This is a genomic window from Vibrio lentus (genome assembly GCF_030409755.1).
Lineage (GTDB): Bacteria > Pseudomonadota > Gammaproteobacteria > Enterobacterales > Vibrionaceae > Vibrio > Vibrio lentus.
This window is the reverse complement of the sequence record NZ_JAUFQE010000003.1, coordinates 173,014-230,684: the sequence shown is the minus strand read 5'-3', so window position 1 is coordinate 230,684 and position 57,671 is coordinate 173,014. Positions and strand designations below refer to the sequence as shown.

Here is a 57,671-nt window from a genome sequence, read left to right as displayed (position 1 = left end):
AGTTCCTTTAATTCCATTATTTATAGATATTTGACAATTTTATTATTAAACAAATTCTCAAGGTCTATTTTTATTTCAATAATCAGGTTATTTATTTAATCATCGATAGATATATCCCACTCTGAATAAAAAGGAATTTGTCTACTTGAGTGAGTAACGGTTTTAGTGGTAATCGTTATGTTGATGTACAAAAAGCAAACTAATCAAGAGGGATATGGATATGGAAAAATTGAGTTTGGATAAGGTTGAAAAAGTAATAGGAGGTAAAGTCCCTCTCCGGGCAGTTCCTCACGGGTGTGGTGGTGAATTTGGTTATCGAGGATAAAAGGCAGCTTGTCTGGCTGCCTTACAGCACGCACGTGCCGTGTGCGGTTCTATCTATTCAGACCTACACAAAATCGCATGTCTACTAGATAAATAGTGGGGGACCTTCTCCCCGTTGTTTACATTATTTAGAAAACCATATAATATGCCTGAAGGAGGTTTGTCCGAATTCCAGATGCTAAAGTAGTCCAGAGGTAAGCCTCCAGAAATCAATAAGTTATTGTTTTTATGGTGGACTATAAGCTCTTCCAGCTCTTCAAAGGTTGACATTTTCCAACCATCTTTATTATTAAAACTCATTTTGACGAGGTCATTACAATACCTTTCAGCTTGGCCGTATGGATTATTTTCGTTCTCGTAATTTTCCAAAGTTATTCCTTTACCATCTCTTCTAAACAGTGCATAAGGGTAACTATCATTATGAATTATCGCATAAGTTCGCCCTTCGTTTTCTTCGATATTAGAAGCGGTGTACCCTAGCCTGTCCATAAATTTTTTTCGTGGAACAAATAGGTACTCTTTGCCGTCATATGTATGAGACATCACACAAGTCCCATCCAAGGACTCTACTTGGGCTAACGTCAGCGCTTTATCACATACACCTTCCATAACATTGACGATTAACTCAGCTTTTATGCCTTCAAACTCGGCTTCTATCCTTGTGTTATTATAAGAAGCACCTGATGGATCCCAAACACCGGCTTGTACCTGGTTGTCCTCTGTGAATGTAATGTTTGATACATTATCTAGTATTCTCAGCTCGGCTTGTTCAGTAAGGTCTTCTTCCCCATTTTCATAGACACCAATTATCCGCAATTTCATCTTACTATTTGCGGGAACAGATAATTGCCCTTCGGGGGGAAGTATTTTTATTTCGACTAAATTACCTAAGGCATTGGGTTCTATTGGAGTTGGCTTCGGCTCTGAGGGTGAGGTTGATACATCTTCTTTGGGCACACTAAACACAGTATCGCCCGATATAGCATCTTCCTTGTCGCTACAGCCTGCTAGCACAATCCCTATTAAAACAATGAGCATGTATTGTCCGTACATTTATTTAATCTCCTTTTCAGAAAAATTACGCTCACTTCTTCCGAACATTAAATTAACGTTCGGAATCAGAAATACGTGAATCCGGAAGATTAAAATTATTTAATTTTCAAATACTCTTATTAATAATAATTACTCAATAATTTATAAATTTATGCTCGTTTGTTATTTCACTACCCAATCCTTCAATCTAGTACCTTAATAAAAAGTTGTGCGACTGCACCCTAACTCTTTACTGAGCGTATGCTTATTCATCCCTTGCTCTGCAAGCTCTTGAATGCGTTGTTGAAACTGCTTATTAGGAAATCGTCCGAGGTGTGCGAGCTCGCTCCCTACCCTCGTTACAGCGCTGTAAGATGCGTTTTCTTTCCATCTCTGCGAACACCGAAATGGTGGTATAGATAACCTGGCCCACATCACTGTTGATGTCCAATTCTCCTAGATCAATGAAAAACCAAACCTGCGTTCTTTTGCGCTAGCTGATGCAATTTGCAATGCATCGATAGTATTACGAGCAATACGGTCGACTTTAGTAACGTGAATGACGTCCCTTCCCTCACAAAGTCCAACAACAGACTAAGCTGTTATCTATAGGAGGATTTACCACTCGCCTGTTCTTGGTAAATTTTTTCACAGCCTATGGCTTTAAGCTGTTCAAGTTGAACGTTTGGTCTTGAGTACTAACACAGGCATAACTGATTTTCATAAAACGAACCTTAAAGTGAACATTAAGATACCTTTATGTACATTGTGTCATATTACCTCCAATCACAGAATCATACAAATTGGTTAAATCGTTCGATTCGCTTATAATGAACGAAAAGGAGAGTGTTATGCAATCACTTACAGCTAATACAGCTAAAACCAAATTTGGCGATTTGTTGATGAAAGTTCAACGTGAACCCATACAAATCAATAAGAACGGCTCACCAGTTGCGGTGATGATGTCTTGTGAAGAATATGAGCAACTTGAAGCTCTGAAATTGATGGTTGTTAAATCACGCTTCGAACAAGCAGAAGCCGATGCTCTATCAGATAACCTAGTTGACGGTAACGACTTCATGAATGCACTTGACCAAGGTAAATTTGATTAATGATGCACTATAAGCTTTCTTCTGCAGCGCAATCTGATCTCATTGAGATTCGTCGCTATACATTAGAGCGAAGGGGGCAAACACAATGGACTACTTACTTTTCAGAACTAAAGCAATCTATGGAATTACTGGCGAACAACAAGTTGCTCGGCATAGAAGTTTTTGAACTGGGCCAAAACTACTTCCGGTTTCCTTTAAAGCACCATGTAATTTATTACATCCAGAAACAAGAGCACATAGTTATTGCAGCCGTTCTGAGTAAACACATATCTCCAGCTAAGCACTTTTCACAAATCTCTTAACCCTCAAGCTAATTTAAGGGTTAACTTGCGTTGCTTAATATAGTCACTCAGCGTACTCGGCGCTTCATCGAACAATTTTTCTGTGGGACTAATCCCCAAGCCCATCTTTAAGTACTTCCTTCGCTCTCATCGAGATAAACTCACGCTCTATTTCTGCCGTAAGTCCTAGCACCGTAGCGGTTATGCAAGATTGCATTAAACCATCCAGTGGTAAGTTATGTTTAGCTATATAAACATTGATCTTCTTTTCCATACGCACTTCAAGTACCTCAAGCACTTGTAACATCGAACGAGCAATTCGAATGACTTCAATAAACACGATGTAATCTCCGTTCGTCATACCCTCGACTAACTTACGTTACCGCCATTTTTTTCTTTCCTGTCACCACATCTTCAACAAACACTATATTACCTATCCCAACTTTATTGGTGTCGTCATAGATACCTTGCTTTTGATTTGCCACATCTAGGCTGTCTGAGGAGACTCTTAAATACGCGTAGTTCGCCATGCTTTCTCCTTAAGTAAAAGCGATCCAAACTGAACAAGCTGAGCGAAAAAATTGAACGAGTAACAGAGAGTGCGAACAGTGTCAGATAAGAAAACAGCACCGGATGTCGGTGCTGTTTCAAAGTGTGATAGGTTACTTACAAGACGTCTCTAAGATTTTTTCGCTCTTCAATTTCTTTTTGCTCTGGAATAGTTCCGGGCAGTGTGATTTTTTTTGGGTTTTGCTTAATGCTTTGCGCTGAGCGAGCAGGCTTAGACGCCTTGGATTTTAAACTGAATACCTGTGGATTAATAGTGAGGCTTTGTCTCACTTCAACCGCAAACTCTTGATTTTCATTTTCAGGTAAATAATTGCTCTTAAGATATTTAATCGACAAAGATTCTTTGTTTCTCTTTAACGTAAACAAGCACTTTGTTAGTCGCATTACCGATGTTAAACCTGCGCCTGATGCCATGGTAATTTCTTGGTTACCGCGGATCTCATCTTTATTTACATGATGGACAAGCAACAAACTGGCACCTGATTCACTGGCAAGGCTCTGAAAAACATTTTTGATTAAGCGATCGTGTTTTACCTCTTCACAACGGCCTATTGATTCCGTCACCGTATCCACTATCACTAAGTCGAATTCCGAGAAGGTTTGCTTGAGTTGTGCTAAATACTGCTTATGTTCTGCCTGTTCTTGTGCAGAGCTATCTGGCGGGATCACTATCGGTTCAATATCGGTTAGAAAGTGGAGATTATTTTTTAGCTCTGACTTAATAGTGGCAGTGCAATTAGTCAGCTTTTCTTTCATGCGAGATTGAATCACGCCAACTCCGTCTTCTGAACTCAATACCAAAGTTTTTGCGGGTTTTCCGGCCGCGCTCATCCCGAGTAAAGACATTGAAGAAGCGTGTTCCATTGCAATACACAATGCTAGATGAGACTTACCGACATTAGGAGCAGCAATCAACATGCCTACATGTCCTTTAAGTAAACCTTTCAGGCTGAAGCTTAGGTTTTGACTTGCAGATGAAGACATCAAGCTATCAAGAGATTGAGTGTTCATGATCCACCCTCCCCTATATAAAATATCTGTATACCATTACCTACATCGCGAAATTGAAGGCTAAAGTCTTTTTCGATTTGTACGGCATTAGCCAACAAATCTTTTCTGAGATCACTACGGAAGCTATGGCTGACTTTTGAAGCAATAGATTGAATGTAGCTATCGAGTGCCCACTCAAACTTCTTGTTGTGTAAGAATTCAGCTTTATGCGTAGTAATGTATTTTAAGAATGAACGAACCGACGGTTTACTGTAGTTGGTCATTTTGTGTTGTTCTAATCGATAGTAGTAACCATGGTCGCGTATTGCTTGCAGTAAACGCATATCTGGCACTAAGAACACGTGGTTAGTGAGGTTCTTACTGTTCTTACGACCTGTTTTGAATTTACTTCGATCACAATAAAATCGGTAATCTTGAACAAACTCTAACGGCTTTTTGCTGACTACATTCTGCTCTTCATCAAGTTCATTTATCACCAAGTGAGCCGTTGCTAACTGAGTAATACGACGCTCTATTTGATCATAGTTCGCGCGAGTGGTCGCCATACCCATTCGGGTTGCTAACTCATACATACTCATTGACAGAACAGTCGCATCTCGATCAATAAATGAATCGAAACCATCTTGTTGAGTATCAGAGATATCACCGTCCGTTATGGTTTGGTATACCTGAGACCAGGTTAAACGTGAGCCAGCATCATAAGAATTGTCGTCCAATTGAATAGTTTGGGCATAGGCCAGCATGGTTTCTAAGATATCTCGATGTGGTTGAAGTAGGTAATCAACATGCAGATCAACTCTGAAGTTTTTTCCATAACTGTTAATATTCACGCTTTCTAATGGATAGTTAGGATCAGTCCCCCCGCTTTGTGCAATCTCAATGAGTTTGGATTGCATTGTGGATGTTAAGCGTGAAGCTGGATGAAAGATGGTAGCTCTCGAAAATAAAATGGATGAGATAAACCGATTTTTACGGTCTTCTTCATTAATAACCGTCAAACTAGAGCTAGATGTTGAAGTCATGATCATTACCTAATAACGCGATAGTATTATTCTAACAGATAACCTTACTTACCTCACCAACTTCGGTAGATGTCTATATGATTTCGTTAAATATCTATAGTACATCACATAAATTATGTATAAATATCGGTAAATAACCACTTACTTCGGTAAATGTTTACTTGAGTGTTAAGGATCAAACTAACTATTGGATTAATAATCGAGCCTATTTTTTGATCGTTTTTTAGACAACTTTGCCTAATAACCATAAATTATGATCTCCCCTATCTTCTAGATCGGTTAATGTTAACAGTTAAACTCTTTAATTCGGCAAATGTTTATATGTTTGATCGTTTAATATCAATATATATTCGGTAAATATTGATATACCTTCGGTGAATATCTATATTATTTCGGCAAATGTTTATATTTTTAGGCGGGTACTAAGAAACTAGAACCTTTAGGATCTAGTTTTATAACAATACCAACTTCACTTAGGTTCAGTCGGTGACTTAATGAGCAACGTCAAATCTCTAGGGAGCTTTGACGTTGCTCATTAAGTAAGTGTTAACACTCTAACAATCTTATTTGATCCATTAATTTTTTTGTTATGTACTTGCATCTTAGGGGATTACTACTCTGATCGTTGTAGGTATTCACCAATGATATAAAATAAATGGGGGAAAACTAAGTTTTTAGCTTGGTAAAAATAGTAAGTAACAGTGTCACATTATCTAGATGGAAACACGTTATGTGGATCATTAACAATCAATGATCCACATAACGTGTTTCCGTCAAGTTGTGATCGTAAAGAAACCAGTTTGCTGTCAGATAATTACTGGAGTGTACAATTTAGGTAGGGAGATGAAATACATTGCAAAATGGTCCCAAGACAACAAAGTACATTCAGAAGATTATAAGCCTTGGAGGAGGCTCAACTTGATAAAGGTGGATTTCTTGGCTGATTATCTTCTTGATACTCAAGCTTTACTTCGATGATACGTATAAACTGACTAGAAAGCACAGATAGTACGTAAATGTTTATTATCTTCCAAAGTGTGGTTAATGGCGTCAAGCAAGGACTACTTCTTCTATCTTTTTGGCCTATTGTCACGTCTTTTTCACAGCTAATTAACTTAGTAAGCGATGTAAGTTAGACACAGCAAAACCTTGATTTGGTTTATGGTAGTGGGTGCTTGGTGATTTACAGATGTTAGGAATGGGAAGAAGGTCAACGCGTGTTGATTAATGTTTTCCTTATATGGATTAGTTTATTTGGGTTCAGTGCTGCTTACGCCAATGATTGGGGGATGAGTATCCCTTGAGAAGAAGCTGAGTTGCTTCCGTCAGAAATCAAGTCTTACGAATCCCCTACTTAAGTGCTACCCAGAGAAGAGTAAGCTTGGTGCTGGCATGAAATTCAATATCGATGAATATGACCCAGAAGGATGGCTTGAAGCCACAAAGCATTACATTGGGGTTATTGGCAAGATGCCGTTTTACTCGACAACTGAACAATCTTGCGAGCGGAATGGGAGTATCAACGTCGTATCGCCACAGTTACCTCAGTAGCAAGCAAGCTATCAATCGATAGAAACTAATGGGGCTTTATCTCTTTTTGGTGGTGATGTGTGAAGCTACATATACCGATTGGATTGTATATATCGGAGCATTCTGATAATCCATTTAGGTTTAAACCGATCACTGATTCCCGCTGTTTTTCAAGCAAGTTGTCGTTTTTTTACAATTCAGTAACACTAATGGTTACGCTGCACTTTTTAGGGTCAAGTACACCTCATAGATATAACACCAGTCTCTTGTTTGCCGATTCTGCCTGGATGAGCCAATTGAGTCTGGCGGTAGATTTATATACGCTGACGGAGAGTCTCGTTATCCTCGCTGCAGTGTCTCTGTTGAGGTGTTATATACTTTATGCTCATTATTTACCAATCTACAAAGTTATCCATCCAACATTGAGCTTCTTCAATGGAAGATAACCCATCAAGTGGCCAAGAAGGGCAATACTTTATTGGTTTAAACAACGACTCTAAGTATGGGTTGTCATTGCTTACTCAAGGCCTAGAGTAAGATCTACTACTCCAAGGGCATACATCTTTGCAAGTATAGTGTAGCTTCTCATAGGAGCACCGTTGTCAGAGTGCAGTACTCCTATGAACGCACCTTTCTCGCCATATTGTCCTTTGGAGTAACTCTGCTTCCTATTCCCCCAACTCCAGACCTGATTTGGTTTGCAGGCTTTTTGTATCTTTGGTGCGAGTTCGTTTGCTTAGCTGATTGGTTTTAATACTCGATAAAATTTTGACTTGGAAGAAATATAAATACCTTTGTCAGCCAACATTGGAACTATGATATTTGTTGGTAAATCTGCATACTTTGGAGCATGGCAGGTATCTAAGATCTGCTGTCTTTCTGTTTCTGATTGCTTGTTGTGAGGTTCATTTTTATGAAGGTGTTGTCGCTGTCGTCTGAGATTTCTCCTGTATTCTGTGTCCAGCGCTGAAACGTTCGTATGGACAATCCAATGGGTAGTGCAAGCTGTTGTCTTTGTTGTCCCCTTACGTACAGCTTCGTCAACAATAGTGACAATTTTAAGCCGCTCTGGAATAGGAATCAGTCTTCCTCGCTGGTTTCCCTGAGGGCATTGAACTTTTCCCGCAGAATCAGGTAAGAAAGCCGTTTCAGTGCGTGATTTCTCTTTACGTGCTAATTCTTTTGTCTAGAGTTTTTATTTTTCGGCTATATTCACGTAGTCGCTTATTTTCTTTGTGTGATAATGAGGAGGCCGATGTTGTACTCTGTGCCTTGATTGATAGTGTTCGCCAGGCTTTAACGTCATCGACAAATAACCCTTTAGCTTACAGTATTCAGCCAACTCTCGTTCAGACATTGTTGCAGTCTCAATTACGATGAAAAATCGCTGCTCTGTTGAATAATCAGTTGTGTTATTTTCTAATGACGATTCTGTTGATAATAGACCGCTTTCAACAAGTTCATTTATCCACTTAGATACCATGGAAGGACTCACTTCTAATTCTTTAGTAATTAGGAATGAGTCCAATTATACGGTGGTACCAACCAAGTTTGACCTTTACCTTCAAAAACTCGCTTTCCTCTCCGCTCTACTTCCGATACTTATTCACAATTAAATGGCTCAATCACACATTAATTGTTGGCGCTATTTGCGCTGTAATTTCACCGCCTCATTGTGTTGAAGGTGTAACTGCCCCCAATTGGTTTGAATACGTGCTTAAGCTTGGTAATAGACACATCAAGCATCGAGGCTCTACGCATGTATTTACTCATGGTTACTCGCTGCCCTCGCCTTTATTTCGGTTTAGGATTCCTACGGGATCGGGATGGCATTTGCTTGGGGCGGCGCTAGCCATATCTTGATTGATGTGATGACAGTGTCTGGGGTGCCTTTCTAGCCTTACAGCGACAGAAGTTTTTATTTGTTTGGAGGAATATTTCGGACAGGCTACCCAATTGAATATGCTATTTCGGCCGGAGGGGTGATGGTGTGTACTACCCTCTCCCACCTTACTTGTGGGACTGGTTTTCACCTTTTCTTTTTTGATTGGGGATGCATGTATCAATAAGGTGTGATTGAGGCGCTTGAATGGAAAGCTAATCGTTTTAGACTAATTTAAATACGGGAAAAGTTGTCAATGCTCAGGCTGAGCATTGACAACTTTTCCCGTATTTTGAAAGATAATATTAGTGGGTTGATTTGTGTTTTTTCCAATAATCAAAACTATTGAGTAGTGCTAGTTCAATACCTTGTCCGTGATATTGACACGATACATAGAACCGTTCGATATAAGCATAGAAAGATGGAGCTCGTTGTTGGATTACTGGCTTTTTTTTAGGATAATGAACACTGATTATTAGGTAGCCTACTATTTGTTTCTTTTTTGTTTCAGCGACAAAAAAATAAATGTTTTTATTCTCGATCTTTTCTTTCATCAAGGATTCGGTGAAAAGTAAGTCAATAATTCTTAGATTACTTAAGTTGTAATCATTCAAGCTGTATTCGTTTTGCTCTCTGTTGTAATGCCTAATTTTACTGTGGCTGCCTGCCAGCTGTTCATGACATAGAGCATTGATAGAGGATATGTCGTTGATAGTTGCTCTTCTTATTCGCACCTTAATCTCCTTTTCCTTCGTTACTTCTTGTGAAGCAAAACAGTAAAATGCTAAGCAAACACCTTCTATGCTTATAGTAATTAAGGATAATTTATTGGCTGATAGAAGGTGTCGCATAAACGTAGTATTCATAAGCGCGTTGTTTTAAGGCTTGGATTAATGTACTGGGTAGGTTTCTTTCTTTTACCCAAGATTCAAACACTTCTATTGATTTAAAGGTGATAGAAGAAACAAGGCTAGATTGTTGAACTAAGTGATTAAGCCAGTAAAGTGTCTGCAAATCTTCTAATGGTGCTCTAGGTAGTTGTAGTCGTCCTTGCCTAACCTTTCCCTTGAGATAAGGTTTAGCTGAAACCTCAAAAGTGTTTTTTTTTGTGTTGGATTCTGAAAAAGGGTCTGGGTCTATCAGTATTGTGCTATATCGGACATAGAGTAGGTACTCTTGCTCCATCTCACTAAGTTCATTGAAAGAATCTATTTTATTCCTTGGAATTGTAACCTCATGTATAGGGAAGTTTTCATCATTGAGCAACTGAAGCAAGTTGATTGGTTCCGCTGAGTAATGCTCTAGTAGTCGAGAAATTGATTTCCAATGATGTAGTAATTCTTTGATCAACCCCATGGTGATAGGGCCTTCGGGATAGAGCTTGTACATATATTTAATGTCTTCTTCGTTTGAAATAATATGATCTAAAGAAAACGTATTGATTAAAAAAGCAGGATGTACATAAGTTGCGATGTTTCTGCCTTCTACACTAAATGGGTTATCAAATAGGATGACTTGAACTTCAACTTTTTCTAAGGCGTTTCTTAAAGCATTAAACAATACATCATTGGGTTCGGAGAGATAAATATACACCCTTTTTTTCACAGTTTTAGTCGTGACAGTAAGGGGGTGTTGTGTTGTTGGATTATATGAAAAATGAGACGTTGCAAAGTAGCTAGAAAAAAGAATGATATTTGGAGATGCCCCTTTCTTTTTTAACATCCCTTTTAGAATAAGACACCCACCGATCATGGATGACATAAGGATGATTTGCTTTAGATTTTTTAAGCAGAGTTCAGAAAAAGAAGCCAGCACATCACAATAAGCGTGAGCGGGAGTCGCTAGGACTAACGTATCCCAGGAAGAGGGAAGGGGAGATAAGTCTGTATAAAGCTCATCAAATTTAATAAGACCAACTAGTGGTGCTAATTGTGGATTACTTACTTCACAGTTAGCAACGTTTTCGTGCTGTCGCATTAGTCTTTTTCTATTCTCCCATTGATGAGAACTTTTGCTTATGAGAGCTATTTTTTTTGCTAAAAGGAGAAATAATCTGACTGGTTTGAATGCCGGCGGGTCCTGCGCCTACAACTAATGTATTGCCTAGAATCATAATAAAATCGCTATCTCTATTTTACCAGAAAGGTATCTTTATTTTCTTTATCAATACCATGATTTTCTATAGTAAGACTATAGAGAATATATCTTTTATTTAATTATTATTATTAAAAAAATATCCGCCTTCTTAGAAGGCGGTTTTGCTTTATAACCCCCTAGAAGGGGGCGTCCACGCTATCAGTTCTTCAATAACTGCAGTTGTTGTTCATACTCTATGTCCTGTTTATCTTGGTGTCGGACATATCGTCGAATGACTTCTTCATTCACACCGACCGTATCTACAAAATACCCTCTAGCCCAAAAGTGATTTCCCCATAGTTTCTTACGTATATGTGGAAATTTATTGAAAAGTCTAATTGCTGTCCGGCCCTTTAAAACTCCTAACAAACTCGAGATCGACAACTTGGGAGGAATAATGACAACAAGATGAACATGATCTGGTTGAACATTTAACTCTAAAACCTCGCAGTCTTTCATATTGCACAAAATATAAATTGAACGATAAAGCTCCTTTCCAACCTTATCTTTCAAAATCTTATATCTATACTTTGGAGTCCAAACTATATGGTATTTGCAACGCCAATAGACATGTGATGAACTTCTGTAATCGCCCATGTGGTTGTTTCCTCTTACTTGTGGTGAATAAGAGGTTACTTCTAACATGGGCACTTCTTCAGGCTATAGCCTAGAGGAACAATCACCACCGCCCTAGGCGGTGGTTTTGAGGAGCCAATAAAAATTAATGACTTAGCTTTACTCTCCTTCTTGCCAATTGTGCGTGAATTTGAATATTTTCTTTCTTGGGAAATCGAAATTTTTTGGCCTCTCCAGTTCCATTTTTTACTTAATATACCTTGTTTATTAATAGTTAATTTACGCTGAAATTAATATCCAAACCCATTTTTTGGGTTAATTTTAATGAGGTTGGATTGAGAAAAGCTAGAAGCGCCTTAATCCGTAATTAATCAGGGTGGAATGTACTGACTACAGAGTTTTAGTTATGCCTTCCCCAAGCACTCATTTAATAATAAAAATGTCTGGAGAAATAACTATGTCAGTAAGTAGCAATAATCAAGAACATCCGATGGATTCACACTATTTGCCGGAGCCTTATCGAATCAGGGTTATTGAACCAGTTAAAAGAACAACGGAGCGAGAACGAGAGCAGGCGCTGATGAAAGCAGGGTACAACCCTTTTTTATTAGAGAGTGACGATGTGTTTATCGATTTGCTGACTGATAGTGGTACAGGTGCAGTGACGCAAGCCATGCAGTCTGCAATGTTGAGAGGTGATGAGTCGTACAGTGGCAGTCGAAGCTACAGGACACTTAGTCAAGCGGTAAAAAATATTTTTGGTTATAAGTTTACCATCCCCACACACCAAGGGCGGGGAGCTGAACAGCTATATGTCCCCGCTTTGATCAATAAATGTGAGCGAGATAAGGGGCTAGAACGAAACAAAATGGCTGCATTTTCAAATTACTTTTTTGATACCACACAAGGGCACACCCAACACAATAACTGTCGAGTGATCAATGTGCCTTTACCTGAAGCTTTTAATACTAAAATTAAAGCAGACTTTAAAGGTAACTTTGATTTGAAAGCGCTCGCAGCTGGAATCGAAGAGGTTGGAGCTAAAAACGTGCCTTATATTGTGAGTACGATTACTTGCAATTCTGCAGGTGGCCAGCCAGTCTCTATTGGAAATCTTAAGGCTGTTTATGAATTAGCGAAATCTTATGATATCCCTGTTGTTATGGATTGCGCCCGCTTTGCTGAGAATGCTTATTTTATTAAGCAGCGTGAAGTAGGTTATTCAGAGTGGAGTATTCAAGAGATCACTAGAGAAGTGTTTAAATATGCCGATATTTTTGCTATGTCAGCAAAAAAAGATGCAATGGTTCCTATTGGGGGGCTACTCGCTTTCAAAGACGATAGCTTCTTAGATGTGCAGTTGGAATGCAAAACGTTATGTGTGTTATTGGAGGGCTTTCCAACATATGGAGGCCTCGAAGGTGGGGCGATGGAACGTTTGGCTGTTGGGCTTTATGATGGAATGGAAGAAGACTGGTTAGCGTCACGTTTGCAGCAAGTCGAATATTTAGTTAATGGCTTAGAAGCGTTAGGGGTTCGTTGCCAGCAAGCGGGTGGGCATGCTGCCTTTGTTGATGCTGGTGCATTATTACCTAATATTTTACCAGAACAGTTTCCGGGACATGCTTTGTCTTGTGAGCTTTATAAGGTGGCAGGAATTCGAGGTGCAGAAATCGGTTCTTTATTACTAGGGTGTGATCCTGAAACAGGAAAGCAGCTTCCTTGCCCAGCTGAATTGTTTCGTTTAGCTATTCCCAGAGCAACCTATACACAGGCCCACCTTGATTACATTATTGCCGCTTTTAAAGAAGTAAAGAAGCGTGCTTCATCGATTGCAGGTTTAAAGTTTACTTATGAGCCTAAGGTATTGAGACACTTTAACGCTACATTTGAACCTGCACTTTAAGTCGTGCCCCTTTGCAGACAGCAAAGGGGCTGTTTCTCTTTTTCTGAAAAATTAAAGAGTAATGAGGGTTATGGGTTAGCGTGATAGCTTTCTAGGGGCTGATAAACTAAGTTGTTTTGAGAGGCTAAGATGATGAATTTTAGTTCATCTTTTTTAGCTAGGCAGATTTGGCTCGATTGCTTATTGACGTTGACGTTGACGATGTCAAATGTGTGCCAAAAGTAGAAATAGCTGATTATTAGTACAGAGAGGGTAGTAGAAGATAAGACAACAAGAGCCCATTGATAGAGTCTTAGGTAGTTATTGGATGTTCTTTTGAAATGGTTAGAATGAAGTGATTTTATCGGTTTGGGTGGGTCTAGAGAAGTTTCAAACTCAGGGATATGGAGCTTGTAACCTTTTCTTGGAACATTAACGATTTTTATACTATCAAGTTCTAATACTTTTCTGAGGTTGGTAATAGCGACTGGCAAAGAGTTAGGGCCGATGATATCCGGGTTACCCCATGCAGCAATGACTAACTCTTCTTTAGTCGAGATAGATTCTTCTTTTTGGATCAGAGTTTCTAATATGCAGCTTTCAGGCAGGGTGATTGAAAATGATTTTTGATTACTGAGAATGAGTTGAGCCCCCGATTCGTCTCTTTGCAATACGCAATTACCTATAGGTAGTTTTACGTTGTCCAATTGTGCTCTTAACATAGCATTTCTCCATATTCCTAGGGGGGGTTATTAGGTTATATCTAGACTTAATATAATGGTTCATATTTTGAATTGAAGTGTAAGTTTTTTAAAAAATGAAATTGTGCCACCAATTTTATATTAAGCTAAAGGTGAGATCTTTACCTCTTTTTTCTTCTAAGTAGATTTGCATCCAACGCCAGTCTTTATCCTTACAGGCTTTAAAGGTGCAATGAATATTTTTACCCTCAACGAGATCGTTGTCGCAGAAGTCGATAAATGATTGGAAAGAACGGCATATAAGTGTCTCCATACCCCAAAACTCCTTTTGAGAATGTATTCATATCGTACCCTTTCAATTTATAGTTATACATTCTGAATTTTTAATAAAAAATGATTATTAATAAACGTTTTTAACTATTAGTTTATACTGATTTATATTATTTATATTATTTATATAGGATAGAATCCTTCAAAAGAGCCGTCCTTATCGGTTTTTAGTCACTTCCCTCGTAAAATCTTTTGGGATAGCGTGTTTGTCGATGTTCTCAACCCGAAAGTAGCATTATTTTGCTTTTCTTCCCCAGTTTGTAGCGCAAGAATCGTAAATATAGATTGTTTTAGGGTGGGATTAACTCAAGGTCTTTGAGTTCATTTATTAGCCATAAATTAATGGTTTTTGTGTCAGGTTTTAACCACCATTTAAACGTTGGCTCACCTCGAGTCAAGCACTCTGCACTTAGCCAATTTTTTGGATATAAAGGATGAAGTCATGCTAAGTCTAATAATGAAGTTCCCCAAACCTATTTTGTTATTAATGGCTTAGTCGTGTTACTTGTAGTCATCCTATTTTTTTGTAGGATTCTAGTGATTATAGAGAAGGAGAAAGGCTCCGAGGAAATAGAGCCTTTTTTGAGAGGGTTACTGATGTTTACCTAGTATTGATTGGATAGCTTCATCAAGTTCAGCTTGAACATCCTTGGATAATCGCCCAAATTCATACGAGAAGTTACGGCCTTTCACTCTTTTACGTGCGAACATACCTTTGCTGTCGAATTCAGCTAACAAAGTCACGGTAGCTTTGTCTGATTGTTGTTTGGTTTCAACAATCTTTAACTCAGTTTTAATACAAGTAATCAGCTCGTCTTTGGCGTCTTCTTGGCTCTGCTCAGGCTGAGCATTGACAGCTTTACTGGTTATTTTTTTTATGAAATTACTCAAAGCTTTATTATCATTGGTAAAGGCTTTCATCACTTTAGCTAGCAGTGAATAATCAGTATGAGACAAGTCGTTAACGACAGGGAATAGTGCAATCAATTTACTGTCAATACTGGCTGCTTTTAGCGCTCGACCTACTGCTTGGCGGCTTATATTTAAGATTTTTGCCGTATCCTCTTGAGTGAGTTCGCCGTTCTTCATGAGAGTTTGACACTGTAATCCAATTTCGCGCTGGTTGTGCTCTTTTGCGGTTTGCAACTGTTTTGCTAGTGCTTTGGCATCGGCAGTAGACAGTTCGTCTTGGGTGACGAGAATTCGAAATGTTTTTACGCGGCCTTCTTGAAATAAGAACCAAGCACGGCGGCGAGAGCCATCGAGCACATCGATACGACCATCTATTTCGCGACCAACAGCAGGGTAAAACTGTTGAAACTCTAACGAGTTTAAATCTTCCAATGACTCTTTGGTTAGCAAAGATTGGTCACGGCCATTAACATCAAAAGTCACAAAAGAGTTCTGCTTAACTTGATCGTGTGACAATGTCACTTCGTTAAAGGTCGCTGTTGAACCAGAAGCTAGTTGCCAAACCATTTTTTGGCCAACGGACTCTAATCCGAATGTCGCTCTAAGGTAATCTTCAGCGTTTTGTCCACTTTTTTCTAGCTCGGTGCTGAGTTGATTTGTGAGTGTTTCTAAATTAGCTTTGGCCGCGGACTGTTGTGCTTGCGCTGAACCAGGAGCATTGCCTAGAGGGCTACCGCCACGTTTTTTCGCCATTATTTGTTCTCCTGTTCACGCCAAACGTTGAGAAGATCGCGCAAGATCTGGCTTGTCACTTCATAGCTGTTTTGTTGCGCGCTTTGGAAGGTTGCTTTGCTTTTCGGGTATTCACTTTTGGACAGGTCAAACACGGTCGAGAGTAGGGAAGATGACTGGCGGACAGCTTCGCTGTGCTTAAACTCTTTAGAGTACAAGTAAGGAGAGAACTGATCGTACAGGTTATTCATTAATTCGGTCGTGGTTGAGCTATCACGATGGTTAGTAAGTAGTATTTTCATGAAGTCGTAGCCTTCATGGTTTGCGTTCTCTAACAGCGCCCACACTTGTGGAATGTAACTGAAGTAAGAGCAGGTAGCATCAATGTCATTCTCTGTAATCGACAAAGGGAACACTACATTCGTTGCGGCAAAATACGCGTTAAAAGTCGCATAGCCGAGCGAAGGTGGGGTATCGATAATGATGATATCGAACTCGTCTTTAACGTTATCTATGATGTCTTTTAGTAGTGAATAAGGTGAAGCTAAGGTTTGGCCGAACACTTGCTCATGAAACCAACCTTCCATCGCCCGATCACTTTGTGCTGCAGGTAAAATGCGTAAGTTTGGGATAGTCGTTTCAAGAAAGGCTTCAGAGATAACTTGTTCAACGGTTTCACCTTCATCAAGATCGAAGGTTTTCATCATTAGATCACCAACAGACAAGTTACCTTCTTGCTCGGCTTCGGGGGCGTAATACATTGAAAGTGTGGCTTGGCCATCCATATCTATTAAACCAATACGGTACTCTTGGTGAAACTCGGTCGCTAAACCTGATGCGATAGTTGCGGCAGAAACGGTTTTGCCCACCCCGCCTTTTTGGTTCTGGATAACCATCACTTGCGTTTTTTGCTGCTCACTGCGTATAAACTTATCGTCTTTACGTAGATTATTTGGCAGTAGGTTACGTACCTTGTACATTTCCGCGATATCGATCGACCATTGGGAGTCTTCATGACGACGAGGATCTATCTCAGCGGCAGTAACGTACCGATCAAGCGTTTTTGCATCAATGCCAAGGTAGGTTGATGCCTCTGCTCGGGTGAAGTTACGCAACTCTTTGCGGTGATTAGCCAGTAAACGTTGATTGCGACGTTGAATATAAGCGTCTGCACCGGTTTTAAGCGCTTGAAACGTGGTTGTAGTGTGTTGGTTTTCCATTTCTGCCTCCATATAGGAATGAGAAATAGTATATACCTCATTTTTTGATGTTGGTATCTAAAATTGAGGGATTTTTTTGTTTTAACAAATGAGTATGACAAATCAATAAAGCAGAACACTTAAATTATTTATTAATTACAAGTATTCATTTTCCAAATCCGTATCAATAATCAACTGAATAACAATAAAGTTGAGCTGAGTCGTACAACCCCATGACAACAACAGGAAGTTATTGATATGAGAGATAAAGTCCCATTTAAGGAGAAAGCCAAGCGTTTTTGGTTAACGCTTGTCGGTGCTGGCGTTTTTATCACACCAACGTGGACGAGTGCTGCTGAAGAGAAGGCTCTAAAGGGTGCGGTGGATTACTATGTGTTTGGTTTAACGTCGAGTGAAAACTTGTCGGATCAGGAGAGCAGCGCAGCGGCTGGCATAGCACGCATTACATTAAATTGGCTTGCATACCAAAAAGAGAGTGATACTGGAGCTTTGCAGCTGAGGGTCGATCATAAGCACGGTTATACAGATAGTACGCCCTCTGAGTTTGTCATGGGTAATGTCGGAGGGTTTGGTTTAATCCAACCCGCTTTTAGTGATATAGGTTTAAGGTTAACGAATCTTTATTGGACACAAACCTTTAATAAACAATCTACCGATATGATGGTTGGTTTTTTAGATACGACTGATTATGTTGATACTTATCAGTTGGGTAACCCTTACTATGGTTTTTCTAACTTACAGTTTAGTACCGGTTCTGGTTCCATCCCAATCCCAGATGAATCAACATTCGGCGGCGTTCTACGCCATATGATGTCGGAAAATTATTATTTTTATGCAAGTTTCTCTGATGCAAAAGCTGATTCGACTAAGCCTTTCGATGGTGTTGAACAGTTCATTAATGATAATCAATACTTTAAGTCCCTAGAAATAGGTTGGGTGGAGTCGAAAGACGATTTTTATTTGAAGAATTCACACCTAACCGTTTGGCACAGCGATGGGCGAAAAGAGCAAGCTAGCGAAAACTATGGCGCAAATTGGTCGTCCATATATAAAACGGGCTCATGGATACCATTTTTCAGAGCCGGTGTCGCGCAAGGACCTGAGGCTCTATACAAATCTTCTGTCGTGTTGGGCTCCGGATATAGTGGGGTAGGGCCTGGTCTGCTTGGTGTTGCTGTTGGTTGGGCTAAACCGAATAGCCCTAGGGTAGTGGACGAATCTTATAACTCAGAAATTTATTACCGAATGAATTGGGGGCCGATTTCCCTAACCCCTAATGTGCAATATCTTTATTCTTTACCGAATAACTCAAAAGCTGATGACAGCTGGGTTGTTGGTTTAAGAGGTAATATTCACTTCAGTTTTTAATGTAAGCCAAGCCGCTCTTCCCTACACCACAAACGGAAGAGAGGCCCTTTTACTGTGAAGCTTTAAATCGGTGCTTAAAAATTACATTAATTACCAATAATTAATTTATAAAAGACACGGGATTTATATATTTTTATTTGAATATTAATAAATTGGCGGACCTATGATTACCAAGGGTAGAAGAAAAGGTTCCTTCTCTCGAGACAAGATTCAGCTGGATTACAATGTGCTCGAAGGAGCGCGCCAAAGAATATTGTACCTTCTCGATAACTTTAGCCACTTTTATGTCTCGTTTTCCGGTGGGAAAGATTCTGGTGTTCTTTTGAATTTAACTATCCAAGAATCAAAAAAACGTGGTCGATTACCTGTTGATGTACTCATTGTCGATTTCGAAGCCCAATACCATGAAACTCATGCTTTTATTGAGCGTATGGTACTTCGTGGTGAAGTAAATCCATACTGGGTTTGTTTACCGCTGAGCTTAAGAAATTCAATTTCACAATTTCAGCCTAAATGGCTTTGTTGGGATCCTGATAAGGAAGCGCAATGGGTCAGAGAGATACCACAACATGAAGGCGTGATTTCCGATCTGGAGTATTTCCCGTTTTTTAAAAAAGGTATGGAGTTTGAGGATTTCGTCTTTAAATTTGCTCGTTGGTACCAACAAAAGAAAGACTCGCCAATTGCTGTGCTCATTGGTATACGAGCGGATGAGTCTTTACATCGTTTTAAAACCATTAAAAATCGCGCCAAAAAGAAATTAGATGATAAATATTGGACGACTCAAATGCAGAGCGATGTCTACATGGCTTACCCTCTTTATGATTGGAGAACTCCAGATATTTGGATCGCTAACTCGCGCTTCAATTGGGATTACAACTGTATTTACGACTTAATGCATAAGGCTGGCGTTCCTCTTTCACAGCAACGGCTTTGCCAACCTTTTGGGGATGAGCAAAGAAAAGGGCTTTGGTTATATCAAATTTTGGAGCCTCATACCTGGCAAAAATTAGTAGCCAGAGTTGAAGGCTGTAACTTTGGCGCTCGGTATTCAAAAAATCAGGGCCGTATCCTTGGTTATTATCGCTTTGAATTACCACCGGGGCTTAGCTACCGGCAATACAGTAAATACCTTCTAAAAACTATGCCGCCACATGTTGAACAACACTATCGTGATCGAATTTTTAAATTCTTACAATGGTGGCGTAAAAACGGTCCTCAAAAAGGAGTGACCTGCATCCCCGATTACGCAGAGAGTAAATTGGAATCTAGGAAGCAAGTTCCTAGTTGGAGAAGAATTTGTAAAGTACTGATTAAAAATGATTATTGGTGCCGAGGACTCTCTTTTGGGTACAACAAGTCCTTAGCAAAGCAATACCATGCCCTCTATGGAGAAGAGAGTAATACTAATGAAAAGTGAGCCTATTCTAGCTTATCAGCATCGTCCCAAGAAGCCTTTGAAATCTATCAATCACTCGAACAAACAAGTAATTGATAAGGTAGCAATTTACAATAAAGCCGCCAAAGTACTCATCGAGCTTATTCCTGATTTACCGCCGGCTTGTCATGTTGAAATGCTTCCACTTGATGAAATAGAAGCTAACCAATACAACCCGAATAAAATGGCGCCTCCAGAAAGTAACCTCCTAAAAACGTCGATGGAGAAAAATGGCGTAACTATGCCTATTTTGGTCAATCGTTTAAAGAATGCAGCGAAAAAATACGTCGTTATCGATGGCTTCCATCGTTATCAATTACTGTTAAATAACCCAGAGTTACAAGCCTTAAAAGGTTATATCCCCGCAGTGGTACTTAATTTACCTGAAGAAAAGTGTATGTCGGCATCTGTTCGTCATAACCTTGCGCGAGGCTCCCATCAAGTAGAGCTCACTGCAGACCTTATCATTCAGCTTAAAGAAATGGGTTGGACGAATAACAAAATTTGTTACGAACTAGGGATGGACCAAGATGAGGTTTTACGATTGCAGCAGGTCACAGGCCTTGCAGCAGCCTTTAAAGATCAGGATTTCTCCCGCTCATGGGAATAATCCTTTAGTAAGATGAAAACCAAGACGAAATTTATTCTGTTTAAGTCTGATTATGTGCCTAATTTAGTCTGTAATTATTATTTTTTTCTAAGATTTAAGCGCTAGAGTCCAGATTCTAGCGCTTTTTTATAGTCATCCCTCAGAAGAAATTAGATAGAACGGATGGGGTGGTGATCATACATAAAAGCAATGTCGGACTAATGAAAGGTAACCACTTATGGATAGTACAAAACAGGTTATGGACAGTGCAAAACCAGCAATAACAACCAAGCCGCCCTCACTTATTGGAGGTGCTTGCATCGTCGCATGTATTTGCGTTGGTGCTGGTATGCTTGGGCTCCCAGCTGCTGGGGCTGGAGTTTGGACCATCGGGGCTTTAATGGCTTTGGTTTTCACCATGATTATCATGACAACCAGTGGTTGTTTATTGCTCGAAGTTTTAAAAGATTACCCTTACCGGTCATCTTTCTCTTCCATAACGAAAGATTTGTTAGGTAAAGAGGTTAATTTCTTTAATAACCTAATGATTTACTTTGTTGGGGGGATCTTGCTGTATGCCTATATCACCTCTTCAGGGCTAATTTTGAATGAATATTTTGGTATTGCCCCCCAACTAGCCTCCATCCTTTTCGTTTTTATCTTTTCCGGGCTAGTTTGGCATTCAACAAAAATGGTCGACCGTATTTCGATTGTGCTAATGCTTTTTATGATCATTAGCTTTAGCTTTGGCACCGTAGGCCTTTGGTTTAATGTTAATCTCAGTACTTTGCTTGATACTGCTCATTTGAAATTTGAGTATGCGCAATACGTTTGGGTCTTTTTCCCCATTGCCTTGACTGCGTTTGGGTACCACCATAGCGTCTCAACATTACGAGATTACTACCGTGAGGAAAGGCTCGCACAAAAAGCCATCATGGGTGGAACGTTCATCGCTCTTTTTACTTACACCGTTTGGTTAATGAGTATTTATGGGAACTTACCAAGAGTAAGTTTCGGACCTATCATTGCCGAAGGTGGCAATATAGATACCTTACTCATTAGCCTAAAAGCAGTATTAGCAGAAGAGACGTTATCAAATGTCATTAGCGCTTTTTCCGCGGCCGCTATTTTGTCGAGTTTTATAGGAGTTGGCTTGGGGGTATTCGATTTTTTAGCTGATTTATTCCAATTTGATGCCACTTCGAAAGGCAGAACCAAAACTTGGGCGGTCACATTTATTCCGCCGTTGATTTTCTCTCTTCTCTTTCCTTTCGGCTTTCTTGCTGCAATTGGTTATGCGGCGTCGGCCGCTGCAATTTGGGCATGTATAGTACCGGCCTTGTTAGCAAGGAAATCGAGGCTGCAAGTAACCTCTCACAATTTTGAGGAGAATGAAGAAGGTCATAAAAAATCAAAGCCTTACCAAGTACCGGGAGGAGAGTTGGTGTTGGTTGGTGTATTTATTTACGGTGTGGGCATCATTGTGATCAATATATTAGTTATGTTCGAAGCACTGCCCGTTTTTGAGGGAGTTTAACCTTAATTACTTAAGTGGCACACCGTGTCACTTAAGTACCCGCATTAAAACTGGTTTTGTTGCGTCATTCATTGAAACTAAATTCAGAACCTACGATCTGCTCAGCTACATTCACTCTCTCTCGTAGCCTTATTCCTAAAATTCTTCAAAAAACAACTAATTGGGATCAATATAACTAATCACTCATTAACCGTGGTTCTCTGACCTTTTAGATTGATGAAGATGCAGTATGGCTGGGCGCAAAGCAAGTTGTAACATATATCCGAACGCTTTCTAGGTCATCTGTGCGACCTGCGCCATGATGTATTCCGCTCCTTAGTGTCTATTCAAAGCCACGGTTTCAATGAACTTGTTACGTAATAAGATTGTCGTAAGGGTAGTTCATCGTTTTTCATCAGCTATTGTACTCAGTTGCGTATTCAATAAGTACCTTTTCAATTACATAGGCTTGAAAGGCGATTAACGTCGTATTCACAATCAGTGACTAAAACATGCCGAAAACTGCTGACCATTCTGAAATTTTTTCACCAGAACTAATTTCACTAACAATCGAAGCAGTTAAGATCGGGTCAAAGCTGGGGATATTCTTAATCGCCTTGTCACTCGGACTCTGTTGGCTCAGGTGTAGTGATGCACTGAATTTTGCCGCTAATGTTGATAAAGTCACAGTATAAGGTTTGCAGTAAGTTTCTCATTACGTGGGATAACTCAGTTAAATCAACCACCACGAAGGTTTATCTATTTGGGCTTGTTTTATATACAAGGAGCCATTAATTATTAAAGTGAGCTATTGTTTCTTCAAAGAAAGGTATATACATGCGAATACAATAGTGATGCTGCCTAATGCCGTCATCCAGCCTGGAATCTCATGCCAAAAAATAACCCCCCAAAGTAAGTTGAAGACCAGACCGATATAGCGGGTGACTGCAACCACTCCAGCATTTTCATGACTGAATGCTTTTGTTAAAAAAACTTGCCCAATCAGTGATACAACACCAATGGCAATCAGATAAATCCAGGTAAGGCCCTGTGGTATCACAAACTCATCTTTCATTAAGTAACCTGATACCAGCATAGCAGTGAAAAGAAAGTAGAAAACAATCTCGTAAATATGGTGGGTCTTGCTTAGGTGGCGAATAGTAATAGAGGCTGCCGCTGCGAAAAAAGCACTTGCTATCCCTGCTAGTGCGTAGAGGTTAAACGTGTCAAAGTTAAAAGGATTAACAATTAAAGCGACTCCGACTAAAACGAGAGGCAAAAGGAGCGCCGCTTTTCTAGGCAGCTTTTCGCCTAGAATCAGGCTGGAAAGCAATATAACGAAGAACGGGGACAGGTAAGCCAAAATGATGGCATCCGTTAGAGGCATGTGGGCAATGGTGTATACAAAAGCCAGCAGATAAAACGCCCCAAACAGACCTCGGAGCAGAAGCAATGGAATACCCGTGGTAGAAAACCTGATATTTGTTTGCCACATTAACCACGAAATCAGAACCGTTCCTATGGCGCTTCGAAAGAAGACAATTTCAGAGCTAGGAATCGTTAAGCTGGCCGCTTTAATAAGTGCGTTCATAACACTAAAAATAAAAGCAGAAAATATAGCTAACGTTACACCGTTACTCATGAGTCTCTCTCTAAAGCTCGTTTGCTCGGCGTACCCACTCGAGGTATTTTTGCGCTTGAGTGTGACATTCTTCAATCAAGAGGTTAGGGAGTTGAGACTCTCTTAACCAAGATTCGAACATGCCTAATACACGGTTGATGCTCGGTAATGCAATCCCATGTTCTATACCCAATACTTGAAGCCAGTAAAGAGTCTGTATATCTTCTCTGGGTATTCGAGGTAAATACAAGTCGCCTTCCTCTACCTTGCCTTTGGTGTAGGGCACGGCAGAGAAGTCGAAGTAGCATCCATTGGTATCCGGTTTAGAAAAAGGATCTATCAGAATCGCACTATATCGTACGTAAACTAAATATTCCTGCTCTATTGGTGTGAGCGACATGAATTGTTTAATTTGACTACGATGGATGGTTTCTGGATGCACAGGGTAGTTGTCATCATTGAGAAATTGTAACAAATTAAATGGTGTTCCGTTAAAGTGCAGCATCAATCTTGATATATCGCGCCATAGTTCAACCAAAGTGTGAATGGTTTCGGTTGTGATCGGCCCCTCAGGGAAAAGTTTGTACATGTACTTAACTTCTCTCGTCTCACTTAAGATATGATTGAGCGAGAATGGTGTAATGAAAAATGCGGGGTGAACGAAAGAGGTAATGTTTCGTCCCTCGACGCTAAATCCATTTTCCAACTCGACAACTGCGACACTGACATCTGCTAAAGTTTGAGCCAACAGATTCAGGACTGCACATTCAGCTTGACTGGAGTATGCATAAATACGTTTTTTTACTGCTTTTGTAATGACACGAACCCCAGCTTGTCCAGTTATGAATTTAGTGGCTGCAAAGTAATTGGAAAACACTAGCACATTAGGGGCTAAACTCAGCTCTGCAAAAATACCTTTTACAAGCTGGTGCCCTCCAAATAAGGATGAAATGAGAACCACTATTTTTATAGTGCTTAAACAAGATTTGGGTAAAGCTACCAGAACATCTGCATAAGCATGAGATGGTGTAACTATAACTAATGTATCCCATTCTCCACCTACTGCTCGTAAATCTTCAAAAATAGCATCAAATATCACTTGTCCAGCCAGTGGCTCCAAAGAGGGTTTTGCAGCAATAACATGTGCAATACTTTCGTTGTGTAAACTTTCGAACATGGCTTTCCAGCGCTCGGATGAGCGGTTTACTAACCCTAATTGTTCGCACTGGTTTTTAATGATTTTTGCTGTCTGAAATGCGGCTGGACCTGTGCCTACGATTAATACTTTTCCTAATGAAGCCGTCATTCTGCTCGCTCCATCAAAACGGTATCATATATAGCTGTATCGTTTGGGATCAGTTTTGTTCCCCATCCTTCAATGAGGTTAGGGTTAAAAGGGTAATTGAATGCGGATTTCAAACCGTTGCCAAACCGGACTAAGATACGGTGAGAGCGGTTAAGGTGGGGTTGAAGTTGCTTAAGTAGTTCCCATTTGTGTTCTACTAAAGATGCGATTACGACATGGGTTGGTCGAAAAGAGACGAACTCAGTAATTAGATCTTTGCAGCTAAAAGTGGTCGACAAGTGAGATAAGTCTAGTTGATTCGCCATCGTCACTGCTTGCTCATCAATATCGAGGCCATGAACTACAGCACCGGTAAACTGAGATATAGTGAATGCAGAAATCGGATACGAACCAGAGCCGATAAACAGCACTCGTGAGTTGTTTCCAATCCCTGCGTTCTTTAGTTCAATTTTGGTGTTTTCAGACAGTTGGTATAAATATTCACTGAGATTGAGCTGATGCTCTCTGGCACATTGGGATTGATGCTTCTCCAACATACACAAGGCTTTTATGGTAGTTTCACGAAGTTGTTTAATTCGACGGTCATGCTCAGGGGTAACCTCCAACTCTTTGCTAATGGCCTGAGGGTTTTCTTGCAAAATCCAAGAAGATAATTCATCCAGCTTCTCCTGCAAAAGGGCAAAACACTCACAATTTTCAAGACTGTAGTGCGTCAGAGCTTGGATCTGAGATTCAAATGTAGATATAGCGATTAATAATTGATAATGCCTGTTATTCATTGTCATAATAAATTCCAATTACGCTTTTAATCAGTGTCAAGGATCCGAATTGGGGTGACGTGAGTATGCCCATGTACGCAACAACCTACGTTCACCTGAACCTGATATATCTGGCTGAGCCTTTCAGAATCGAGCACGTCTTGTGGTTTACCACTGTGTTGTACGATGCCATCACTAAGCAAAAGAAGGTGGTCGCAGTACCGAGCTGCAAGAGAGAGATCATGCAGTACTGCAATGGTGATGATACCTCTTGCTCGTGTATATTGACGAACAAGGTCTAAAATTTGAACTTGATGCCTAAGATCTAGGGCACTTGTTGGTTCATCTAAAAGCAAGACGTCGGGCTCAGCAACCAGCGCTTGTGCCAAGGAAACTAGCTGTTGCTGACCGCCACTGAGTTGAGAAAACTGTCTTGGAGCGAGATTTATCAGACCTAAATAGATAAGGATGGATTCTGCTTTTTGTTCTTGTTCAAATGTGACATTCCAGCCCAGCTGATGCACAAAGCCAAGCAACACAAACTCAAAAACAGTTAATTGACAGGATGATTTGTTGAGCTGACACAGGTACGAGAAGGCGCTAGGTGCTAACTTTTTTCCGTCCCCTCCACTGGAATTAACCTTCCCATCAGAAGGAATAATGCCCATGACGGCCTTGAGTAAGGTCGTCTTTCCTGCACCGTTTGGGCCTAAAATAGCAGAAAATTCTCCGCCCCAAAAGTGCGCTTCTACCTTCTCCAAAACGAGTTTTCTTCCTACGGTGACGGCGAGATTTTCTATTGAAAGTGACTTCATTAGATAAACCTCCTGCTTATTAGAAAATAAAGAAGTATCGGGACACCTATTAAGGATGTGACGATACCAATTGGAATGATAGTGCCTGGTACGATCAACTTAGCAACAAGGGACGAGGTACATAAAAGCAACGCGCCCATTAATGCGGCCAAAGGTAAGTAGAAACGCTGATCTTCGCCGACTAATATTCTTGCGAGGTGAGGGGCTACTAAGCCAATAAAACCAATGGTTCCGACAAACGACACTGCGCCCGCAGTTAATAAGGAGCAAAGCAGAAACATCTGTAGCCTTAACTTGCTTGCCTTAATCCCCAAAGCCAGTGCGCGATCTTCGCCCGAAGTGAGGGCGGTAAGTGCCCACACTTTCGACAGCGCAAAGAATAAACTGAACATGAAAACGACTCCTGAAACAAAGAAGGACAACCAACTCGCTTTCAACAAACTGCCAAATAACCAAAAAACAATTTGTTGTAGCACCTCTGGTGACGCTAAATATTGGATTAATGACTGGAGAGCTTGGAAAAAGAACAGAACGACAATACCCGATAAAATGAGTACTTTGGCGTCCATATTTCGGCTCCTACCAATAAGGTAGATCGCTAGGCTCGCTAATCCAGACGTCAAAAACGCGGCAAACGGCACGCCTAACCAATGCAAACCAAACACTGAAAAACCGGTTAATAAAGCCATGGCAGCACCGAATCCAGCAGCGGCGGAGATGCCGAGGGTATAGGGGCTTGCTAGAGGGTTGGCTAGCAGGGTTTGCATCAGGCCGCCAGCGAGGCCGAGTGAGGCACCAACCATGATACAGGTGAGAGTGATGGGGAGCCGAAGTTGCCAGACGATGAGTGTTGATAAGTTGTCACCAGAGGGGCCACCAAGGAGAGCTTCAAGAACTTGCTCAACACCGAGCCACGATGATCCAGTACCAATATCAAACAAAGCGGAAAGGCTCATCGCCAGAAAGGTGACCAGCAAAATCTTACTCCGCTGCTTCTGCATTCGTTGATAAATACCGCCGCTGGAATTAAGGTTAGACGTCATTTTAATGCTTTTATTCATGGTTTACTTCCACCTGAATCATGAAAGTGCCTTTGAGCGCTTGCGGCATGTAGTTCTTAAAAAAATTTTGGTGTAATGTCTTAGGTTCAATGTCTTTAAATGCTTCTGGGTAAATCGACTTCGCTAGGTATAATAAGAAGACGTGATCGTAAATAGTACGAGTTCCTGAGTGGTACATACCGTAAACGTCACCATTTTGAACCGCACTGAGTTGTTTCCATCCAGGACGGTTTAGGTATGGGCGGTATCTAGCCTGCACTTCTTCCATTGTGCTGTCGAAGCCAAGCAGTGCGCTGTCGCTATGCTTAGCCCAGTGGGCTCCGGATATAAAGATTACCTCTGGATCTTGACTCAAAACATATTCGGGCGTTAGCTGAGCAGAACCTTCAAACATCCCACTGGCGATATTATCGGCACCCGCCATGTTCAAAAGGTTGCCCCACATTGTCGTTGAGTAAGATTTACCGTATTCACTCGGCCCACCTGTACCCGCTTCAACATACACACTGCGTACTTTTTTGTTTTCCAGATGTTTCATGACACGTTGTTTTACCAGGTTAATGGCGCTTTCGTATTCTGTTGCAATAGTCTCTGCGCGCTCTTCTGCGCCCATTACTTGACCTATAATACGTGCACTAGCAACGTGGTTTTCAAGCGTTTGAGCGTTGAAGTCCACAACTACAACTTTGATGCCACTCTTTTCAAGGATTTCAACTTTTTCATCAAGAGCCTCATATTGCCATGCCGCAATAAGCGCAACATCTGGCTTAGTTAATAAGAGCTTCTCGAAATCAAAAGTACCAGTGTAAAGAGAGCCTGAATCGATAATCGTTTCTAACTCTGGAATGATTTTTTTATATGTTGCCCATTGAGATTGACGGTAATCTTTCCAAGAATTTTTTGGGAAAATAGCTACTTTTTTGTACGCATCTGGTCCCACGATGGCCAGATAGTCTTCAAAATAAAACCCTAGGAAAATATTGCTTGCTGGTTTTTCCAAATCTATCTCCCTTCCGAGTACGTCCTTGACGTGAATCGAAGCAAAAGCCTTGGTAATACAGCTCAAAGCCAAAATTGCAATGCTGAGGTATTTCAAGTAATAACTACATTTCATTGAGATTATCTCTAACTATTAACATATAAATCACATTAATTGTTATGTTATAACGTTTTAAATTAATTATTAATAATTAATCCCAATGAAGTCGGAGAGGAAAAGCTTGAGAGTGAATGGCCATTTTCTTTGTAAGAGAGTAGGAATGTGCCTTAGTATATAAGGCGTCATTAACTATAAAATTTTTTACCTTGTTGTTAGAGAGTGATAAAGAGTTGTACGATTTAATTAATTACCTTAAATAAATCGTACACTAGAGCCTATGATTATATGTTGTATCCTTCTAGAATAATTATAAATGACGAGATATTATGGAACCATTATGGAACCGTCTGAGAGGCTTCGGTAAAAGCGACTTGTTTTTCAGAAGATGTTAAGATTAATTCTAGTTCATCTTTTTTAGTTAAACATATTTGACTAGATTGATTATTGACATTGACATTGACAATCTCAAATTCATGCCAGAAAGAGAAATAACTACCTATTATTATTATTGTAATTAAGATCGTTGAAGAAATACCCCAAAATGCGTATCTAGGGTAGTGATTTAATTTTATCTGTTTAGGGAAGTCTAGCGAAGATTCAGATTCAGGGATATTAAGTTTGTAACCTTTTCTTGGAATATTAACGATTTTGATATTATCAAGTTTTAATACTTTTCTTAGATTAGTAATCGCAACTGGTAAAGAGTTTGAACCAATGATATCCGGGCTCCCCCAAGCTGCAATGACCAACTCTTCTTTGGTAGATATGAGCTTATCATTCTTAATGAGAGTCTCAAGTATACAACTCTCAGGTGCTGTGATAGAAAATGATTTTTTATTACTAAGAATCAATTCTGCGCCTGATTCATTACGTTGTAATAAACAGTTTCCAATAGAGGTGTTTAAGTTTTCAAGTTTTGGTCGTATCATAACTTTACCATCTAATATTACATCATCATTGAAATTCGAAGTTAGTCCCCCCGTCTTTTTATGATGATTTCAAGTTATCAATAAGGAGATAAATGTAGATTATGATTTATTTGGCATAAGTGTAGGCTAAATAACCATAGATTCTAATGCTAAATAATTATACCCCAATTAGCTATTAGAGGTTTCTGAGTTGTTTTTTATTGATGGGTCAAGGGTATACCAAGACATTCTCGGGAAGAGAAAGAAGGAAAAAGGGCTAGGTTTCATCAGTTTTATCTCCTTTCTTAAAGTTACAATAACATTAAAATTAATACATATATAGAAACTAATCAAGAGACATCATTCTATTTTTAAGAAATAAATATAGAGTAATTGCTTTGTTTATAAGCACGATTTAATAAGGTTTTTATAAAAATCAGTGGAGAACCGGGACACAGGTGAAGTTCTACGATTACATCAGGAGTAAATGAAATTTCTAAAGGGGATTTTTATCAAGCGTGGAACCAACAATGCGCCTTCAAATCGAAATAGTCCGTCTCTCACCGAATACCGCTCAGAATGATAGATACCGCCTTATTTGGCGATATCTGGGTCGATATTAGGAATTCAATGATTTGAAGACGCTTACGAGAAAATTAAGATTTATGATAAAGAGACTTAATTATATATAAATTATGTCTCTTTATTTAGTTCGCTATCCTACTCTCATTCTCATCAGAGTTATGTTACTCGCCCTACTTTTTGGAGTGGCATATGGTTATTGAGCACAGATTCATCATAGGAACAAAGACGTTTCTTGGGCTGCTGGGGATATTTTTTGGGGTATTCAGCACTATTTCTTCAGCGTTTCAGCCTACGAACGAAAGGTTCTCTCACTATGAATTTGGCAGAACTGATGCCAAATACGCTGTCAATATTGAGATGAGTAAGCTCAATGAGTTGTCAATTCGTCACGGTGCAGCGATTGACGGATTTGTTTATACCTATGACTCTGAAGAAACAATCTATCGGATCGGTGGCGAGGGCGGCATCATTTCGTCTTTAGACACCGTTGGTTTAAATAAGATGGTCATATATAGCGGCAACTTTTATTGGGGAAGTGCTGAAAAGCCATCGATAGTAAAAATCGAATTTCACTATAACAACGGAGATAACATATCCTTTGGCAGATCTGATTCTGCGTCCAACATTGTCAAAAGTGAACACGAGATTCAACCGGATTTAATTAGTATATCACTCTGGTCTGATGGCTGGCTTCTTGAAGGTCTTAGATTCAATTACCCTCGGTTAGAAAGCGCTTCACCAAGTGGCGAATTTTCTGAAAATCTTCCTCAGTTAGATATCAAAAGAGCAGTCCTTCAGACTGGCAATGGTTTTCTCTATACTGTGATGCCGACGTCAAAACGGATTGGTTTATTGACCTACGACGGGACAACAACCATTGATGTGTCAACTCTCGATCTTGATTACGATCAGCTGACCATTCTTGAATGTGGGAGTCGAGACGATTTTGTTCCCCGAGCGGCGGTGCGCAACTATGAGAATGTTTTTGGTGTAACTGGCTATGAAAATATCGACTCTTATTGCCATCTGGCCAAAAACAAGGAGGTGAAGTGGTTTGACGGTGGGTCATTCGGGTTCGATTCGTGGTATTCGGACAATCTGAAAGGGGACGCCCAATGTTATTCTCTCGATGGGCAACGTTGTTTAACCCGGCTCGATTATACCCAACAGCATGAGATTACTAATCCTTTCATCTTGCAAGACATGGGAACTAATGCCAATCGGGTTGCGGGATATCTTAGCAATACCAATCAGTTAATTCTTAAATTCGATGGAAATCCTCAAGGGACAGGAACCTTCGCGAGCCTAGTGCTGCCCGAAGCCTTGGAACAGACTATGGTCTATCCCTTATCAAACATATCACCTTCTCATATACATGCTTTAGCATCTAACGGGGTAGCGCATTTCATCCCACCAGGGGCAAGTGTGGGTGAGACCTACACACATCGTTCACCTATCGAGCAAACTAAACGTGTCATTGTGGATGTGGTCAATACAGATTCACAAGTGACGGTCTATTTACCTAACGGGCAAGCCCATCAGCTTTCGACAGGCGAGAGAAAAACCTGGACCTACCTTGGGGGAGAGTGGTTTGAGGAAGGCCGCAATCTCAATGACTATCCGGACATTATCCGTCGTGCACGCCCTGTGACTTGCGGTCAGGCCTTAGCGCAAACCACGGGCCATAATGGCTCCGAGATGCCTGGACACTGGTGTGCCAAATTGGCCTCAGTAGAAAAAACGTTCAGTCACCAAACCGTGCAAGCCAATATTGATGCCACAATGATTAATATGGAGACTCTTTTCTCTCAGATGGAAGTCTATGAAACGAAAAAGGTTAACGACGATTTTAGACCTCGCATCTTGTCATTACAAAATCGTGTTAAAAAGAAACGAAGCCGCAAGAATAGCGATTGCAAGTTGGCGTGGCTTTTGCCGATGGCGATACTCTGCATCGTCTCTAACGAGCAGCTTGATGATTTACGAGATGCGCTCGACGATCTCAATAAGGAGTATGACGCGGAGCTTAAATCAACCAGGGACAACATTCAACTGGCCCGTGAGAGTCGTTGGCATAAACTGCATGAAACTTGGGCTGAAAATGATCCGACCCATTTTTCCGGGCTACTCAAGGAAGAAAGTCAGACCTTAGACGCCCTTAAAAATCTCAAAGCGGGCTACGAGAAAAGTGCGCAACAAGCCAAAGCTGATTACCAGACGGCGATGCAGAAGTACCTCACGGACGCCAGCCCGGAGCATATTCTGTTAGAAACGGTTGAACATCTTCCGCTGGTTGGTCCGGAAATCAAACATATCGTAGATTATGCTCGGCACCCTACCGGTAAAAATCTCAGACGGATGTTATTGGGCTTAGCTGGACCGGTGGGAGAAGCCGTCGAGGGTGTGGTCGAGCTCGTCACTGAACCAGGGGCGTTAAACCAGAAAGAAATAAAGTTTTTGACCGATGTTCTGACTGATTTGGGCAACGATTCGACGATTGGTCAAGGCTTACAAGATGTCGTCTCCGATGCAATTAATGATTTAGGCGATGAGGTGATTGAGAGCATTCGTCAAGCAGGTCTATGGCGAGATAACCCAGGAGAAAGGAATCTTATCCAGTCTGACTATCAAAATTTTGTTGATTGGCGTTCCCAAGCCGAACGTATCGACTATGACTTCTGGCAGGGCGCCAGTGATCAGGAAATTAATGTCCAGCAAAATTTTACTCCTGAGAACCGTAACTTCACCTCGTTCTTAGCCACCCCGTCGCGCTTTGACCACGGCTCTCTGACTGAGATTAAGTATGCAAGTGGAGGCAGTATCTTCGCCACAAAATTAGCGACTATTTTTAATCACTCCTTTGGAAAAGGATACGAAGAAGTGGCTAAATCCAATCCGCTTTATGCGTCATGGACACGCGAGCAGGTTACCAATGAACTGTATAAAGTGCTTGCCGACCCTGCGTACCACCAACAGCGTCAACCTTATTGGGTCGACTCTGCAGCCATAGGGAAGCGTCCTGCGGGTCTGGTATTTACCAAGCAACACGCGATGATCGTTATAAACTCCGATCTAGTGTCACGTGATAGTGAAGATTTTTATAAATTCTATTTTGAAGAATTAGGTCATCTAGTTAATTGGTGGCGATGTAAAATTTTTGATGTCAATGTCAGTCAATGCGATTCAATGGGAGATGCTGGTGCCCGTTTCAGGGATGCGGTTCTAATTGACCCAGCGCTCCATACAGTTTCGCTACCCTCTTTACTGGCCGAGTTACCTCAGCATCCGAATGTCGATAAACAGACAATGCAATTTGCTGACAATAGCTTTGCGACGCTGGAGGGCTGGCCGGACTACTACACCGTCAATGATCACATTGGTGGTGGTGGCAAATTTTCCTGGCTATTGCGCTTAGGGCTGGATGTGACGAGTCAGGAGCTCAGGGGGTTGGTTGATGTGTTTGAGCTGGAAGTGGTTATCAATGCCCCAAGCCCAGCGCTGAAAGGTAATCCGTGGAAAAAATCGGCTAACGGCTACTGTCAAACCGATACAGACACGGACTGTAATATGCCGACGATGTGGATGTCGATTGCTTTCAGAGATGCATTAAAGGTGGTCAGCGGGAGTATGCCACAGTTTAAAGACGCGAAGGCATCACAAGCTGGCTTTGATCTTCTGCCAATGCTGGTGAGAAAGCATGGTGGTAAGCTGCCATTTCAGCTCACGTCGGTCAACAGTACCGACTGGCGCTACATGGGCTCACACGATATCTATTACAAAAAATTTACTGGCAGCTTGGTAGCAAGACTGAATTTGTGGAAAACGCAAAAATTGATGAGAGGTAAGACGGCGGGCACTACTTTCAAACCGGAGATATCATTAAAAGCGGCACCCGCCTCTGGGAGTTATGTGGTTGAAATTGCGACCAAGGATAAGGACGATTTTGCGGCTTGGTTGGCCGGTGATATCGTATCTGCAGTGGCAGGATGCGCTGTAGGTTTTGCGGTGGGAGTGATAGCCGAAACAGACCCAGTGGCGCTGTGTCATGTTATGTCTGATATCACCGAAGCGGTAGAGACGGCTTTTCAGGGATTGGACAAGCGCCCGACCATGTTCTTCGAAGCCGACGGCAATATCAACTTACCGGTATCGCTCGAATATCGATACGCGACAAGCGGTGATAAGATCCGCAGGAGAACCGCGACAGAGGCTCCTTCAGGGCGAGTCCAATACAGCGAAGATGGGCGAGCCCACTACTTGGTGGGAGAGGCACCCGGTTCTATTCCAGAGGAAGACATCAGTCACAATCGGGTCAGTATTACCACCAATCCACAGGCTTCTTCTTTTCGAACCAAAGCTGGGAAAGCTTTCTCTAAACTGGGAGCCAAGTCGATTAACCCAGTTGGGGTTTTTCGATTTAGGGTTGGCTTTGATTATGCTGAAAAGGTGATACAGAAAGGAGCGTACGCTTTGCCGTCTGCCGTGATAGAAGACTGAGAGCGATAAAAGTTATTACGTCTGACGTATACCAAGGTCGTCCAACTCTAGAGGGAAATGGGGGAGAGTTTCATGAGCAACAACTCGTTTGAGCAATGTTTATGTTTGCTGTTTGGTTGATGTAAATGCAAGGCAGACTATCGATAAAATGAGTGCACTCGCACTGATTATAAATAGGACGTTATAGCTGGTGAGTTGTGGGGCGTAATGAGCCATCACAACGGCACCTACGCCTTGCGATATAGCAAAAGCCATTGTCATTGCCCCCCAAGATTTAGTATGGAGCTTTGTCCCAACAATTTCTAAGGTGTAAGTTGAGACGAGTGTTACGGTGCCAGGGGTAAACAGACCAACGAGTATAGATGAAGCAAAAAGTGCAATCTTATTTGTACTTAACAAGGGGAGTGCTACCCCTATCGCTTTAAACGAAAATGCAACCAATAGTGCTTTTTTAAGTCCGAACTTATCACCTAATGTACCGGTAATTATTGGTCCAACACCAGCACCGATGCCAAAAATTGCCCAGTAAAAGCCACCACTCGTCAAACTCATTCCTAGCTCTCGAACAATATAGTCGACCCAAAAGAGAGAATGAGGTAAATAACCAATGGCGTTAAAGGCATAAGCTAAAAGTACGCAGCTAATACTGATACGCTCATACTTAGATAAGGCATTAAACGTTGAGGGGCTTTTAGCGCAGTGATTTGGTTTAACCTCGAGAGACCATGTGTTCCATGTTAAGACAGTGGCGAGGAAAGCGATCGTTCCCATACCTAACCAGGCGCTTTCGACACTTTGAGAGATAAGTAGAGGTATGAACGTTCCTGAAATCATCGCACCAAGACCAATCCCTGAAAATACTATGCCACTGATTCTTGCTTTCATCTCTTGGGGGTGAAGGCTAACAATCATTGGTGGGACTAGCACCATAAGAACGGATCCCGATACTCCAGCGATGGTTCTCAATGTCAAAAACCATTCAAAGGGAGCAGATTTCAAAGTACAACCAAGGTAGCTAAAGCTACTTAATAACAGAGAGGCACGTATGAGTGTGCCTATTGAATAATATTTCTGTAAAAAACTTGAAGCAGGAGCCCCTAAGATATAACCAATGAGTGTTGCAGCGCCAAGAATGGAGGTATCTTCGCTTGAGAACCAATTGCTCTGAATGAGCACAGGCATTAAGGCTATGTAGGCAAAGCGGCCAATGCCATTTCCGACTAATATTGCAACTAGCCCTGCGAAAGAGGTGCGGTTTAATAGTTTAACTTGTGACATCTTGTTCATCTTAAGCCTAGGCCTAAGACAACTGTTTAAAGAGAGCCCGGACCGACCTACCTGCGTCGACAATCGCCGTAGAGTTAACTCCAGGTCTAGGTATGATAAAGGTGTAAAATTTATTGCCTTCTGTCGGAATGCCTAGCGCCCAAATGTTATTTTGCTCGATTCCGTTTGCATCGAGCACATTCATGTTTGGTGTTACATCAATACCACCGGGATGATAATTTCCATTGAAGTAAAGCCTTGTATATTGTTTAGCTAAAAGGTTTTTCCAGAGCTCAGTCCCATCGTCTCCCGGGCTGTGTATAGGGATCTTTGCATGAATTTTTATGTTGGCTTGTTCTTGTAGTTCAGGCCACACCGTTGATTTGAGAGTGATCAAGTTTGTATTCGAACAATGCCTTACGTCTGGCGAAGGGCCAAGATTTAACTTGAGTACACCACTTTTAAGCAAAGCGACCATCTCTTCTATTCTTTCTTTTGGTGGACCTACGGCGAGCCGGTTCATCAAAGGAATAAACACAGAATCAACCCAACGATGTGATTCTTCCGTCAGGCCTTTAAAGTCGATAACACTTCGAATGAGATCTCTTAAGTCACGTAATACGTCGCTAGCCGATTTTATTGGGCTACTGAGGTTCCCTTTTTTAGCTTCTTTAATATCGGCTTCAAGGAAACCTATCAGCCAAGCAATATAGACGTCTGGAGAGGCAAGCGCGTAGCTTGGGACTGGTGCGGCAAGTTTCTCCCAACTAAACCTATCTTCAATCGAAATGGTTTTAGCAACGAGCACTTTCTGTTCATGCAGTCGTGAGTATAGAAACTGGTTACAGAATTTTTGGGCCGCAATAAGCCCTTTCTTTTGGCTTAGGTAGCTTTCGTAGTACGCATACTCCATGTCTTTTATAAGCAAAGGCAGTATGTCTTTTATAAAACTGACGTCCCCTCGCTCTCTAAAGTTGGCGACCTTCTCAGGAGTTAGAAACTTAGCATGGTACTGCTTAGATGTTCCTTTTTGGTTTTCCGCTCTTCCGGACAAAGGCAGACCAGAGCGTGAATAGGCGATGATTTTGGGCTCATTTCCAGAAGGTAAATATTGAAGGCAACCTTTTTGAGGGCGGATGAATTCTCCGCCACGCCCAATCGACAACTCTGCCAGAATGTCACAAGCCGTTAATCCGAGCCCTTGGAGAGCGACCGTTTGATTTGAAGTGATATTTTTTAGTTTTTCTTTTAATGGGTATGGATTAAAAATTTCTTGGGCAGTATCAGGGTTTATATATTTGGCTTTCGTGTGCCCTGTAGTTAAGTAGAGATATTCAACATTGGTGATAATGCTTCGGTCATCAAGTAAATTCCAAGAATGATCATCTAACTTAGTGATATCAATAACTTCAGAAGGTACATAGTCGATCGTGATATGTGAAAAGGACATATCAACAAGGTAGTGAAATACCCAATTCAGATACTCACCAAAAAGAGCACGAGAATAGTATTCGTTCGGCAATATTGTTTTAGGACTTAGCTCATCTTTGGGTCTTTCGCACAACCATTGATAAAAATTAGGCCCTGAAATTATATTTTTAGCTTCACTCACACTCTCATCAGCGAACATAGTGATTTGAGAGCTGACTGTATTTACGAGTAAATGATTCGGTTGTTTGACATTATGACACCCAGAGCCTGGAAGGTTTGGGTCAAATACTTTTATATCTAATGGTTGATGGGGGCGATCTATTGAGAGGGCTATTATACGCTCTAAAACGCTTAGTCCTCGAGGGCCAATACCAATGATGCCAATCGTATTATTTTTCATAAGGAGCCTTGTTGATTAAAGATGTCACGGTGAGCCTGATTTAAACCTCGGATAATTTCGAGCAAATGGCCCATTTTCATCAGCGTCGGGGTCATATTCTAACCCATCAAATCTTTAGGCTAACAGTGTAAGAATAGAAACACATCGAAGTAATAATAATTTATGCCCCTTGCTCTTGAGTTTCTCTCAAAATTATTCGGTCGGTAGTGATCAATTCAACGAAGTTGCACTTAATCTGAACAAAAATTTAGACATAAAACCTCTCGGAGGCTTCTTTCGTTATTAATACCTTCGAGGCTCCTAACTGACATAAATGGCATGGTACCGATGAGGAGGTTGAATGGCTTAGATATGAAGGGGATTTTTTGGAACAACATAAGTGCACCAAACTTTATGACTAGGGTTTTGGTGAGTCACACTTGGAGTTCTGTAAATAAGTGTGAGTTACGACACCAAAGTTAAAATACCAAAGGTGGCGAGTAAACCAAGGGAAGCAACTCTTGGTTAAGGCTTCATGAACACACGAATTATGGTGTTGCTGTTGAACAGGTCGATGAGCTTTATATAAAACCAATGAGTGCAAAGGAATGGGGAAGTGGTCATATTGATTGGCTTGGCTATATGAATTGACCCCAAAGGCTCGCATGCGTTTACAGAGTTCAGGTTACTTGGGCTAACCTAGGAGAATAGCGTTAATATTAACCGAGGTTTTTTAATGAAACTAAGCCAATGTCACCTTTCATAATTGCTTCGTAAATGTTTATAAACATTGGAGCAGAGAGGAATAGAATGAAAGATTATCATGCGAATGATATGACTAAGCATAATTAGTGCAGGCTCTAGCCCAAGATAAATAGCAGCAACAGTCATCGACTCAACACTGCCTGGAACCCATGACATCAAGAGTACTAGGAACTCCTTATCAATTAGCTTACTGAATATATAAGCAAAACTAACCGTTACTGTAAGACTTAACGTTGTAGCAATGATCCCTGCTCGCGCATAAGAGAAGACATCTGCACCAGTTATATCTTTTAGACGGATCCCTATCAATGCCCCTAGAGCGGATGTCGCAATAAATACAAGTTCTGTCGGAACAAGAAAATTGTATGACGGTAACCCTGCGTTTACAAACATAGTTGCTAACATTCCAGTTACCATATACGGTGCAGGAGTCCCAATTTTATCGAAAAGTAAACCTGAAAAGTAGGCGAGGAAAAGTGGGAGAAGTATACAAAGATTGTCTAATGAAATAGCAGGTCCAGGAACTGGTGATTTGTCCGTTGAGACAAGAAGAGCGGAAGCAATGATTAAGAATATGAGTCGAACTGTGTGAGTGAAAACTACTTTACTAGAAGGCGAATTGTGCTTTTCATTAATGACAAGAACCGCGGCCATTGCTCCCGGAACCGACCCAAGTAGGCTTTCATATTTTGACCATTTCTCTCGCTTATAAAGCCAGATATAGGAGGTGAGAACTTGTGCTGACATACAAAGGACGAGTCCTACAAAAAGTAACATCGGATAACCCTTGGAAAGAGTTTGTACAGGGACGATTGAGCCCACTGTGGTCCCAAGGATTAACTGGACACCAGTCAATGTGCTTTTGGGAAGAGTTAGAGTAAACCCTGCTTTTGACGTTAATAAAAGAGCAATTAGAGCACCGAACATTGCACCTAGTGGTATCCCGAAATATGTAAATAATAGCGAGCCAACCAAAGCTATGAATGAGGCTAGATACATGTTTTGGTTTCCCTCTTGTTCAGCTTGAAAGATGGTAATAAAGCGGAAATTTGGTTATTAATCACATCTATGTTATTGACCATTGTCTAATAGCTGAGCAAAGTTACCGGAAAGGTAAGATGCCTCCTTGCCTGGGGTAGGAACCTGATGATGGAGCCAGTTCTGCCGCTTGCAGAACTGGAGCTATGATAATAGACAGCTCTACAATCCTGAAGGCTTATTTGCTTGGAATTAATTTTGTGCTAGCAGTCTAATTGCATCTAAAAATTAGTGCGTATGTAGTCAACCAAACTTTGCGACATAACCAGTAAGCAAGAGGACGAAGATACATTAATTATGTTAGCGGTACTTATCATATACCCCAATATCTTTTTTTAAATGGTCAGAAAGGTATCTCACATCGAGAGATGCATTTTTATTTTTTCTACTTTTTAACTTAATCCGAAGATAGCGTAATAGAGTCTCTAAACCTCGTTTTTTTTGAATTGTTTTTTCTAGTTTTTTATTTATCATAGCAACGTACTCTTTTTTATAAGAAAAACCATGATTTCAACGGCTAAAGTTAATTGAATGGAAATGTATTTAAATCTAGTTAATTGTTCTCCTTAGAAAGGGGATTTTAGTTAAATTTAAAATCATTAAATAAAATAACGAATATAAAGGCTATTTGGTAATAATTTAAATTTAATTTATTTTCATTAAGGGTTTATGATGGGATTTAGAGTTAGATACTGTCTGCGAAATGCCCCCAGTCTCTAAATGATATTTATTTTATGGGATTGCTTGATGTGATGGTGCGTTCTAGAATCTTGTCAGTACTTGGAGTATTAATGTAGATACAGCGTGTGGTCAAATTTACACCACAACCCCTTCCAATAGAGGGGTAGGTTTTATCTAATGGTTATCTGTAAGAATATAAAATGTTATTGAATCATCAGCGAAAAATAGATAAGTGCGATGTAATAGGGTGGAGGCTATTTATAGTGTAAATTTTTAATCGTTAATCTTGATGTTTGAGGTGATTTTTTAGAAAAGAATGCCGCTCCAGACGACATTCTTAGTCTATTTTTTTGTTAATCAATGGATAATCAGTGAGCGGGACTGGTAAAATAATAAGTTTCCTGATGGATCGATAATCTCGAAGTCATATTGAATAGGTTGTTCCAGTTCGGCCATTAGATTATCACTGATACCAAAGCCATTTCGATAAGCTGAGCCTATCACATTGATTACATTTAATTTAGTATCTACTGGTAAAATATTCCCCCCTGATTTCGAGAAAATATTACCATACATTGTAGACATGTATTGATAAGACCTTAAAAAAGAGGTGGTTCGATTGAATTTAATTTCATAGTCTGTCCCGTCTTTTCTTTTAAATGCCAAGCGACCAGTTGAGCCTACGGGTATTGACGTATCTAAGTGTGGACCTTGAATGACACGTATTTTCATCGTGTCGACGACGTTAAAAAGGACGCTTGCAAACTCTTGCCTGTATGTATTATCTAACAAATCAAATCGATATTGACCCTCCGACCCATTATTGTTTATGTACAACCGATTACCGCTTAATATGATGGCATCATTCTCAGTGTTTCTATCGGCCTTAAGGCGAATGTGAGAAGTAATATCTGTATTTTCACCTTCTTCATTTATAGCACTTACCATTATTGGACTCCCCAATTTTAGGTAAGGTATATCTTCGAAAGATAGCTGTTGACCATCTAATTCAATATTTTTGGCAAGAGTCATTGAATGATGATTTTGATTATATATGTGAGTATCTGATGTTTTGATGTTGTTGTAATCAATCTCAAGATCATAGGTGATTAGTTCTTCTGCTTGAAATTCGAGAGTTAGGAGAGATGGTTGGAAGTTTCCTAAAAACGTTAGGTTCCCCCATGAATCTACTATTAGGTCTTCAGAACCTGAAACTGTGTACGGTCCTATAAGCCAATTTTTGCTATAATGATTGAAAATGTCGTTCAGAAATGGAGAGACATTAACCTGAACTGGTTGTTGGTTAAACTTATCATACGATATCCTATAAACACCATTTGTTTCGATGTGCTTTAATGAAGGTGCGCCAGAGCGGTTTATTATCTCATTGCTCCCCATACTGCTTATCGCCACAAAATCTATAGCTTGGATTGGGTTGATATAATCTCTTTCACGGCAGTCAAACGTGAACAATGATTCATGCGTTTGGTTTCCTGGCACTCCATAAATTTTGTCATCAAAAAGAACCATTGCCCGTGGTTCAGAGAAACTCAAATTACAGGTTGACCAGGCTTTTTTTCCTTTACTTCCGGGGACTTTTTCACCGTTGGAGTTAATGAATTCAACTTCTAGGTTACGGTTAGTGACATTAACGTCATTCAATAATAAACGGACGGGCAAGCCTTTATCCCTTCTCGTGTAGAGGCTATCTGCTACATTAAGGTTTAAACGTAGATCTGTGTTATCTACCTTCACTTTGTAATAATCGGGCTGATGGGGTAGGTACGAAGAAAGCTTACTCCCGTTAATCGAGAGAGAGACTAAGGCGTTTTCAGACATAATAAGAAAACCGTCTTCAATCCTCCCAGCCCCGTCAGGGCTTACCTCGATTTCGACTAAGGATGTGACATCTACTCCGTTGCTTGTGATAAGTAGACGATATGGAACATCGATATGTGCTTGTAATACTTCTGGTAAAGATGGCAGGTTGACAGTGGTTTCGAACATTGTCACAAAATCGCCCAACGTTACAATTTCATAATTTAAACTCGCCGCCTCGACTATATTGGGGTGTTTAACTAAGATCTCATGACGTCCTATGTTCCTTGGATTTGACAGAAAATCGTGGAGTTCTGCCAGAGATAGTTTTTGTCCTTCAATTACATAAGTTAACAACTCCGCTCTAACAGGGTGAACCTTCCCGTCCGCGTTAATATACGAAACCAAAGGGGCGACTTCTGCCCCGACAGGCAAGAAACGCTTTTGAGGATCAGTAATTAGCTTGCTTCCACTTAACTGTTTTTGTTGTATTTTAAAATATTTCGCGTATTCCCGACCGTTCACTTGGATTTGTATTAAAAGTTCCTCTTCTTTGTCTTGAAGATTTTCCTCGGTAGGAGTAAGGAAGATATTACCGAGGGCATCTTGTTGGACGAGCTTCCCCATCGGAGTCTTTAATTTCACATCGTTTTGCTTTAATGGGAAGCGGCTAGACATTCCTAAGGCGTAGTGATGACCTACGGTAAGGGGTACATCTTCAGTCAGCACAAGTCCCGAGTATAAATCGATGAAAGCTATGTTTAAAAATTTTGTCCCTAAGTCATTTGAATCAATTTTTAAGTGATATAAATCACCATTCCGTTTATTTTTTAGCTGCGCTTGACCATTTTTGAGCGCTACGATCTTTTTATCCTTGGTCAGTTTTACGAACTCTTTCCCTGACATGACCTCAAACTCTGGGTTCATTGCAGCAGGTATTTGAGGTTCGCTCTCCACGATTTCTGAGAAACCAACCATTTCATTTGGTGAGAGGAGTAATTCACCGGCAAATATCTTCTGCACCTCAGAGCCCGCTTTTTCTTTACAACCAAGAAGAAGCAGAAGTGAAAGACTAACAAGGGGTAATCTAATTTTCATTACGTCAACCTAAATAATAAATAAAATACTTAATTTTAATTGGTCGTCCTTTAAAAAAGTTAGCGAGATATAATAGCTAAGAAAACCCTAGCTCTTTAGAAGGGGACTTCGGTTTGCCAAAACATGTTCGTTTTTAATGTTATATAATTATAGAAAAATTAAATAGCGTAGGTAAAAGGTGGGGAAAATGAAATTTATTGATAATTAATTTTCATTTTTGGGTTTTTATATTGGATACAGTACGTTAATGGCCATGTTTTGAGGGGTGAGTGATACTTTATTAAATAATGTAATTTTCTAATTAATATATTATTTATATCTAAAATAATATTAAACGGGGCTCCTTCGTGGCGAATGGACGAGACGTACATTAACGTCAAAGGTCAGTGGAAATATTACTATCGAGCGGTTGATAAGTACGGCCATGTCATTGATTTTTTACTCTGTAATCGCCGTGATGAGAAAGCGGCTCGCGCCTTCTTTACCAAGGCAATCGGCTATAATGGATTACCAGAAAAAGTGGTTATCGATAAGAGTGGTGCCAACGCGTTAGCGCTGCATAACATCAATGTTCAACTCTGGCTGACAGGGAAGATGCTTAACCTGATTGAAGTGCTTCGACGGCCTTTGAACGATTCTACGCACTCGCAGTATAATTGTATCTGTAGGATGGGGCTGTCACGCCTCTAACTAGATTTGCGACAGAACCAAACCTTATTATCTTCCACACTGGCTATAAGTTCTCGCCGTGCATCCTTAGGCAAAATATTGAACTGTTTTTTGAATGCAGCACTGAAGTGACTAACATTGCTGTAGCCAAGTATCATCGCGGTTTCTGTTACGTTGTATTGTCGTAGAAGGTCGAGCGCTTTCTTCATTCTTTTTTTTTGAAAATATGCATAAATACTGCAGTTATAGAGAATTTTAAAGCCTCTTTTCAGTTTGCACTGATTAAGCCCAACCACCGCGGCAATTTCGGATATTGTTGGTGGTTCACTCAAGTCTTTCAGTAAGTAGCGTTTTGCGGCTTCTAATCGATGTTTTTCCCTAGCACTGATATTGCATTTGCATGATTGCTCGCTGCTGTCTTCAAGACTCCAATGGATGTAATTAAGTACCGCAGCATGAAGCAATATTTTGCGTTGGGGAGATTCATTCATCAAGGTTGCTAAGTTCAAAGCCGCTGATACCGCTTTTGGGCTTTTACCTACATTCTTGACAAAAAATGAAACATCACTGTACCAAGGTTCTTTCAGTAGTTCTTCGCCAGCGATTTCAATCAGCAATCTAGGTGTAATCATGACCGCGAGATTACAAAATTCGGTTAAGCGGGGCATGTAAAATTCCTCCCCATCAGAAAAACCGATATTCACTTCTCCTTCACGGAGATGAATATTAATATTTCGAATTTTCGCTTCAAATTCCCCCTGTAATAGGCAATTTAAGTGAATATACTCATTGTCCCCAGGAAATGAGCAAGGTTTTAGGTTCGCTTCGGAACGAGATATACATACCGAGAGCCCAGGTTGAATTTGAACATAATCAACGCGCTCTTGAGCATTAACACTATCATTGTCTAACTCTTCCTTTCCCTTAGGGAGATAGGATTCAGCACACATTTCAATCCTTATTTTTGAGCAAGGGCTACTATCAGGTAAACACCTTTAGTTGATCAATCAAAGCCAACTTAGTCATCAATGATATACTACAGTTATTTGTATGAATAATCATTCTCATTTGTGTGTTTGGTATGGGTTTACTCCTTCCTTGAATTTCTCTCTTTCCTGATGGAGAAAGGTTAGGATTGTTTGGTCTGAATAGGCCTGATAGTGCACTAAAAACGTTTGACCGAATGTCAGCGAATCGTCAAAAGAGAAATTCAAGGAAAGAGACATCATTTGCTTCTTTACCTCCAAACCTGACACCTTTACAGCATCAAAACCAACAACCTGTTTGATTCTCGGGAAGAGTGCTTTGTAGAGTGCCTCTTTTGCTGAGAACACGACAGTAAGAAACGTCTCCCTGCTGCTAAACCCTTTGCTGAATTTCGACTCCTTTTCACAGACAACGCAATGCCAGATCTGATCGCATATCTCGGGTGAGATCAATGGTTCAATATCTACCCCTAAATATGTCACATCTGAACGATGCGCAGCCACTGCGACGGCGATACCTTGGCAGTGAGAAATTGATCCTATGGTATTAGCAGGCCAAACCGGCTCACGGTTTGGTCCAACAGGGATGTCTATTGGTATTGAAATCCCAAGGCTTTGTAGGGCTTCAAAAGCGCAATAACGACCTGCAGCAAATTCACACTTGCGTTTTAGTACCGCCTCACTAACCATCTGAGGCGGTAAACGTATCCCAATTGAAGACATGCGATATAAGTATTCGTTGTTATAAGAGATATTGGTTGAAACAAAGACAACCTTGCTTGTTAAAGATTTCCTCATGAGATCTATCCAACAAGCTTTTCAACCTTCCTGTCGGCTTCTTTATGCACTTTACTCGGCGAAGCTAGAGTGATTAACGCTCGAACATCACCCTGGTCGAACAATTCCCATTTCACTGATCCTCCATTGGAAAGTAATATATATTCCAATGCTTCTCGTTCCATTTCACGTATCAAATGAGAAAGCTCTGGGCACCCTAAATGCGTAAATAACTTAGCGTACAAACAATCAGTTATAGTAAAGCTAATCTTCCGTGAAGTAATGATATCGAGGCTGACTGAAAGGATATTTAAGTGTTGATAGCTCTTAAGATACGCGATCCAATAATCCGTTGCTCCTTGGCATGGGTCCTCCAATAGTGAGAATAATTGGCTATCTGGCCATAGCCATCGCATTTCCATTTTTCCTGTTTCAAGAAACATTTTGCGGTAGAGTAAAAACGCAGTTTCTTGACCTAAAACATCACGTGCGCACGAGTATCCTGAGGTAAACATGCTGATATCTTTAACGGCTTTTTCCCAGATCTCTTTTTGAGGTAACGGTGTCTCGGATGAGAAGTCGCTTAGCTGTTTTTGATGTGCATGCCATCTAACAAGTGTTTTACCAATAAACCCTGCAAAAGAGAGCGGACTTAGTGTGCTTTTTAGTGCTTTCCAGATCTCTGACTGAAGCAAAAAATCTTTTTGCAGAGGGATCATTCTTGGGTGCTGTTTCAGTGCGGTATACCAGTTTTGGGAGTAATGCTTCATGTTCTCGACATATTTTTCAGGGCACTCTACCCAGCCAAAATAAAGGCCAGACACCTTTAACGTATCAGTGTTGGCCTCCTTAAAAGTGACTCCTTGCGCGTTGAGCAAATTCAGTAGCAATGTTCGATGATGCTCGCTGATATTTTCAATGCCAAACACGCCACTCATATTCGTCATTTGATCACTGAGGTAAATTTCAGCACAGCATGCAGCGACGAGAGCAGTGAGATCATAAGACGAAATCATACCGTGGAGGAGTAGGCCGTTTTCTGGTTTATTGTCGGGGTAGCACCAAAGAATGGTATCTGGGTCGGCGTCTTTTTTGTCTTTCATTGATTGGCCGCTTTTGTAAAACTTTTCAGCCAGTTGATTATTACGCCATTCATTGGGAGAAATGAAAGCAAAAAACTTAGCAACGCCCTGTTTTAAATATTGAATACTGTAGCGAGCATCTAAGTTTTCAATATGGTTATAGACATCACCACGTTTTGCTTCAAGGCCTACACTTTCTACCGAGGAGTAGGGAATAAGATGGGTTTCTTTGGTGTGGCCGAGAAAGGTGAATGCTTCTTTGCCATCACGCCATGGTGTTTCTATTTTTTTTCTTTTTCCATCAATAAACCAAAGCACATAACGACTGAAGCTAGCAAGAATGGCATAAGGGCTCGCTTTTCCACCGCCATAGGCGGCACCCATATAAGCTCTTATTGCGTAGTTTTTATCTTCTGACCGATTTTCCTCTGCAATCTTAGATAGCATTAATGTGGATAAGCCTGGCATGAAGCCCATTCCGGTTAACATCAAAAGGTTACTGCTTTCCGCCGCTTCATTTAGTGAGAAAATGCTATCTGCTGCAGAGAGGCTATCGTTTATGTCAATACAATCAACGCCAGCTTTTAAACAAAGAAGATGGGTTTTTTCTTGGATTGTTTCCATTGGCCCCAGTGCAATAATCGCGAGATCAAAGGATGAGAGGGTGTCAACTGCGCTGTCGGGATCATCAAGATCAAACTGGACAAATAGAGATTGGCCACCAGACTGGCGATATGTGCCGACTAGGTCTAAATGAGGATGCATGGCGGTAAGAAAACGAATAATTCGACGCCCAGTTTCTCCGCTACCTCCAATGACAATGACTCTCTTTTTGTATACTGGCGACGTCATGCGATTTTCTCCTCAAGGATATGTTTTTTGACAGTTTGTTCGACTGACCATTCGGCAATGTCTTCTTCTTCGAGGTAAGACAAAAATGTTGATGAGGCGATAGCCTGGTGCAGCATAAGTACACCCACCTTGGTGTATTTACCCTCTAGAACACATCTAGCAGCGATACCAATGGTTTTACCCGTTGCTTGGTAAGTGTTTGTCAGTGTTAGTTGGGCGTTAGACTGGATCTCTTTGTCTTTGAGTAAAGTGACTTGAATGCCATAGAAGGGGCTGAGAGATTCAAGATCTTTTCTGGATGCTTTTTCAAGTAGTCTGGCGGCGAAGTTGTTTGTGAAGCGGAATTTATATAGCCCTAATAACTTTGCCAAAATACAAACTTTCATTGCGCGAGGGCCAATATTGGTTCCATAAGTTCGCAAGTTATGAATATCGAACTCTTTTACAAGCTCTAGTGCTTCCTCTGAATACACCAACATGGTATTTGTTGGTGTGTCGAGCGCAGGAAAGTTGACAGCGCTGCTTGCTTGGCGGAAGGGGGCTTTGAACAAGGTGTTGTTTTCAAGGTAGGCAAACCCTCGATCAAGACCAAACCCACCTAAGCTGTTGATAATGTCCCAGGCAGAATTGAATGACCATGCGTCGCGCCCGACATACTGAATCTCAATCTCGTCAATCGCTGATGCATCACATGACTGTTCTAACACGTATTTCGGAAACAGACCCGATAATCCGGGCAGTAGACCTACGTTAATGATGAGTGGAACGCTCGAAAGCACGCGCTTTTCATCTTTCTTAAGACCTTGGAAGACAGGATCGTAACCGCCCGCATCAATAAAAGCCGTGCCAGATGCTTTACATGCTTTTGCTACCCGATCACCGATGATGCCTGACGGGCCCACACAAGAGATAACAAGAGAGTACTGTTTGCAATGAGAATGGATCGAGGGTTCGTCCATCACATCAATGTGTTTTGTGGACACTCTTTGAATCCGATCTCGCTTTGGAAAATCAGCCGGAATGGCAGAACGAGATGCTACCACGATCATGTGAGATGTTTTCTCTAAGAGGTATTGGACAACCTCATGACCCACTTGCCCTTTGCCCCCTAGAACTAAAATACCGGATTTTTGTTGTTGAGCATTCATGAATATGGCGCCCCCTATGACACGAATTAAAGAGATCTGATGAATGTTTAGGATGAAACCTGTCGCGCTGACACGAAGGTTTCATCCACACTAAGGTCAAAAATGGCTAGTCAATGTGATGCCTACGCTAAGGGGATCTGCTGCTTCAGCGGTGGGGCCGGTACCAAAATCATACTGTACGGTTGAGTAGTGCTCGTCGAGTGCATTTTTCACCCATAGATATGCATCCCATGATGAGGCTTCCAAGCCGAATTTGGCATTGATCAATTGGTAAGGTTCCTGTTTAAGGGTATTTAAGCTGTTGAAGTAATACTCACCAATATGTGCGGCATCGATACGGCTAAAAATATCCCAGTCGTCTGTCTGCGGGATTCTATGCTGAACAGCAAGATTGGCGGTGAAGTTGGGTGTATTCACCATCTTATTACCGTTGCAGTTTTTTGTTGAACCCAACAAGTCACAATTATCATATTTGCGGTATTCGGCATTGGTGAAGCTTCCCCCCAGCTCGATGAGCCAGTTGTTGGCGGGTATGTATTTCACTTCGAATTCGAGACCTTGGCTTCGACCTTGACCAGCATTATCCGTGATTAATTGGTGGCCTTGTACGAGTTGTTGAACCTGTTGATCTTTTATGTTTATAAGAAAAATGGCAGCAGAAAGGTCGAGTTTATTGTCGAGTTGTGTTGTTTTATAGCCTAATTCATAGTTTATCGTCGTTTCTTCGTCGTAGACGGGGTCATTCTCGCTAGGGTAAAGGTGATCGAAACCGCCAGCTCGGTAACCACGACTGACTGACGAGTACACCATCGAGCTGTCGCCGAATGTATAAGTAACACCAATCTTAGGAAGCCATATATCAAAATCTTCAGTACCTGCTATCGAGACGTTAGAGGTACTTTGGTTATTGAATTTTATGTCAGCTTTGCGTTTCTCTCGATCAAGTCGTAGACCACCTGTTAGCACCAATGCAGGCGTAATGTTGTAGTCTACCTGCCCAAAAGCTGCGTAGCCGGAATTGGTTTTCTTTACATTAGATCTATCTACGTAAGGTCCACCATAACCAATACCTGTGTAATCGAGGTCGTTTCGACCGCGTACCTTGTAATCACTGGTATAGGCATAAAGTCCAGCGAGCCATTGGAGGTCAGACGGGGTAGTCAATGCCCAACGAAACTCTTGTGATAACTGTGTTTGTTTTTCATCTGAACTTGCGTGGTAAACAAAGAGGGCACTGCTGTTTGCATCCTGATCGGCAGAACTATTATTCTCCCAGTCTCTCCACCCCGTGATTGATGTAAAATCGATGGTTTCATAATTTTTCGTAATAGACAGAGAGGCACCGATCGAGTTTCTATTATCTTTACCTTTGAAGTCGTTATTGATCTTTTCCGGATTATTTTTGATAAATTCAGCCAGACCCAGGGCGTAGGAATCATCTCTAAGGTGTTTATAGTCAACGGCTAAATTAACCTCAAGAGAATCTGACGGAAGCCATCTGAGCGTCGTTCGGGCAAAAAAATCGTCTTTTTTACCGTAGTCTGAACCATCAAAAATATTTTCTATATGTCCATCACTCTGCACGCCGGCGACACTTAAGCCAGCAAAAAGACGAGCTTCAACAATAGGGGTGTATACAGTGGCGCTGATCTTTCTCTCATTTAAGCTGTCAGCGGAAAGCGATGCGCGTCCTTCCGTAAAGTTGTCGGGTTTGTTGGTAACAACATTGATGATCCCTGCTAGAGAATTACCGCCATATAATGTTCCCTGAGGCCCTCGTAAAACCTCAATACGTTCGATATCGATCAAATCAAGATCGAACATACCGTTGTTCGTGTAGTTCACACCATCAACATAAAAACCGACGGTAGGATCAGTAAATAGGCCTGGCCCAATTCCACGAATAAAGATGTTACTCTCTCTGCTACCGCCCCATGTGAAAATATGGAGATTGGGGGTGTGCTGAGCCAGTTCGGATATTGTTGTAATTTCAGCATCCTTCAGATCTAGGTCTGTTTTAACCGATAGACTCGAAGGAACATCCATCATATTTTCACTTCGTTTATCTGCAGTGACAGTAATGACTTCAAGAACATCTTGCTCACTTGCATAGCCTGAAGAAGTGAAATGGAGCAGACATAAACCGAAGAGCGACCAACCTATCTTAAGGCCAGTTTTATCGCTGGTTTGCATGGGCATGGACTTGTTTTTATTTAAGGATCGCGGGTGTTCTGGTGTTAAGGTGATAACCCGCATGACGTTATACTCCTTGTCAAAGTTTAGATATTTATAGGAATGATTCTCATAAGCATCTATTTTGCACTGACAAGCCTTACGCAGCTACCCGATACGGTTTCTATTGCCCGAATAAGTTCAATATTCACAACACTGTTTGTGCACGTTGAGGTTTTAACGTGCACCGAGAGGAATGGCGAGCGGGTAAATTTTATTTCCGTCTCGCCGAGTTTGCATCTCAACATCAATACCAAAGACGTTCATCATCATTTTTTCGTTAACCGCATTTATTGGCGTGTCATCGGCAATGATATTTCCATCTTGCAGAGTGACAATGCGATCAGAAAATTGGCTTGCTTGATTGATATCATGCAACACCATGGCAATGGTGAGCTGTTGTTGCTGATTTAGCTCCCTTAAAAGAGTAAGGATTTCGTACTGATGGCCAATATCTAGATAAGTGGTGGGCTCATCAAGTAACAATAATTTCGCTTGTTGTGCAATACATAAGGCAAGCCAACCTCGCTGCTTTTCGCCACCTGAAAGATGATTAAATGAACGATGTTTGTACTTTGTCATACCCGTGAGTTTTAGCGCGGTCTCTATTGCGTCCACGTCTTTTTGAGTAACTTTCCCGAGAAGCCCTTGGTAAGCGAAGCGGCCATGGGATACCAACTGATAGACGGAGATATTGTCTGGTGCAATTGGATCTTGAGGCAGAAAAGCGATCTCTTTAGCGATGGCTTTTTTAGGCCAATCTCTTAGTGGCTTCCCCTTCAACGTAATAGTCCCTTGTCTTGGCTTAAGGACACCAGCCAAGGCTTTTAACAACGTAGATTTACCGCATCCGTTTGCGCCGACTAGGCAAGTGATCTCTCCAGCATTCAGTGTCAGAGAGACTGAAGGGATAATAATGTTCGATTGATAACCAAGCGTAAGCTGGCATGCAGATAACGTCATGAGCGTCGTCCAATCTGTTGTTGTAAAAGGAAGAGTAAAATGGGTATTCCCAGTAGGGTTGTTATGGCTCCCGCTGGCAGCTCATTGGGGCTGACGATAGTTCGCGCTAAGATATCGGCAGTAAGAGTCAGGCAAGCGCCTAGCAGCGCACTGACCCAAAATTGTTTTTTAATATCACCGCGTACAAGCAGTTTGGCAACATGGGGAACAATCAAGCCTACAAAACCGATGGGGCCACTCACAGCAATTGCACTGGCAGCGAAGACGACGGCAATAGCAATACATGCGATTCGCCAAGCCAAAACATTTACGCCCATTGTTTGAGCTTGTTGCTCATTAAAGCGAAGTATTGACATGGGTGATGTTAAGAAAGGCACGATACACACCCCTATGAGTGTCCATGGCAACACAATCATGATGTGGGAAAAGTCTCTGGCGTAGAGACTCCCAGCCAACCATAAAACGGTGGTTTCTGTTCTCCCTCCTCCCCAAACGATCACTAGCCACATGACAATGGCATTGGTTATCGCACCGACAGCAAACCCATTGAGCGTCAGCGTGATAGGTCGAAGTTTTGTTTTAAGTGATAACAATACAACGAAAAGTGTGGACAGTGCGCCTCCCAAGAGCGCAGCGAAAGGGAGCCACGTTAAGGACAAGTGAAAGGGACTGTTAAAAAACAGTACCGCGTTGAGGTAATCGGCCAAAAGTAAAAAAATCACAATGGCTAAACTAGCACCACTTGAAATACCAATGATGCTTGGGTCTGCAAGCGGATTTCGTGTCACGGCTTGGAGAATGAGCCCTGATAGCGCAAAATGAAAGCCAACCAGCAATGCAAGCAGTGTGCGAGGGAGGCGAAGGTTCCATGTCACCTCATGTGCTGTTGTTGCTGGAGTATTGAACATCAGTGCGTTTAGCACCTCAGAAGGAGAAAGGTGGATCGATCCCGACATCAGAGACAGCAAGATCAGTAGGAGAGTGACAAACCAAAGCGAGAAAAACACTCGCCGATAATGCTTGTCGGAGGTAGGCTGGCTCGTCGCCATATCTTGTGTGCTTGCTAGGGAAGCCATTGTCATTTTTTATTCCACTTTTTTCTTTATCAGGTAGACAAAAAGAGGTCCCCCAACCAACACACAAAGAATACCCACTGGCACATTGTGAAGTTTTGCAAGGGTGTCGGCGACGCAAACAAGCGTGGCTCCTACCAGTGCTGAAATGGGAAGGCTTTGCCTATGGTCAGTACACTGAATATGTCGTTTGTTATACAGCGTTAGTCGCGTGATATGGGGCGCAATGAGTCCTACAAAAGAAATGGGGCCTGCAATTGAAACCGTTGCTGCAGTAAGCACAACAGCGATAAATCCCAAGGTAACCCTCCATACGTGAACAGGAAATCCTAATGACTCACATGTAATGTCTTCTAACATGAGTAAATTCAAGGGTTTTGAAAATACGACACCCAATAATAACCCTAGGAAGGCAAACGGGATCAGTAAAACGGCATGTTGCCAAGTACGATCCATCAAACTGCCGGTCAACCAAAAATAGATACCGTTTGCATCCGCTTTCGCGGTAATGAGAACAACCACTATTGCCGCATTAAAAAAAAGCGAAATACACATACCTGAAAGAGTGAGATGTAAAGGGTTTAGTCGCGTCTTCCATGCGATAAGAAACGTCACGAAACCGGCAGAAAATCCGCCGATTGTGCCTACTGACAAGAGCGCCAAAGGAGGAAACGTCGACCAAGCCATACAAACAACAATGGCGAATGAAGCCCCGGCACTGACCCCCATAAGATCGGGCGAACCCAGGGGATTACGGGTAATGGATTGCACTATATTCCCCGCCATTCCTAGTGTTGCTCCAACAAAGAGTGCGATAAGGAACCGAGGAAGCCTAAGTTCGATCACCAGAAATGTTGCCAATGAATCAGACGGTTGCAGTAACGCTGTGGCGACCTGTGATGCTGAAAAATAGACTTCCCCAGTCATTAGCGACGCCAAGCCCGAGAAAATAATTAACGCAAAGCAGGCCATCACTATAAGAAACTGACGACGCTGAAACATTCGTAGAGGATGTAACATCCCTTTGGGTAACGTTGAGGTGGGATGACTCATTCAATACATTACCTTTCAGAAAAAACGAGTGGTTTTGCTCTCGCGGCGTTTGGGATATCACTTGGCTCACTGAAGGTCGTTGGGTAAAGAAGGTAGGCGAGCTCCTTCAACACCATTTCTCTGGCGATAGGGCCATGGGTCATTACATACTGATCGCCCACTCGATAGGCACGGGATGTTTTCACTGCGTTGAGTCTTTGCCAAACAGGGTGGTAGCTAATGGGCTTATCATCCCCCGTAAATGAAATGATCACATCTGGATTTAATGTGAGGAGTTTCTCCATGGATAACACGGTCGCATCCGGTTTTTTTAACTCCGGTGTTGGCGTGGGTCCCATGGTGTAATCGCCTCGGAGTTCACGCATGATATGCGTGGTAATGTGGTGATCATAAAAAGCATAAATCGTATCAGCCCAATGCCATAGGAAGACTACGCTTACCCCGCCAGGGGCTTTGGTGTTGTAGGCACTCAGTGTATTATCAAACGCAGCGTTTATTTGCGTTCCCGCTCTGTGTTTGCCCAGTGCATCTGCCAGAGCCGAGATGGAACGGTGGGAGTCTTCTAATGTCACGAGATCAAAGGTAAGCAAAGGCGCAATCTTTTCAAATTGACCTGCAAACGGTTCTGCATATTGCTGTAGGCCGACTATCAGGTCGGGGTTTAACTTGGTGAGTTGTTCCATGTCCGGTTCATGCACTTCACCGAGGTTAATGGCATCATTGACCTCTTCGCCTAGAAAAAGAGATTTGCGATGTTGAAGTGTTGATAGCCCTGTTGCATGTTCCCCGAGTGCTTTTAGCGTGTCAGCGCCAAACGTGGATATTGACGCTACAGAGGCAGGGTGTGAAGAAAGCGTCACCACTTTCCCTCTATCATCTATCACAGTAACGGGATAAGCGCTTTCAGCATTTATCTTCTGGCTGAGCAGTGTTGCCGTTAAAACCCAAATAGCAGTATATATCTTGCTTTTAAGAGCCAAGGTTGTGCCAGAGCCTAAGGGGATCGCTTTCATCCATGAGCCGCGCATAGTGTTGTCTTCCAATCGAATTCAGGGGGTGATATTTCAAGTGAGAAAGATTGTAAACCTTCAAATATATTGTACTACCCGAATCGGGATTGAATACCCCACAAATGTGCAGGGCATCCAATCAGGCAGGAGGGTTACGGTAGATGGCAAGGTGTTGTTGAAGGGAACACCAAGTTATCGTCAAAAGCCTCCATAATGGTTTTCATTATTCCCTGGTAGTTTTCTGCAAGGTAAAAATGGCCGCCTTGAAAAACACGTAACGAAAACGCCGCTGAAGTTTGATTACGCCAAAGCAGCGCATCTTTTCTGCTCAACTCGTCGTCATCTTCACCGATGAGTTTGATAATGGGCAAAGGAAGTGGAGGGCGCTTTTCGTTTCGCTTCCCGTAGCTTTCAATGAGCTTGTAGTCCGCTCTCAGTGATGGAAGGATCACCTGCAACAGCTCTTCATGCTCTTGTAAGAAAGAAAGAGAGGGGTTAAGCCTCACTATTTCTTGAATAAGGGCACCATCAGAACTGATATGGAAATGCGTTGGATTCGCGTAGCCAGGTGCGTCCGTCGCAGATGCAATGAGTGTTTTCGGGAGCTTTAATCCCGCATCAAGTAACTTTAGCGTTAGCTCATACGCAATAGAGGCACCCATGCTATGACCAAAAATAACGAAAGGCTCTCTGAGTAATGACGGATTCTCAAGGAATTGCGTAAAGAGGGCAGAGACCATGTCTTCCATATTGTCGATACAGAGATGGTTTAGCCTTTCCTCTCTTCCTGGGTATTGAACGGCGATAAGTTCAGTGTGCGCTGGAACAGCATCTTGCCACTGCCTAAAGTAACCTGCTGAGCCGCCAGCATGAGGAAGACAAAATACGCGCCGACGAATACTTTCTCCGGTTTTAATCACTCTAAACCAGTGCGTTTTTACGCCGTTTTTTGACCCACGGTGTGCATTGAGTTGTTTGACGTTATTCAACGTGATGCTCCCTCTTTTTGTTTGATTGCCTTTACGCTGTCGACTTTTTCAACGAATACGCGGTTGATGGCTTCTTTATAGTGCGCAACCAAAGGCTCGAAGTATTCCTTTGTTATCACAAAGGGCGTTTTTTCGAGAGTAGCCAATGCGGATTCCGTATTGTCGATACGGTACTGATGGTGGCCACCTTGCTCCATGCCATGTTTAAAGTAGCGATTAATGAAGCCTCGACCGAAACTATCAGCGAGCTGCTTATCCCATGTCGCAAAATCTACCGATTTGAAATGGCATCCCAATTCATTAAGCCAACGATAGATTTGCTCGCCAGTGTGGCTATGACGGGAGACAACATGAAAATTTTCGCCTTTACCTTGAATGCACATTTGACTAATTTCAACGATAGAGTATGCAACGATATTGACGGGTGTTGTGCTAATTAAAATGCGCGACTCTGGGTAAGCCGCGATGCTTAAACATGTCCTGAAAAACTTCACAAAGGCGTCATCGTTAATGAACGGGGCTTCAAGCGTGCTATCCCATGTAATGGCACCTGAGCGATAAATATTCACAGGCACGCCTTTCTCTCTCGCGCGATAGAAAATTTGCTCAGCCATGTATTTTGTGTGCTCATAGGTGAGTTCAGGTTTGTGCCATGGCCCATCAGGGGCAACAGATTCAAGCACAGGCGGCTCATTTTCCTCGTAGGGAAGGCGATAATGTACACCAATTGTCGACATATAGTGAATGGGCTTTATTTTGCCGGTTGTCGCCAGTTCAATTGCGTTGGCTGAGCCTTTAACGTTAATAGGGTAAAGCTCGGAGAGCGGCGCAATAAGGCTGATCAATGCGGCGATATGCAAGACTTTATCGATGTTCTGAGAAAGTGATTGATATTGCGCGCCGTCAAGACCGTATCTTTCTTTCGTTAAGTCTCCGGGAATGATGTTTATTCTCTTAGTATCGATATCCCAATCTAAGCCCTGATCGGCAATCACTTTTCGGATCCGGTTGTAACCCTCATTTTCATCTCGACAGCGCACCAAACAATAGAGCGTATCGTCGGTTTTATCGAGTAGCATTTTTAGAATATAGACCCCCAGATAGCCGGTTGCGCCAGTCATAAACACATTTCCTGACTGAGCTCCTTGCTTCTCTAATGGCGTTGCATTTGGGAAATTTTTCAAGGCATTGGCGCACAGACTGTCGAGGTCGATGGATTGTCGGAACGCCTCTTCCGCATCTTCTGATGCTTCCAAGACGTTTACCATTTTTTCAAAGACTGCGTTATTAAAGATCATGTCAATATTGACAATAAAACCAGCTTCAGACAAACGGTTTAATAACTCAACCGCAGTCAGACTCGATCCTCCTTTGAGGAAAAAGTCGTCAGAGCGATAGATATGATCTGTTTTTAACAAGGTTTTCCATATCTCAGCGAGTTTTAATTCCAGAGGCGTTTCAAGCGGTAGCTCTTCTGTGTGTTTGTTCACAATGAGTGTCTCGAAACAAGCTTTTAGCGATATACGATCAACTTTTCCATTGTT

At 41.5% G+C, this 57,671-nt stretch carries 41 protein-coding genes and 6 pseudogenes (1 of these 47 running past the window's edge); 11 read left to right on the top strand and 36 right to left on the bottom strand.

Translation table 11 applies throughout. From position 1 onward, the window contains the following. Positions 1–378 precede the first annotated feature (378 nt). Positions 379–1,377: a hypothetical protein gene (locus QWZ07_RS26275; RefSeq protein WP_192854457.1), complete on the bottom strand. Its 999-nt coding sequence runs from the start codon at positions 1,375–1,377 to the stop codon at positions 379–381. 195 nt (positions 1,378–1,572) lie between these two features. After that, a pseudogene (locus QWZ07_RS26270) lies at positions 1,573–2,080 on the bottom strand (recombinase family protein). Between the two features lie 127 nt (positions 2,081–2,207). Between QWZ07_RS26270 and QWZ07_RS26265 the strand changes: the two are divergent. Together QWZ07_RS26265 and QWZ07_RS26260 are read left to right on the top strand one after the other, a co-directional pair. Continuing rightward, positions 2,208–2,468: a type II toxin-antitoxin system Phd/YefM family antitoxin gene (locus tag QWZ07_RS26265; protein ID WP_192854456.1), complete on the top strand. Its 261-nt coding sequence runs from the start codon at positions 2,208–2,210 to the stop codon at positions 2,466–2,468. Then, positions 2,468–2,770: a type II toxin-antitoxin system RelE/ParE family toxin gene (locus QWZ07_RS26260; protein WP_192854454.1), complete on the top strand. Its 303-nt coding sequence runs from the start codon at positions 2,468–2,470 to the stop codon at positions 2,768–2,770. Before QWZ07_RS26265 ends, QWZ07_RS26260 begins: the two co-directional genes overlap by 1 nt. 3 nt (positions 2,771–2,773) lie before the next feature. On the opposite strand, the pseudogene QWZ07_RS26255 reads toward QWZ07_RS26260, so the two are convergent. From QWZ07_RS26255 to QWZ07_RS26245, 3 genes and pseudogenes are all read right to left on the bottom strand, one after another. Beyond that, positions 2,774–3,279, bottom strand: a pseudogene (locus QWZ07_RS26255) (recombinase family protein). A gap of 136 nt (positions 3,280–3,415) precedes the next feature. Further along, a complete protein-coding gene (locus tag QWZ07_RS26250; RefSeq protein WP_171388188.1) occupies positions 3,416–4,330 on the bottom strand; it encodes an AAA family ATPase in 915 nt (304 codons plus the stop codon). After that, positions 4,327–5,352: a DNA mismatch repair protein gene (locus tag QWZ07_RS26245; protein ID WP_192854453.1), complete on the bottom strand. Its 1,026-nt coding sequence runs from the start codon at positions 5,350–5,352 to the stop codon at positions 4,327–4,329. Before QWZ07_RS26245 ends, QWZ07_RS26250 begins: the two co-directional genes overlap by 4 nt. Before the next feature lie 3,141 nt (positions 5,353–8,493). Between QWZ07_RS26245 and QWZ07_RS26445 the strand changes: the two are divergent. Further along, positions 8,494–8,951: pseudogene (locus QWZ07_RS26445) on the top strand (metal-dependent hydrolase). A gap of 118 nt (positions 8,952–9,069) precedes the next feature. On the opposite strand, the gene QWZ07_RS26235 reads toward QWZ07_RS26445, so the two are convergent. The 3 genes from QWZ07_RS26235 to tnpA form a co-directional block, all read right to left on the bottom strand. Further along, complete coding sequence (locus QWZ07_RS26235; RefSeq protein ID WP_192854451.1) at positions 9,070–9,498, bottom strand: GNAT family N-acetyltransferase; 429 nt, start codon at positions 9,496–9,498, stop codon at positions 9,070–9,072. 91 nt (positions 9,499–9,589) lie between these two features. Then, positions 9,590–10,741, bottom strand: a complete 1,152-nt coding sequence (locus QWZ07_RS26230; protein ID WP_225998595.1) for an opine metallophore biosynthesis dehydrogenase — start codon at positions 10,739–10,741, stop codon at positions 9,590–9,592. A gap of 318 nt (positions 10,742–11,059) precedes the next feature. Then, positions 11,060–11,497 (bottom strand): IS200/IS605 family transposase, encoded by a 438-nt coding sequence (gene tnpA / locus QWZ07_RS26225; RefSeq protein ID WP_192854770.1) that lies wholly within the window; start codon positions 11,495–11,497, stop codon positions 11,060–11,062. A gap of 469 nt (positions 11,498–11,966) precedes the next feature. Here tnpA and tnaA point away from each other — a divergent pair, with 469 nt between their 5' ends. Further along, on the top strand, positions 11,967–13,382 hold the full coding sequence (gene tnaA / locus QWZ07_RS26220) for a tryptophanase (protein ID WP_192854049.1): 1,416 nt from the start codon (positions 11,967–11,969) through the stop codon (positions 13,380–13,382). 68 nt (positions 13,383–13,450) lie between these two features. Here tnaA and QWZ07_RS26215 read toward each other — a convergent pair whose 3' ends face one another. The 4 genes from QWZ07_RS26215 to QWZ07_RS26200 form a co-directional block, all read right to left on the bottom strand. Next, positions 13,451–14,083 carry a winged helix-turn-helix domain-containing protein gene (locus QWZ07_RS26215; RefSeq protein WP_192854046.1) on the bottom strand — a complete coding sequence of 211 codons (633 nt, stop codon included), beginning with the start codon at positions 14,081–14,083 and terminating at the stop codon, positions 13,451–13,453. 115 nt (positions 14,084–14,198) lie between these two features. Then, positions 14,199–14,375 (bottom strand): hypothetical protein, encoded by a 177-nt coding sequence (locus tag QWZ07_RS26210; protein ID WP_192854045.1) that lies wholly within the window; start codon positions 14,373–14,375, stop codon positions 14,199–14,201. 608 nt (positions 14,376–14,983) lie between these two features. After that, entirely contained in the window at positions 14,984–16,057 is a 1,074-nt protein-coding gene (locus QWZ07_RS26205; RefSeq protein WP_192854044.1) for a ParB family protein, read from the bottom strand. After that, positions 16,057–17,256 carry a ParA family protein gene (locus tag QWZ07_RS26200; RefSeq protein ID WP_108167740.1) on the bottom strand — a complete coding sequence of 400 codons (1,200 nt, stop codon included), beginning with the start codon at positions 17,254–17,256 and terminating at the stop codon, positions 16,057–16,059. Before QWZ07_RS26200 ends, QWZ07_RS26205 begins: the two co-directional genes overlap by 1 nt. Positions 17,257–17,493: 237 nt before the next feature. Here QWZ07_RS26200 and QWZ07_RS26195 point away from each other — a divergent pair, with 237 nt between their 5' ends. The 4 genes from QWZ07_RS26195 (at position 17,494) to QWZ07_RS26180 (ending at position 22,188) form a co-directional block, all read left to right on the top strand. Continuing rightward, a complete protein-coding gene (locus QWZ07_RS26195) occupies positions 17,494–18,624 on the top strand; it encodes a carbohydrate porin (protein ID WP_192854043.1) in 1,131 nt (376 codons plus the stop codon). Between the two features lie 163 nt (positions 18,625–18,787). After that, complete coding sequence (locus tag QWZ07_RS26190) at positions 18,788–20,044, top strand: phosphoadenosine phosphosulfate reductase (protein ID WP_171388193.1); 1,257 nt, start codon at positions 18,788–18,790, stop codon at positions 20,042–20,044. Then, positions 20,034–20,672: an IbrB-like domain-containing protein gene (locus QWZ07_RS26185; RefSeq protein WP_171388194.1), complete on the top strand. Its 639-nt coding sequence runs from the start codon at positions 20,034–20,036 to the stop codon at positions 20,670–20,672. Before QWZ07_RS26190 ends, QWZ07_RS26185 begins: the two co-directional genes overlap by 11 nt. 217 nt (positions 20,673–20,889) lie before the next feature. Further along, positions 20,890–22,188, top strand: a complete 1,299-nt coding sequence (locus tag QWZ07_RS26180; RefSeq protein ID WP_192854042.1) for an aromatic amino acid transporter — start codon at positions 20,890–20,892, stop codon at positions 22,186–22,188. 492 nt (positions 22,189–22,680) lie between these two features. On the opposite strand, the pseudogene QWZ07_RS26535 reads toward QWZ07_RS26180, so the two are convergent. The 8 genes and pseudogenes from QWZ07_RS26535 to QWZ07_RS26145 all read right to left on the bottom strand — a co-directional run. Then, positions 22,681–22,898, bottom strand: a pseudogene (locus tag QWZ07_RS26535) (IS110 family transposase); the annotation flags it as partial. Between the two features lie 77 nt (positions 22,899–22,975). Further along, complete coding sequence (locus QWZ07_RS26175) at positions 22,976–23,809, bottom strand: DMT family transporter (protein ID WP_171750929.1); 834 nt, start codon at positions 23,807–23,809, stop codon at positions 22,976–22,978. Between the two features lie 10 nt (positions 23,810–23,819). After that, a complete protein-coding gene (locus QWZ07_RS26170) occupies positions 23,820–25,094 on the bottom strand; it encodes an opine metallophore biosynthesis dehydrogenase (protein ID WP_192854041.1) in 1,275 nt (424 codons plus the stop codon). Further along, complete coding sequence (locus QWZ07_RS26165; RefSeq protein WP_171750927.1) at positions 25,091–25,879, bottom strand: nicotianamine synthase family protein; 789 nt, start codon at positions 25,877–25,879, stop codon at positions 25,091–25,093. The genes QWZ07_RS26170 and QWZ07_RS26165 overlap by 4 nt, the downstream gene beginning before the upstream one ends. 20 nt (positions 25,880–25,899) lie before the next feature. Then, complete coding sequence (locus QWZ07_RS26160) at positions 25,900–26,667, bottom strand: ABC transporter ATP-binding protein (RefSeq protein ID WP_192854040.1); 768 nt, start codon at positions 26,665–26,667, stop codon at positions 25,900–25,902. Beyond that, on the bottom strand, positions 26,667–27,728 hold the full coding sequence (locus QWZ07_RS26155) for a FecCD family ABC transporter permease (RefSeq protein WP_192854039.1): 1,062 nt from the start codon (positions 27,726–27,728) through the stop codon (positions 26,667–26,669). The genes QWZ07_RS26160 and QWZ07_RS26155 overlap by 1 nt, the downstream gene beginning before the upstream one ends. Beyond that, positions 27,721–28,842 carry an ABC transporter substrate-binding protein gene (locus tag QWZ07_RS26150; RefSeq protein ID WP_192854038.1) on the bottom strand — a complete coding sequence of 374 codons (1,122 nt, stop codon included), beginning with the start codon at positions 28,840–28,842 and terminating at the stop codon, positions 27,721–27,723. Before QWZ07_RS26150 ends, QWZ07_RS26155 begins: the two co-directional genes overlap by 8 nt. 320 nt (positions 28,843–29,162) lie before the next feature. Next, a complete protein-coding gene (locus QWZ07_RS26145) occupies positions 29,163–29,756 on the bottom strand; it encodes a winged helix-turn-helix domain-containing protein (protein ID WP_192854037.1) in 594 nt (197 codons plus the stop codon). Positions 29,757–30,509: 753 nt separating this feature from the next. On the opposite strand from QWZ07_RS26145, the gene QWZ07_RS26140 reads away from it, so the two are divergent. Continuing rightward, complete coding sequence (locus QWZ07_RS26140; protein ID WP_192854036.1) at positions 30,510–34,817, top strand: beta-prism lectin domain-containing protein; 4,308 nt, start codon at positions 30,510–30,512, stop codon at positions 34,815–34,817. A 99-nt stretch (positions 34,818–34,916) separates the two neighbouring features. Here QWZ07_RS26140 and QWZ07_RS26135 read toward each other — a convergent pair whose 3' ends face one another. After that, positions 34,917–36,095, bottom strand: a complete 1,179-nt coding sequence (locus QWZ07_RS26135) for a YbfB/YjiJ family MFS transporter (protein WP_192854035.1) — start codon at positions 36,093–36,095, stop codon at positions 34,917–34,919. Positions 36,096–36,117: 22 nt separating this feature from the next. After that, positions 36,118–37,914: an FAD/NAD(P)-binding protein gene (locus QWZ07_RS26130; protein ID WP_192854034.1), complete on the bottom strand. Its 1,797-nt coding sequence runs from the start codon at positions 37,912–37,914 to the stop codon at positions 36,118–36,120. A 498-nt stretch (positions 37,915–38,412) separates the two neighbouring features. On the opposite strand from QWZ07_RS26130, the pseudogene QWZ07_RS26125 reads away from it, so the two are divergent. Next, positions 38,413–38,544, top strand: a pseudogene (locus QWZ07_RS26125) (GNAT family N-acetyltransferase); the annotation flags it as partial. A gap of 102 nt (positions 38,545–38,646) precedes the next feature. On the opposite strand, the gene QWZ07_RS26120 reads toward QWZ07_RS26125, so the two are convergent. From QWZ07_RS26120 to QWZ07_RS26110, 3 genes are all read right to left on the bottom strand, one after another. Beyond that, on the bottom strand, positions 38,647–39,657 hold the full coding sequence (locus QWZ07_RS26120) for an AbrB family transcriptional regulator (protein WP_192854033.1): 1,011 nt from the start codon (positions 39,655–39,657) through the stop codon (positions 38,647–38,649). Between the two features lie 339 nt (positions 39,658–39,996). After that, positions 39,997–40,170 (bottom strand): hypothetical protein, encoded by a 174-nt coding sequence (locus tag QWZ07_RS26115; RefSeq protein WP_171750918.1) that lies wholly within the window; start codon positions 40,168–40,170, stop codon positions 39,997–39,999. Between the two features lie 564 nt (positions 40,171–40,734). After that, complete coding sequence (locus tag QWZ07_RS26110) at positions 40,735–43,293, bottom strand: hypothetical protein (RefSeq protein ID WP_192854032.1); 2,559 nt, start codon at positions 43,291–43,293, stop codon at positions 40,735–40,737. Between the two features lie 345 nt (positions 43,294–43,638). On the opposite strand from QWZ07_RS26110, the pseudogene QWZ07_RS26105 reads away from it, so the two are divergent. Continuing rightward, a pseudogene (locus QWZ07_RS26105) lies at positions 43,639–43,911 on the top strand (DDE-type integrase/transposase/recombinase); the annotation flags it as partial. Between the two features lie 68 nt (positions 43,912–43,979). Here QWZ07_RS26105 and QWZ07_RS26100 read toward each other — a convergent pair. From QWZ07_RS26100 to QWZ07_RS26050, 11 genes are all read right to left on the bottom strand, one after another. Beyond that, entirely contained in the window at positions 43,980–44,912 is a 933-nt protein-coding gene (locus QWZ07_RS26100; RefSeq protein WP_192854031.1) for a helix-turn-helix domain-containing protein, read from the bottom strand. Positions 44,913–45,026: 114 nt separating this feature from the next. After that, on the bottom strand, positions 45,027–45,746 hold the full coding sequence (locus tag QWZ07_RS26095) for a 4'-phosphopantetheinyl transferase family protein (protein ID WP_192854030.1): 720 nt from the start codon (positions 45,744–45,746) through the stop codon (positions 45,027–45,029). Positions 45,747–45,751: 5 nt separating this feature from the next. Continuing rightward, positions 45,752–47,659 (bottom strand): saccharopine dehydrogenase family protein, encoded by a 1,908-nt coding sequence (locus QWZ07_RS26090; RefSeq protein WP_192854029.1) that lies wholly within the window; start codon positions 47,657–47,659, stop codon positions 45,752–45,754. Next, positions 47,656–48,807, bottom strand: a complete 1,152-nt coding sequence (locus QWZ07_RS26085; protein ID WP_192854028.1) for an NAD-dependent epimerase/dehydratase family protein — start codon at positions 48,805–48,807, stop codon at positions 47,656–47,658. Before QWZ07_RS26085 ends, QWZ07_RS26090 begins: the two co-directional genes overlap by 4 nt. Before the next feature lie 96 nt (positions 48,808–48,903). Next, entirely contained in the window at positions 48,904–51,063 is a 2,160-nt protein-coding gene (locus QWZ07_RS26080) for a TonB-dependent receptor (RefSeq protein ID WP_192854027.1), read from the bottom strand. 153 nt (positions 51,064–51,216) lie between these two features. Beyond that, on the bottom strand, positions 51,217–52,002 hold the full coding sequence (locus QWZ07_RS26075; protein WP_192854026.1) for an ABC transporter ATP-binding protein: 786 nt from the start codon (positions 52,000–52,002) through the stop codon (positions 51,217–51,219). Continuing rightward, on the bottom strand, positions 51,999–53,084 hold the full coding sequence (locus QWZ07_RS26070) for a FecCD family ABC transporter permease (protein WP_192854025.1): 1,086 nt from the start codon (positions 53,082–53,084) through the stop codon (positions 51,999–52,001). Before QWZ07_RS26070 ends, QWZ07_RS26075 begins: the two co-directional genes overlap by 4 nt. A 3-nt stretch (positions 53,085–53,087) precedes the next feature. Next, complete coding sequence (locus tag QWZ07_RS26065; RefSeq protein ID WP_225998546.1) at positions 53,088–54,128, bottom strand: FecCD family ABC transporter permease; 1,041 nt, start codon at positions 54,126–54,128, stop codon at positions 53,088–53,090. Positions 54,129–54,136: 8 nt separating this feature from the next. After that, positions 54,137–55,156 (bottom strand): ABC transporter substrate-binding protein, encoded by a 1,020-nt coding sequence (locus QWZ07_RS26060; RefSeq protein WP_192854024.1) that lies wholly within the window; start codon positions 55,154–55,156, stop codon positions 54,137–54,139. Between the two features lie 134 nt (positions 55,157–55,290). Next, complete coding sequence (locus QWZ07_RS26055; RefSeq protein ID WP_225998545.1) at positions 55,291–56,127, bottom strand: thioesterase II family protein; 837 nt, start codon at positions 56,125–56,127, stop codon at positions 55,291–55,293. Further along, positions 56,124–57,671, bottom strand: partial view of a non-ribosomal peptide synthetase gene (locus QWZ07_RS26050; RefSeq protein WP_192854023.1) — the 3' portion only. Its footprint extends 3,150 nt past the window's final position; the window shows 1,548 of its 4,698 coding nt (coding positions 3,151–4,698); the start codon falls outside the window, past its right edge; its stop codon occupies positions 56,124–56,126. Before QWZ07_RS26050 ends, QWZ07_RS26055 begins: the two co-directional genes overlap by 4 nt.

Excerpts from the sequence above, each read along its gene's own strand:
- QWZ07_RS26090 (WP_192854029.1), bottom strand. The coding sequence starts at position 47,659 with ATGACGTCGCCAGTATACAAAAAGAGAGTCATTGTCATTGGAGGTAGC.
- QWZ07_RS26180 (WP_192854042.1), top strand. The coding sequence starts at position 20,890 with ATGGATAGTACAAAACAGGTTATGGACAGTGCAAAACCAGCAATAACA.
- QWZ07_RS26200 (WP_108167740.1), bottom strand. The coding sequence starts at position 17,256 with ATGGAAAACCAACACACTACAACCACGTTTCAAGCGCTTAAAACCGGT.
- QWZ07_RS26275 (WP_192854457.1), bottom strand. The coding sequence starts at position 1,377 with ATGTACGGACAATACATGCTCATTGTTTTAATAGGGATTGTGCTAGCA.
- QWZ07_RS26160 (WP_192854040.1), bottom strand. The coding sequence starts at position 26,667 with ATGAAGTCACTTTCAATAGAAAATCTCGCCGTCACCGTAGGAAGAAAA.
- QWZ07_RS26085 (WP_192854028.1), bottom strand. The coding sequence starts at position 48,807 with ATGAATGCTCAACAACAAAAATCCGGTATTTTAGTTCTAGGGGGCAAA.
- QWZ07_RS26075 (WP_192854026.1), bottom strand. The coding sequence starts at position 52,002 with ATGACGTTATCTGCATGCCAGCTTACGCTTGGTTATCAATCGAACATT.
- QWZ07_RS26140 (WP_192854036.1), top strand. The coding sequence starts at position 30,510 with ATGGTTATTGAGCACAGATTCATCATAGGAACAAAGACGTTTCTTGGG.
- QWZ07_RS26155 (WP_192854039.1), bottom strand. The coding sequence starts at position 27,728 with ATGAATAAAAGCATTAAAATGACGTCTAACCTTAATTCCAGCGGCGGT.
- QWZ07_RS26130 (WP_192854034.1), bottom strand. The coding sequence starts at position 37,914 with ATGAAAAATAATACGATTGGCATCATTGGTATTGGCCCTCGAGGACTA.
- QWZ07_RS26250 (WP_171388188.1), bottom strand. The coding sequence starts at position 4,330 with ATGAACACTCAATCTCTTGATAGCTTGATGTCTTCATCTGCAAGTCAA.
- QWZ07_RS26080 (WP_192854027.1), bottom strand. The coding sequence starts at position 51,063 with ATGCGGGTTATCACCTTAACACCAGAACACCCGCGATCCTTAAATAAA.
- QWZ07_RS26110 (WP_192854032.1), bottom strand. The coding sequence starts at position 43,293 with ATGAAAATTAGATTACCCCTTGTTAGTCTTTCACTTCTGCTTCTTCTT.
- QWZ07_RS26115 (WP_171750918.1), bottom strand. The coding sequence starts at position 40,170 with ATGATAAATAAAAAACTAGAAAAAACAATTCAAAAAAAACGAGGTTTA.
- QWZ07_RS26065 (WP_225998546.1), bottom strand. The coding sequence starts at position 54,128 with ATGAGTCATCCCACCTCAACGTTACCCAAAGGGATGTTACATCCTCTA.
- QWZ07_RS26100 (WP_192854031.1), bottom strand. The coding sequence starts at position 44,912 with ATGTGTGCTGAATCCTATCTCCCTAAGGGAAAGGAAGAGTTAGACAAT.
- QWZ07_RS26230 (WP_225998595.1), bottom strand. The coding sequence starts at position 10,741 with ATGCGACAGCACGAAAACGTTGCTAACTGTGAAGTAAGTAATCCACAA.
- QWZ07_RS26175 (WP_171750929.1), bottom strand. The coding sequence starts at position 23,809 with ATGAGTAACGGTGTAACGTTAGCTATATTTTCTGCTTTTATTTTTAGT.
- QWZ07_RS26120 (WP_192854033.1), bottom strand. The coding sequence starts at position 39,657 with ATGTATCTAGCCTCATTCATAGCTTTGGTTGGCTCGCTATTATTTACA.
- QWZ07_RS26260 (WP_192854454.1), top strand. The coding sequence starts at position 2,468 with ATGATGCACTATAAGCTTTCTTCTGCAGCGCAATCTGATCTCATTGAG.
- QWZ07_RS26135 (WP_192854035.1), bottom strand. The coding sequence starts at position 36,095 with ATGTCACAAGTTAAACTATTAAACCGCACCTCTTTCGCAGGGCTAGTT.
- tnaA (WP_192854049.1), top strand. The coding sequence starts at position 11,967 with ATGGATTCACACTATTTGCCGGAGCCTTATCGAATCAGGGTTATTGAA.
- QWZ07_RS26150 (WP_192854038.1), bottom strand. The coding sequence starts at position 28,842 with ATGAAATGTAGTTATTACTTGAAATACCTCAGCATTGCAATTTTGGCT.
- QWZ07_RS26245 (WP_192854453.1), bottom strand. The coding sequence starts at position 5,352 with ATGACTTCAACATCTAGCTCTAGTTTGACGGTTATTAATGAAGAAGAC.
- QWZ07_RS26190 (WP_171388193.1), top strand. The coding sequence starts at position 18,788 with ATGATTACCAAGGGTAGAAGAAAAGGTTCCTTCTCTCGAGACAAGATT.
- QWZ07_RS26215 (WP_192854046.1), bottom strand. The coding sequence starts at position 14,083 with ATGTTAAGAGCACAATTGGACAACGTAAAACTACCTATAGGTAATTGC.
- QWZ07_RS26195 (WP_192854043.1), top strand. The coding sequence starts at position 17,494 with ATGAGAGATAAAGTCCCATTTAAGGAGAAAGCCAAGCGTTTTTGGTTA.
- QWZ07_RS26060 (WP_192854024.1), bottom strand. The coding sequence starts at position 55,156 with ATGCGCGGCTCATGGATGAAAGCGATCCCCTTAGGCTCTGGCACAACC.
- QWZ07_RS26095 (WP_192854030.1), bottom strand. The coding sequence starts at position 45,746 with ATGAGGAAATCTTTAACAAGCAAGGTTGTCTTTGTTTCAACCAATATC.
- QWZ07_RS26170 (WP_192854041.1), bottom strand. The coding sequence starts at position 25,094 with ATGACGGCTTCATTAGGAAAAGTATTAATCGTAGGCACAGGTCCAGCC.
- QWZ07_RS26165 (WP_171750927.1), bottom strand. The coding sequence starts at position 25,879 with ATGACAATGAATAACAGGCATTATCAATTATTAATCGCTATATCTACA.
- tnpA (WP_192854770.1), bottom strand. The coding sequence starts at position 11,497 with ATGGGCGATTACAGAAGTTCATCACATGTCTATTGGCGTTGCAAATAC.
- QWZ07_RS26145 (WP_192854037.1), bottom strand. The coding sequence starts at position 29,756 with ATGATACGACCAAAACTTGAAAACTTAAACACCTCTATTGGAAACTGT.
- QWZ07_RS26185 (WP_171388194.1), top strand. The coding sequence starts at position 20,034 with ATGAAAAGTGAGCCTATTCTAGCTTATCAGCATCGTCCCAAGAAGCCT.
- QWZ07_RS26070 (WP_192854025.1), bottom strand. The coding sequence starts at position 53,084 with ATGACAATGGCTTCCCTAGCAAGCACACAAGATATGGCGACGAGCCAG.
- QWZ07_RS26265 (WP_192854456.1), top strand. The coding sequence starts at position 2,208 with ATGCAATCACTTACAGCTAATACAGCTAAAACCAAATTTGGCGATTTG.
- QWZ07_RS26205 (WP_192854044.1), bottom strand. The coding sequence starts at position 16,057 with ATGGCGAAAAAACGTGGCGGTAGCCCTCTAGGCAATGCTCCTGGTTCA.
- QWZ07_RS26210 (WP_192854045.1), bottom strand. The coding sequence starts at position 14,375 with ATGGAGACACTTATATGCCGTTCTTTCCAATCATTTATCGACTTCTGC.